This window comes from Sagittula salina, from assembly GCF_017813235.1.
In the GTDB taxonomy this organism is placed as follows: domain Bacteria; phylum Pseudomonadota; class Alphaproteobacteria; order Rhodobacterales; family Rhodobacteraceae; genus Sagittula; species Sagittula salina.
Genome location: NZ_JAGISH010000018.1, coordinates 1 through 42,776, shown reverse-complemented (window position 1 = coordinate 42,776; position 42,776 = coordinate 1). Strand labels below are relative to the sequence as shown.

Here is a 42,776-nt window from a genome sequence, read left to right as displayed (position 1 = left end):
CCCCCCCCCCCCGCCGGGGGGCGCCGCCCCCCGGACCCCCCGGAGGTATTTTCGAAACGAAGAAGCAGGAAGGGCGGCGCCCCGATGCCGCGGCCCGCGCGGTGTGGCGCAACGGTGGCGCGGCGGGCGGTTTGACTTTGGCGCCGCGCCCCTGCTTCTCTGCTTTTCAAATACTCACTTGACCCGCGTTACGTGGGTGCACCGTAGGGAGGAAGCGATGCCAAGACGCCTCTTGACCGAGTTCGGCATGGGTACGTCCCTGCGTCGGCAGGATTACACGCAGGCCGCCTGCCGCGCGGTGGAGAACGCGCTTTGGCGCAACTCGATCAACCTCGCTGAGCTTTTCGGCAAGGAGAAAACCGACATGCGCATCACGGTGGACCTGGGCGTGCAGCAGCCCGAGCGCGTGGACGTGGCGCAGGTTGCGGCGGTCTTTCCCTACGGGGCGGTGACCGTCAATGCGGTGAAGGGCGGGTTGGACGTGCCGCGTCCTGAGGGAGACGGGCTGCCCACGGTCATGGCGACCGTCGCGATCTCCGTCGCGCTGGAGGGAATCTGATGCAGCGCTTCATCATCGAGATGGGTATGGGGAACGACCTGCACGGGCAGGATTACACGAAGGCCGCAGGGCGCGCGATCGAGGATGTGTTGCGGCATTCCTCAATTCCGCTGTTCGGCGCCCTCGATCTGCCGCATCAGGCCATGGAAGTACGCGTCACCGTGGGCGTGCAACAGCCCGGAGCAGTCGATTGCGACGCGCTGGTGGTGCGGCTACCGCGCGGGCGGGCGCGGGTTCGTACTGTGCATGGCGGTCTCGTCATCACCAACCCCGACACCGGCGAGGTCACGGTGATCGCGCAGGCGGCGGTGGAGGCCTTCCTGCCGAAGCAGGGCTGACGCGCCGTGCCGCCCGCGCTGATCGTCTGGGATTTCGATGGAGTGCTGAACGCCCCCGGCCCGAACTGGGCGGAAGGGATGCGGGATGCATTGGGGGTCGACGGGCGGGCGCTGGCGGCACATCTGAAGGGGTCGGGGCGGTTGCGTGACGTGATGCGCGGACGGTGTGACTTGCGGGCATTGGTGGGGGACTGGCTGAACCGGCAGGGCGCGGAGGTCACGGCCGAGGCGGTTCTGGGCTGGTGGTTCCGCGCCGAGGACCGTCCCGATGCGCAGGTACTGGGCTGGCTGCGCACCCACCCCGCGCGGCATGTGATCGGCACCAACAACGAACCGCATCGCGCTGCATCCATCGATAAAGGGTTCGGGATTGGGGCCGGGATTGGGGCCAGGGCCGGGGCGAAGGTGGAGGCGGTCTTTGCCTCAGGCCGCATGGGGGTGGCGAAGCCCGATCCCGGATTCTTTGCCGAGATCGAACGCTGGGCAGGCCTGCCACCGGAGGCGATCCTGCTGGTCGACGACGCGCCCGGCAATGTGGCCGCGGCGAAGGCGCGCGGCTGGCGGGGGTTCCTGTTCAACGCCGCCACGCGGGCTAGCTTGCCACGGGTCCTGTTCCCCTGACCCGCCTCGGAAAGGAGCGCCACCCGCCATGTTCCAGCGCCAGCTGCACGATGCCACGCCCCGCCACGAAAAGGTCTACGGCTTTTACGAGAGGCTCTATACCACCATCGATTTCCTCGCCGGGCTGACCTTTCTCCTGGGTTCCGTCCTGTTCTTCTGGCAATCCACGCAGGAGGTGGCGACCTGGGCTTTTGTCATCGGTAGCGCGCTGTTCGTCGCGCGACCCGCGTCGCGTTTTGCCCGCGAATACCACCTGGCTCGGCTGCCGCTGCCCGGGGACGACGACTGAGGTCTGATCGGGCTTTACCGTAGCCGGCCCCCGCCCTATCACGGCGCGAATGACCGCGCAGGAGGCCCCTTCATGCCCGCCCTCATGCTTCAGGGAACCGGATCGAACGTCGGGAAGTCCGTCCTCGTGGCGGGGCTGTGCCGCGCGGCACTGCGGCGAGGGCTGACAGTCGCACCGTTCAAACCGCAGAACATGTCGAACAACGCCGCCGTGACAGCGGACGGCGGAGAGATCGGCCGCGCGCAAGCCCTGCAGGCTCGGGCTTGCGGGTTGGACCCGGTGGTGGACATGAACCCGGTGCTGCTGAAGCCCGAGACGGATGTAGGGAGCCAGGTCGTCGTGCAGGGCAAACGCGTCGCCACGGTAAAGGCGCGGGAGTACGCGGCGCTGAAGCCGCGCCTTCTGGAGGCGGTGCTGGAGAGTTTTCGCAGGCTTGAGGCCTCGCATGATCTGGTGATCGTCGAAGGCGCGGGCAGCCCGGCGGAGGTCAACCTGCGGCAGGGTGACATCGCCAACATGGGCTTTGCCGAGGCCGCCGATGTGCCGGTCGTGCTGGTGGGCGATATCGACCGCGGCGGAGTGATCGCGCAGATCGTCGGCACGCAGGTCGTGCTGTCAGGGGATGACCGGGCGCGGGTCGCGGGGTTTCTCGTCAACAAGTTCCGGGGTGATCCGACGCTCTTCGACGACGGCTACCGGATGATCGAGACGCACACCGGCTGGCAGGGCTTTGGCACCGCACCCTGGTTCGCGGAGGCCTGGCGGCTGCCCGCGGAGGATGCGCTGGATATTCGCAGCGCGCCCCTGCGGGAGGGGTTGCATATCGTCTGCCTGCGGCTGTCGCGGATCGCCAATTTCGACGACATGGACCCGCTGGCGCAGGAACCGGCTGTGCGGCTGACAATGCTGGGGCACGGCCAGCCGATCCCCGGCGATGCCGATCTGGTGATCATCCCGGGATCGAAATCGACGCGGGGCGATCTGGCCTTTCTTCGCGCTCAAGGGTGGGAGACCGACCTGATCGCGCATCATAGGCGCGGCGGGCGGGTGCTGGGGATCTGCGGCGGTTTCCAGATGCTGGGTCGGTCCGTGGCGGACCCCGACGGCATCGAGGGCCTAGCCGGAAAGACGCCGGGGCTGGGGCTGCTGGACGTCGACACCACCATGACCGGGGACAAGCGCCTGACCCGGATCACGGCGCGGCATGCCGCCACAGGCCTGCCCATGGAGGGCTACGAAATCCACATCGGCCGCACCACCGGGCCGGACTGCGCGCGGCCCTTCGCGCATCTGGACGGCGGGCCGGAGGGGGCCTGTTCGCCCGACGGGCGGGTGCAGGGCAGCTATCTGCATGGCATGTTCTCGGACGATGCCTTTCGCACAGCGTGGCTGGCGGCGCTGGGGACGCAGGCGCGCGCGCATGGCTACGACGCGTCGGTGGAACGCACGCTCGATGCGCTTGCCGAGCATCTGGAGGCGCATCTGGATGTGGGTGGGCTGCTGGCCCTCGCCCGGTAGGGCCGCAGGCGCCCCCCGCGCAAAGCCGGACATTGCGACAGGCGGTCTGGCGCGCTACATGGCCCCCAACGCCACTGCCGCATCCGCCCGCCGGTCCGGTCCCTTGCCCCATGACGAAGGCCCCGCCCATGCAGACGCCCTATTACCTCATCGACAAGTCGCGCCTCCTGCCCAACATGGAGAAAATCGCCCACCTGCGCGAGACCTCCGGCGCGAAGGCGCTGCTGGCGCTGAAGTGCTTTGCCACCTGGTCGGTCTTCGACATGATGTCGGAGTACATGGACGGCACCACCTCGTCCTCGCTGTTCGAGGTGAAGCTGGGGCGCGAGAAGTTCCCCGGCGAAACCCATGCCTATTCCGTGGCCTGGGCGCCGGAGGAAATCGACGAAGTTCTGGCATCCTCGGACAAGGTGATCTTCAACACCGCGCAGCAGTTGCGGCGGTTCGAGGAAGTATCGCGCGGCCACACGCGCGGCCTGCGGGTGAACCCCGGCGTCTCGACCTCGGGCTTTGACCTCGCGGACCCGGCGCGGCCGTTTTCCCGGCTGGGCGAACACAGCCCGGAGACCATCGAGCCGGTGGCCGAACTGATCTCGGGCTTCATGTTCCACAACAATTGCGAGAACGCGTCGTTCAAGCGTTTCGACGAGATGCTGGGCCAGATCGAGGCGCGCTTTGGCCGCCTGATCCGCCGCATGGACTGGATCAGCCTTGGCGGCGGCATTCACTTCACCGGCGAAGGCTATCCCCTCGACCGTCTGGCGGAGCGGCTGAAACGGTTCGCCGGAGAGAACGAGGTGCAGGTCTACCTGGAGCCGGGCGAGGCGGCGATCACCAACTCCACCACGCTGGAGGTCACGGTGCTGGACACACTGTTCAACGGCAAAAACCTGGCCATCGTGGACAGTTCGATCGAGGCGCATATGCTCGACCTGCTGATCTACCGCGAAAGCGCGAAGATGAATGAGAGCGGCGCGCAGGAGTGGATGATCTGCGGCAAGTCCTGCCTTGCCGGGGATATCTTTGGCGAATTCCGCTTTCCGAATGCCCTGAAACCCGGCGACCGGCTGTCCATCGAGGATGCCGCAGGTTACACCATGGTCAAGAAGAACTGGTTCAACGGTGTGCAGATGCCCGCCATTGCCATTCGTGAACTGGATGGAACGGAGCGCCTGGTGCGCGCCTTCACCTACGACGATTTCGCGGCGGCCCTGTCGTAACGCCACCTGTCCCGAGCACCTGCCCCACGGGGCCTTATCCAAGGGAGTCCTGCCTTGAAGAAGACCGTTCTCATCATCGGCGCCGGGGGCGTCGCGCAAGTGGTGGCGCATAAATGCGCCCAGAACAATGATGTGCTGGGCGACCTGCATATTGCCAGCCGTACGGTGGAGAAATGCGACGCGATCATCGCCTCCGTGCGCGAAAAGTCCGCGATGAAGGTCGAGGGCACCTTCGAGGCGCATGCCGTGGACGCCATGGACAGCGCGCAGGTCGCGGCGCTGATCCGGCGGACCGGGGCGCAGATCGTCATCAACGTGGGCACGGCCTTTGTGAACATGCCGGTGCTGGATGCCTGCATCGAAACCGGTGCCGCCTATATCGACACGGCGATCCACGAGGAACAGGACAAGATCTGCGAAACCCCGCCGTGGTACGCCAACTACGAGTGGAAGCGCCGCGAAACCTGCGCCGAAAAGGGCGTGACCGCGATCCTTGGCGCGGGTTTCGATCCGGGCGTGGTGAACGCCTTTGCCCGCTTTGCCATCGACCAGATGGACGAGGTGAAATCGATCGACATCGTCGACATCAACGCGGGCTCGCACGGCAAGTACTTCGCCACGAACTTCGACCCGGAGATCAATTTCCGCGAGTTCACCGGCGTGGTCTACTATTGGGAAGACAAGCAGTGGAAGGAGACGACCATGTTCGCCTCCGGCCGGGAATGGGATCTGCCGGTGGTCGGCCCGTCAAAGGCTTACCAATCCGGCCACGACGAGGTGCATTCGCTGGCGACCAACTACCCGGAAGCCGACGTGCGGTTCTGGATGGGCTTCGGCGACCACTACATCAACGTCTTTACGGTGCTGAAGAACATTGGCCTGCTGTCAGAGCAGCCGGTGACGCTGGCCGACGGTCAGGAGGTCGTGCCGCTGAAGGTGGTAAAGGCCTGCCTGCCCGATCCCGCCAGCCTCGCGCCTGACTACACCGGCAAGACCTGCATCGGCGATCTGGTGAAGGGCACGAAGGGGGGCGAGCCGGTCGAGTTGTTCGTCTACAACGTGGCCGACCACAAGGAAGCCTTCGAAGAGGTCGGTTCGCAGGGCATTTCCTACACGGCGGGCGTGCCGCCAGTCGCGGCGGCGATGCTGGTCGCGACGGGAGAATGGGACGCGAAGACCATGAAGAACGTCGAGGAGATGGATCCGAAGCCGTTCTTCTCGCTGCTCGACGTCATGGGCCTGCCCACCCGCGTCCTGAAAGGCGGTCTGCAGGGCGAGGACATGGCCTGGACGGAGTATTCCGCCTGAGACGCCCGGTGGGGGACGGTTTCTAGCCGGAAATCGCGCCCCCGCCGACCACGATGGCTCTTGGTTCGCCCTTTGGCGGCCGCTCCTGCGGCGACGATCAAACGGCGGTCAACGCGGCCTCGACCTGTGCCCATTCCTGCGGGGCCGGAAGCCCCAGCCTGATCCACGTACCACTGTAGGGAAAGATCCGGCTCCAGACGCGGGCCTCGGCCAGCCATTCCTGCGCATGGGAGGCGTCAAGGGTGTCATAGGTGCGGAACAGTTCGGTCCCGCCGACGAGCCGCCAGCCCGCCGCCTGTGCCAGCCGGTCCATCCGGGCACAATCGCCGTGCAACCGCGCCACCGTTTTTGCCTGCCACGCGGTGTCGTCCAGTGCGGCGCAGGCGATCTGGATCGCGGGACCGGAAACGGGCCACGGCCCGGCCATCGCGCGCAGGCGGTCAACCAGCGGGCCATGGCCAAGGGCGAACCCCAGCCGCACTCCGGCCAGTCCGTAGAACTTGCCGAAGGAGCGCAGCACCAGCACGTTTTCCGGCAGCACGAAGCGCGCCACGGTCGCCTCCGGGCGGGCGTCGCCAAAGCTTTCGTCGACCACCAGCATGCCGACACGCATCGCCAGATCGCGCAGCGCCTCAGGGGCAAAGCGGCGGCCGTCGGGGTTGTTGGGCGAGACGATGACGGCCAGTTCCGCGCCGGTGAGGTCCAGCACGGTGTCGACCTCCGTCACCAACCAGCCGCCCATGCGCAGCGCGGCGGCGTGTTCGTTGTAGGTGGGCGACAGCACCCGCGCCACGCCGGGCGCACGCAGGAAGGGAACGCTCTGGATCGCGGCCTGCGCACCCGCCACAGGGACGATGTCCGCAGAGGAGCCATAGGCCGACCGCGCCGCCGCGACGAGCCGCGCCATATCCGAACGCGTCGGCAGCGCCTGCCAGGCCCGGGCCGGGATTTCGGGCACCGGGTAGGGCAGCCGGTTGATGCCGGTCGAGAGGTCCACCCAATCCGCCATTTCCCCGCCCCAGCGCGCCATCGCCGCGTCGAGATTGCCGCCGTGATCGCGTGTTTCCTCCATGTCTCTCCCTCTCAGACCAGCGCCAGCAGGGCCAGCACGGCCGCCGCCAGCATCATCCCCCGACGGTAGACCGTCAGTGCCCGGCTCATTGCCGCGCCGTCCGGGTCGGCCGCGTCCGCGTTCAGCCAAGGCTCCTCGGCCACGTGGGTTTCGTAGACGCGCGGGCCGGACAGCCGCACGCCCAGCGCACCCGCCATGGCACCTTCGGGCCAGCCTGCGTTGGGCGAGCGATGCGCCCCCGCGTCCCGCGTCATCGCGCGCAATGCCTGTGCCCCACCGATCAGGGCAAACAGCCCCCCGGTCAGCCGCGCCGGGATCAGGTTGACCGCGTCATCCAGCCGCGCCGCGAGCTTGCCAAAGGCCTCGTAGCGGTCCGACCGGTGGCCGATCATCGAATCCAGCGTGTTGATCGCCTTGTAGCCGACAATCCCCGGCAACCCCAGCAGGACGCCCCAGAACAGCGGCGCGATCACCCCGTCCGAGGCGTTTTCGGCCAGGCTCTCGATCCCCGCACGGGCCACGCCCGCCTTGTCCAGGCGGGTGACATCGCGCCCGACGATCATGCTGACGGCGTGGCGGGCGGCGCCGAGGTCATCGTTGCCGAGTGGTTTCGCCACCGCCGCCACGTGGTCATGCAGGGACCGCACGGCGACGAAGGGCCATGCCAGCACGCCGCCGATAAGCACACCTGCCCAGCCATCGGGCAAGACGAAGGCAACCATCGCCGCCACCCCGGCTGAGGTGGCGGTGACCACGGCCACCGTCAGCGCGCCCAAGGCTATGCGGCGCCGGCGTCCGCCCCGATTCCAGCGCCGTTCGCAAAAAGAGATCAGGGTCCCGATCCACACCACCGGATGCCCGGCGCGACGGTACAGCGCGTCTGGCCAGCCGATCGCCGCGTCGATCCCCAGCGCCAGAAGCATCATGGCAGCCCAGATCATGCCCCGCCCCCCGTACAAAAGCGTAGCACACGGGTCAGCCCGGCCTCGCGCAGCGCGTCTTCCGTGCCGTCCGGTATCGTGCCGGGCGCAAAGATCAGCCCGCGGGCCGATCCGGTATGCGCCCGGACCACGCCCAACGCGCCGGTCTCTGCCATCAACGCACCCATCGGGTCGGGGGACGTATCGCGCGCGGCACAGCGCCGGGCCGACAGGGTCGCCACCTGCGCCACGCCTGCCATGTCACCCGCGCGTACCGCCGCGCGCCAGTCCGCGACGAGGTCGGAGACATCGGCAAAGCGTGTGTCCGCCGGGTCCGTCCGGCAGGGCGCGCCCCAGAAGCCACCCGCCACCACGACCGGGGGCGGCGGCGGCAGCACCTCCACCACCTCTGCCCGGCGCGACGCCCAGAGCAACGCGTCGGGGCGCGGAAACATCAGCGGGTCGCAGGCGCCTTCGACCCAAAGGCAGGCGCTGGCCAGCCGCTCGGGGGGGCCGTCGAACCCCAGCGTGCGGGCCACTGCCACAAGCGAGGCAGTCGATGCCCCGGCCCCGCCCCCCGGCGGCATGTCGGTCGTCACACCCGGTACGGCGCCCGTCAGGCCCAGCGCGTCGCGGAACCCTTCGAGAGCCGCTTCGGGAAATAGCCGCTCTGTCCCGCCCGCGTGCACCCGCAAGCCATCACAGACCATGCTGACCAGCACCACCGGGCCGTTGCCCAGCCGCCCCTGCAACCACTCCCCGAAATGCCCCGCGACGGAGATCACAGGCCACCCCCGTTCACCAGCCGCACCGAAACCGGTCGCCCCTGCCAGATCCCCAGCCGCGTGACCGACAGCGGCGCGATCTCGAACGTCAGCGCGCCGGGTACGTCACCCGTGACCAGCGCCAGCGCCGCGCGGATGACGCCGGCATGAGCGACGACGGCTGTCTTGCCCGCCCCGCAGGCCTCGCGCAGCGCCGGGGCCGTGCGGGCGCAGAGGTCGGAAAAGCTTTCGCCCCCCGGCCAACGATGCGCGGCCAGACCCGCGCCGGTCATTTCGCCCAGATCGGGAAGGTCGGTCAGCGCCATACCGTCGTGGTCGCCAAAGTCCTGCTCCCACAGCCGCGCGTCCTGCCGGAGGGAACAGCCGGGAAAGAGCGCCTTTGCCGTCATCAGGCAGCGCTCCGCCGGGCTGCTGAGAATCGAATCGACCGGCGGCAGAAGCGCCCGGGTCCGCGAGACGGCGGCAGCCTCGACCCGCGCCGGGAAATCCGTGCGACCGGCCAGCCGACCGGGCACCGCCACCGGGGCGTGTCGGATCAGGATCAGTTCCGGTCGCTTGTCGTCCATCGTCCCTTCGCGCGCGTCAGTGCCGCAGGAGGTGCGGTAAATCATGGCTTTTCAAACCGCGGCGAACCTGCTTTTTCACGACGCCATGGAAAAGGCCATGGAAAAACCGACCCTCGTGACCGGCGGCGCCCGTTCGGGCAAGTCCGAGCTGGCCGAGCGGCTGGCGCTGCGCGCCACGGGGCGGGCGGTCTATATCGCCACGGCGGAGGCCTATGACGACGAGATGCGCGCCCGCATCACCGCGCATCAGGCACGGCGGGGCGGCCAATGGCGCGAGATGCACGCGCCCCTGGAACTGGTCGCGGCGCTGGACGCCAGCGACGGGGGAAACGGGGGCGACCCGCGGCTGGTGGACTGCCTGACGCTCTGGCTGACGAACCTGATGCTGGCTGATCGCGACTGGCATGCGGAGGGCGAGGCGCTGATCGCTGCCCTGTCCCGCCAGAGCGCCCCGGTGGTGCTGGTCACCAACGAGGTCGGCCTTGGCATCGTCCCCGACAACGCCCTTGGCCGCGCCTTTCGCGACGCCGCGGGCTGGCTCAACCGGCGCGTGGCCGAGGTCTCCGGGACGGTGATCCTCGTGGTCGCGGGCTGCCCGATCAAGGTGAAACCCAATGACGACACTTTCTGACCTGAAGACGCTTTCCGAGGTGGCCGCGCTGGCGTCCTCCCTTCCGGCCGCGGACGAGGCGGCGGTGACCGCCGCCCGCGCCCGGCAGGACAGCCTGACGAAACCGCCGGGCGCGCTGGGGCGGCTGGAAGAACTCGCCATCTTCATGGCGGGCTGGCAAGGATCCGAACGCCCCTCCATCGGGCTGGCGCAGACGCTGGTCTTTGCCGGCAACCACGGCATCTGCGCCAAGGGGGTGAACCCCTTCCCGCAGGAGGTCACGGCGCAGATGGTGGCGAACTTCCGCAACGGCGGCGCGGCCATCAACCAGTTGTGCCGGGCTTCGGGGGCTGACCTTGATGTGGTGGCGCTGGATCTGGACACGCCCACGGCGGATTTCTCCGAAGGGCACGCCATGACGGAGGCGGAGGTTCTGGACGCCATGCGGCGTGGCGCGGCGGCGATCCCGACGAGCGCCTCGGTGCTGATCCTTGGCGAAATGGGCATCGGCAATTCCACCGTCGCCGCCGCACTGGCGGCGAGCGCCTTCGGCGGAGAGGCCACCAACTGGGTGGGCCGGGGCACCGGATCGGACGCCGCGGGCAAGGCGCTGAAAGCCGCCGTCATCGAACAGGGTCGCACCCGACACGAAGGCGCGCGGGGGCTGGATTTGCTGATGGCCTTCGGCGGGCGCGAGCAGGCGGGAATCTGCGGCGCCGTGATCGAGGCACGGGCGCGGCGCATCCCGGTGATCCTCGACGGCTACATCTGCACCGCCGCCGTGGCGCCGCTGTTCGCAGCCGATCCCGGCTTTCTCGACCATTGCATCGCAGGGCATCAAAGCGCCGAACCGGGGCACGCGAGGCTGCTGTCGGCCATGGGCAAGACGCCGGTGCTGACGTTGGACATGGCGCTGGGCGAAGGCTCCGGCGCTGCATTGGCACTGGGCGTGCTGCGGGCGGCGCTGGAATGCCACAACGGGATGGCCACTTTCGCCGAGGCGCAGGTTTCCGGGGGATGAGTGTGAGGACGGCGCGGATGAGGCGGCGGTTCGAGGAACTGCGGCTCGCGGTAGTCTTCCTCACCCGCTTGCCAGCCGGACGGCTGAAGGATCCGATCCCGGAGTTGTCGGCGGCCCGCTGGGCCTTTCCTCTGGTGGGGCTGGCGGTGGGGGCAATCACGGCGGCGGTCTTCTGGGTCCTTACGGTTATGGGAATGGCGCCGATGCTGGCGGCGGTACTCGCGCTGGCGGCGCAGGCGCTGACCACCGGCGCGCTGCACCAGGACGGGCTGGCGGACGTGGCCGACGGGCTGGGCGGCGGGCGCGACCGGGCACACGCGCTTGAGATCATGCGCGATTCACGCATCGGCAGCTACGGCGCGCTGGCACTGGTGCTGACCACCGCGGCCTGGATCGTCGCGCTGGCAGAGGTGGGGCAGGCATGGCCGCTGCTGGCGCTGGCGGTGGCCTCGCGGCTGGCGATGCTGGCGGTGCTGGTGGAACTGCCCTCCGCGCGCGCCGAGGGGCTCGGTCAAAGCGCCAGCGCGCGGTGCCGCCCCTACGCGCCGGGGCTGATCGTGGCGGTCGCCTGCCTCCTGCCGCTGGGCTGGGCGGGGGCCTGGGCTGCGGCGGCCATGGCGCTCATGACGCTGCTGCTGGCGAACCGTGCGCTGAAAAGGATCGGCGGCCAGACAGGGGACGTCTGCGGCGCGGCACAGATCCTGTCGGAGACCGCAGGACTGGTGGCGCTGTGCCTGTCCTGAGGAGTTTCACCGCGCCTCCGGCCCGGCGATCACGCGCCGGGGGCTTTGCCCCCGGACCCCCAGGAGTATTTCAAAAGCAAAGAAGCAGGGGCTTGGCCCGGATTTGCGGCCGCCCTCGGTGACCCGTTTGACCGCCCCTCGTGACAGTGCTTCATCGCGCCGCCTTCCTGCTTCTCCGCGTTCAAAACACCTCCGGGGGAGCGCGCGCAGCGCGCAGGCTCGGCGAAACCGTGTCACATTTTCAGAATGCGGCGGGCATTTTCCTTGAGGATCAGCGGCTTGACTTCGTCCTTTATCCCGATGGTTTCAAAATCCTTCAGCCAGCGGTCAGGGGTGATCGCGGGCCAATCCGAACCGAAGAGCATCTTCTTTTTCAGGATTGAGTTGGCGTATTTTATGAAGATCTCCGGGAAATACTTCGGCGACCAGCCTGACATATCGTAGTAGACGTTTGGCTTGTGCTGGGCGACCGCCAGCCCTTCTTCGGTCCACGGAAAAGACGGATGCGCCATGACGATGGGCGTGTCGGGGAAGTCCACCGCAACGTCGTCGAGGTACATCGGGTTGGAGTATTTCAATCGCATCCCCATGCCGCCGCGCATCCCCGAACCGACCCCGGTCTGGCCGGTGTGGAACAGCATGATGGCACCTTCCTCGGCGATTGCTTCGTACAGCGTGTAGGCAGCTTCGCGGTCGTTGGGGTAGAATCCCTGCATCGTCGGGTGGAATTTGAACCCCTTTACGCCGAATTCGCGCACCAGCCGCCGCGCCTCGCGCGCGCCTGCCTTGCCCTTGTGGGGGTCGATGCTCGCGAACGGGATCAGGATGTCGGCGTTCTCGGCGGCAATCTGCGCCACCTCTTCGTTCTTGTAGCGGCGAAATCCGGTTTCCCGCTCCGCGTCCACGGGGAAGATTACCGCGCCGATCTTGCGGTCGCGAAAATACTCGGCCGTCTGCTGCACCGAGGGCAGCATCCCGTCCGCCCCCGCCGGGTTGCGGAAATACTTCGCCATCCCGGCCTGAAATTCGTCGTATCCGTCATCGCGCGGGCCGCAGCAGGGCTCCTCGGCGTGGGTGTGAAAGTCGATGGCGACGAGATCGTCGATGTTCATGGTGCCTCCCCTCGCCCGCGAAGCGGGATCGCGGGTCTCCTCGCGCCGGAACAGCACGAATTGTTTCCTAGTAGACAATACCCGTGATTCGAGTCAACGTGGCCGACGGAGGACCCGGCCGACGCGCCGGGAAGGAGGAGACATGGCGGACACCCTGACACGGGAGCGGCGCGCGGTGCCGTTCTGGGATCCGAAGCTGTGCGTGGAGCACCGCGCCGACGGCAGCATCGTGATGACACAGGCAGAGCCGCTGGGGAACTACCCCCGGTGCCTGTCCGACCGTTTCGCCGAGTGGGCAGAGCGCACCCCGGACCGGCCGTGGATCGCGGAGAAAGGGCCCGATGGCTGGACCCGGCTGACCTACGGTACAGCCCGCAACCAGATCCGGCGTGTGGGCCAGTGGCTTGCGATGCGGGGTCTGGGCAAGGACAGCCCTGTCCTGATCCTCTCCGGAAATTCCATCGCGCACGCGGTCATGGCGTTGGGCGCGCAACACGTCGGCGTTCCCTCCGCCGCGCTGGCCCCGGCCTACGCGCTCTCGGGCGGCGATTTCCTCAAACTGCGGGACATCGCCGCGCAGATTTCGCCCGGTGTGATTTTTGCCGACCGGGCAGAGCCTTTCGCCGCCGCCATCCGCGCCGTCTTTGCCCCCGACATCCCCGTCGTCACGGTGGAGGGCGCGGTCGAGGGCTTTGAAACCGTCGCGTTCGAGGATCTCGTCACCACGCCCCCCGGCCCCGAGGAGGCCCGCGCCAGCGCCGCCGTCACACGTGAAACCGTCGCGAAATTCCTCTTTACCTCCGGCACCACCGGGACACCGAAAGCAGTGATCCAGACCCACGGGATGCTTTGCTCGAACCAGCAGATGGTATTGCAATGCTTTACGTTTTTGCGCGATACGCCCCCAGTTGTCGTGGATTGGGCGCCGTGGAACCACACGGCGTCCGGCAACAAGGTGTTCAACATGGTGCTCTATAATGGTGGCACCTATTACATCGACGATGGCCGGCCCACGCCGCAGGCCATCGGCAAGACCATAGAGACCCTGCGGGAGATTTCCCCCACCTGGTATTTCAACGTGCCGCTCGGCTATCAGATGCTGCTTGATGCCTTCGAAACGGACGCGCGCCTGCGCGACACCTTCTTTCGACGTATCCAGATGCTCTTCTACGCCGGCGCGGGCATGAGCCAGCACGTCTGGGACCGCATCACCCGCGTGGCCGAGGACATGGTGCCCGGCGGCGTGCTGCTGACCACCGGCTTCGGCTCGACCGAAACGGGTCCGTTCAGCATCATCAACACCGCGCGGCAAAGCATGTCAGGCAACCTTGGCCTGCCCGCGCATGGGGTGACGCTGAAGCTGGTACCACAGGGCGAAAAGCTCGAGGCGCGGGTAAAGAGTCCCTCCATCACCCCCGGCTACTGGCACAACGAGGCCCTGACGCGCGAAGCTTTCGACGAGGAAGGCTTCTACCGTTTCGGCGACGCCTTCCGGCTCGCGGACCCGGACGATCCCGCCAAGGGTGTCCTTTTCGATGGGCGACTGGCGGAGAATTTCAAGCTCGCCTCGGGGACATGGGTCGCCGTTGGGCCGTTGCGCGCGGCGCTGACCGATGCCATGGGCGGTATGGCCTCCGACTGCGTCATCGCGGGCGAGGGACAGCGGGAACTGGGTGCGCTTCTGGTACCGAACCTCTCCGCGCTCAGGACACTGGCGGGCGCGAACCTGGAGGGCGAGGCCCTGCTGACCCACCCGGACGTGCGCCATGCCACGGCCGAGCGGCTGGCGCGGGCGGCACAGGTCGCCACCGGCTCGGCCAGCCGGGTGACGCGAGCGCTCTGGCTTGCCGCGCCGCTGGATTTCAACAGGGGCGAGGTGACCGACAAGGGGTCGATCAACCAGCGCGCCGTGCTGCGGCACCGTGTCGATCTGGTCGATGCGCTCTGGTCCGGGGACCCGCGCGTGATCCTGGCGGAACGAAGCCCTCCATAGCGCTGGTGGCGATCCGCCCGCGCAACACGGGTGACAACCCCCGTCACCCTGCACCCCCGAGTGTCCCCCGCTTCTTCCTGGTCCACATACTCCTGGGGGTTCGGGGGCGAAGCCCCCGCGGCGCGGCCACAGACCGGGCGGGCCGCATGGCGTCCCGCGATCCACCCCTTCAGTCAGACATCCTCAGGCGGTCGTGATCAGCAGTAGTGCTCTGGTCCCGACATCTGCGCGTCGGAGTAGCGTGCACCGTGGCACCAGCCCACCGGCAGGCGGCGCTCGATCTCAAGCAGCAACTCCGGGTCCATGACCGACTCCGCGCCCATCACCAATTCGTTCAGATGTGCAACGGAGCGCGTGCCGGGGATCGTCAGCACCGACGGCGACTGCCCCAGCACCCAAGCAATGGCCAGCGTTGCCGTGGGCACACCCACGTCGCGGGCAAGATCGCGCAGCCCGTCCGTCGCTGCAAGGTTACGCTCGTGGTTACCGCCCGAGAAGCGCGGATTCGTCGCCATGAAGGAGCCGTCGGCAAAGCTGCCCGGTTGCGGCGGCGTGTCGGACAGCAGCCCCCGCCCGACCGAGGAAAACGCCACCAGCGACGCACCCACCGCCTCGCAGGCCTGCACCAGCCCCAGTTCCGGCTGGCGGGTCTGCAACGAATATTCCGACTGCACCGCCGCGACCGGTGCCACGGCCGCGGCGCGGCGCAGCGAGGTTGGCGCGATCTCGGAGAAGCCGATCATGTCGATCTTGCCCTTGGCGCGCAGCGTCAGGAGGCTGTCCATCACCGTCTCGATCTCCAGCCGCGGATCGCGGCGGTGGATGTAGAACAGATCGACCCGCTCCACCCCGAGCCGTTTCAGGCTGCCGTCCAGTTCCGCCTCGAGATGCTCCAGCGAATTGTCGTAGGCGCGCCGCCCCTCGGTATCCGTCGTGATCGACGCCTTGGTGGCGATGCGGTAGGGGCTTTCGCCGCCGCGCGCCTTCAGCCAGGCGCCGATGGTTTCTTCGGAAATGCCCATGCCGTAAACGTTGGAGGTGTCGATGTGATCCACCCCGGCATCGAGCGCCGCGTCCAGCACGGCGTGCGACTCCGCCACCGTTACCGGGCCGTAGAAGTTCGAGAACGACATCCCCCCGATTCCCAGCGCCGATACCTCCGGCCCCTCGGCCCCAAGCCTGCGTCGCAGCATGTCCCGTTCTCCCTGTCCCTTTTGCCGTCAGACTGGCGGCGCTTGCCCGAAAGGGAAACCCCTAACCCACGCGCGCGCCTTCGGGGATCGTGCGCGGCGCGGCGTTGAGCGCCTCGCGCGCGAATCCTGCCGCCTTTTTGTAGCGCGCCATGAAGGCCGCGCGTTCTTCCGCCGGAATCACCGCGTCGATGTCGTCGAATTTGCCGCCGCAGCGCGCGTCCACGAGGTTCAGCAGCCCGAAGGGCCCCGCGCCCCGGTTACGCAGCACCAGCTCCCCCACCGGACCACAGAGCCGGTCGTCGTAACGCTTCAGCGCCGCCGGACCCACGCCCGCCTCGAGCACGCAGGCACCCAGTGTCCGGGCGTCGATCACCGCCTGGGAGGCCCCGTTCGAGCCGGTGGGATACATGGCGTGCGCGGCGTCGCCCATCAGCGCGACGCGGCCCTGCGACCAGAAAGGCAGCGGGTCACGGTCGATCATCGGGTTCTCATAGGCGACCTGCGCCCCGCGCAACATCGCGGGCACGTCCAGCCAATCGTAGCGAAAGCCGTCGAAATGATGCGCGAAATCGGCGATCGCCACCTCGCGGAACCACGCGTCCGAGGACCAGCCCTGCGAGGCGTCCACCGTCCGCTCCGCGATCCAGTTGACCTGCGCCAGCCCGTCGGCGTCCGGGTGCGAGATCGGGTAGATCACCATGCGGTGTTCGTGCGTGCCGAGGCCAACGAAACTGGACCCGGTGCGGATCGGTTTCGCCCGCGTGGTGCCGCGCCACATGATCGCACCACCCCAGTGGATCGGCGGCTGGTCGGGGTGCATCTGCGCACGCACCGGCGAATGGATGCCCTCCGCGCCGATCAACAGGGTGCCGCGCTCCGTGCGCGGACCGTCGACCGTTTGCAGGTGCAGGGTTACTCCGCCGTCGTCCTGTTCGTAGGCCGTGGCGGCGGCGCCGGTGACCACCGCCGCATCCCCCGCCCGCGCACGGAAGGTGTCGAGCAGGAGCATGTGGAAGGCGCCGCGATGCATGGCGTATTGCGGCCAAGCGTAGCCCGCCTCCGTCCCGCGCGGTTCGGCGTAGATGTCGTTGCCATTCAGGCCGACCAGCGCCCATTCCCGTGCCGGAATGCCTGCCCGATCCAGCGCCTCCGCCCCGATCCCGAGGTCGTAGAGTTCCCGCACCGCGTTTGGCTGGATGTTGATGCCGACGCCCAGCGGACGCGGGGTGCGTACCTTTTCGAAGACCGAACAGGGCACGCCGATCTGGTGCAGCGTCAACGCCATGACCAGCCCGCCGATGCCGCCGCCCGCAATCAGGACCCGGTCGCTCATCTCATGCCCCCTCCGTCGCAGCCAGCGTCCGCCGGGACGTCGAAGCCCACATAGCGGCGCAGCAGGCGGCGAAGCTCCGCCGCCTCCGCCTGCGTCAGGGGACCCGTGGCCTTTGCTTCGTGACGACCGAAGTCGGGGCGCACGGCGTCGATGCGCGCCCGTCCCGCCTCGGTCAGCCACAGTTCAACCGAGCGTTTGTCGCCCTCGGGAACGGTGCGGGCAATCAGGCCGTCGGCCTCCATTCCGTGCACCATCTTGGTCATATGGGCGCGCTTGATCCGCAGCGCCTTGGCCAGAATGCCCTGCCGCACGCCAGGGTTTTCCGCCAGCACCATCAGAAGGGTCATTTCACCGGGGCGAATGTCCAGGGCGCCCATGTCCTTGTAGAAGGTCGCAAAACTGCGCAACTGCGCGAGCCGCAGGAGAAAACCGAGGCTTTGCCCCAGCGGGCCGTAGTCGAGGTTATTGTCCCGCGCCCCGTCTGGTCCGGCGTCAGGCATTGGGGTTCGCCACCTTCGCCGCGCGCTTTTCGAGAAAGGCGCGCAGGCGATCCTTTGCGTCGCCGGTCATGGTGGCGAGCGAGGCTACCATCGTTTCAGTGAACAGCCCGTCCTCCGAAGACATATCCGCGATACGCGGCAACGCGTTGATGATGGCGTAGTTGGTGAACTCCGCGTTGGTCGCCATCTGTTCGGCCAGGGCCACGGCTTTTTCCAGCGCGGCACCTTCGGGCACCACGTAGGAAACGCCGCCCCAGGCCTCGGCCTCCGCTGCCTTCAGAACTCGCCCCGTCAGCATCATGTCCCCCATGCGCGCCGGGCCGATCAGCCGGGCGATGCGGACCGAACCGCCACCGCCGACGAAGATGCCGCGCTGGCCTTCGGGCAGTGCGAAGAAGGCGGTTTCGTCCGCCACCCGGATTTGCGCCGCCGCCGCCAGTTCGAAGCCGCCGCCCACCGCCGCGCCGGTGATGGCGGCCACAAAGGGGATGGTGCCACGCTCGATCCCGTCAAAGACCGCGTGCCAGCGGCGCGATCCTTTGACCGCATCGAAAAGCGGCTTTTCCGAATGTTCGGCAAGGTCGAGCCCGGCACAGAAATGCGGCCCGTGGCCAAAGATCACCCCTGCGCGAGCCTCCGTCTGGGCACGCTGCACGGCGTCGTGGATGGCTTCGACGAAGCGGTCGGAAATGGCATTGCGTTTGGCCGGGCGGTCCAGTCCGATCAACGCGACGTCACCGCGCCGCTCGTATGTGACGAGCGTTTCCGTCGTATCCATGCTGTCCTCCCGGTGCGCGCGGGCACGATGGCCCACGTGTCGATCTGGCGTCGATATTGTTCACACGTAAACAATATCCGGACACGCTGTCAACGTCGGCGGGATTGTCCTTGATGTAGAAGAGGCTCTGCCCCTTGGGGTCCAGCCAGAGGGGCCCTCTCAGGTCGGTGTGCGCTCCGCCCAGCCGGCAAAGACTTTTTCCAGCGCGACGACGACGTAGTAGAGAACGATGCCGAGGAAGGCGAGCGCGATGAGAACCGCGAACATCAGCGGGTAGTCGGCATTGGTCTTGCCCGAATCGAACAGCGCACCGAGGCCCCTACCGTGGGGGGAGACGATCTCCATCAGGTTGGTGCCGATGAAGGCCAGCGTGACCGCCACCTTCAGCGCCCCGAAGAACTCCGGCAGGGTCTTTGGCAGGGCAATCTTCCAGAAGATCGTGGATTGCGAGGCACCGAGGGACCGCAGGATGTCGCGGTACTCCGGTTCCAGAGTCGAGAGCCCGATAGAGATCGAAACGGCGATGGGAAAAAAGGAGATCATGAAGGCGATGAGCACCGTGTTGACGTCGTGGTAGCCCACGAACATCAGCGCGATGATCGGCACAACGGTCGCCTTGGGAATGGCATTGAAGCCCACCAGAAGGGGGTAAAGGGCGTCGCGCATGGTGCGGGAAAAGCCCATCACCATGCCCAGTGCGGTGCCCACGACTATGGCCAGAAGGAGCCCCGCAACCGTCCGCCAGAGCGTCTGCCACCCCATCACAAGAAACAGGTTCCAGTAACGGATGTAGGCCGGGACAAGGTCGGAGGGTGATGCCATCTTGTAGTTGGGCCAACCCATGATCCAGACCAGCGCCTCCCACAACGAGAGGAAAACCAGCACGGCGACGATCGGGGTGAGGATGGCTTTGAGGCGCATGGGCAGGGGTCTCTTGGGCGGGCGAGGGCGTATCGGGCGGCGCGGTCGCAGTGAGTATTGGGACCAAGAAGAAGCAGGGGCGCGGCGCGGGGATCAGGCGGCGGCGCGGCCCTGGGCAATCTCGATCTGGTGGCGCAGGACGTGCAGCATCTCGGCTGCCTGCGCGGTGTAGAGGTGGTCGAGGTCGCGCGGCCCCGTGTCCGGCACATCCAGCACGAACTGGGTGCGGGCGGGGCGGCCCGACAACACGATCACCTGATCGGCGAGGAAGATCGACTCGCGAAGATCGTGGGTGATGAGCACGCCGGTAAACGGCTCTTTCTCCTTGACCCGGTGCATGGTCTGCCAGAGGTCCTCGCGGGTGAAGGCGTCGAGCGCGCCGAAGGGTTCATCAAGGATCAGGACCTCTGGCTGGTGTACCAGTGCCCGGCACAGCGAGGCGCGCTGGCGCATCCCGCCTGACAGTTCGGAGGGGCGTTTATCCTCGAACCCCGAGAGGCCGACGAGCGCGAGCAGGTAACGCGCGCGGTCTTCCTGTTGCTTTCGCGACAGTTTCGTCGGAACGATCTCCAGCGGAAGGACGACGTTCTGCAGGATCGTGCGCCATTCCAGCAGCACGGGGTTCTGGAAGGCCATGCCCACAGTGTTGCGCGGGCCGGTGACGCGTTCGCCATGCAGCCAGACTTCGCCTTGGTCGGGCTTCATCAGCCCGGCGATGAGGCGCGTAAGAGTGGATTTGCCGCAGCCCGAGGGGCCGACCACGGCGCAGAAGCCGCCGGTGGGCACGGTAACATTCAGCCCGTCCAGCACCGGAAGTGGCCCGCTCTGGGTCTGGTAACTGTGGCGGACGTCCCGGATCTCGATGAGGTTGGTCATTTTCTGTCCCTGTTCGGGCCGGGCGCTACGGGCGCGCCCGGCCGTAGGGTGGGTTTTCAGCCCACCGACATTGTGCCGCCTTACTGGAGCGCGAAACCGCCCTCGGGCAGGTAGGCACCGTCGAAGTAGAGGGTAGCGTCGGGCTCCGCCTTGAATTCGTAGGTCAGCTTGATCTGGTCCAGGGAATTGGCGAAGCGGTCGGCATCGATCGGGCCCATGCCGTTGGCTTTTGTCCAGTCGGTCACCACGTTCGCGTCGATCGCCAGTTGCAAGCGGCGCTGCTCCAGCGCGGCATCGGCGGCGGGGTTGCGTTGCACCAGGCTTTGGATGGCGGTGGCCGGGTCGGCTATGGCGTCGGTCCAGCCTTTTGCCACGGCAGCGAGGAAGGCCTTCACAGCCTCGGGGTTTTCGCTGGCGAAGTCGGTATTGACGATAATGGCGTTGCCGTAGAGGTCCACGCCGTTGTCCGCCATGAGGATGGTGGAAATATCGTCCTCCGGAACGCCGAGACGCACGAGGTTGAGATAGGAGGAAAAGGAGAAACCCGTCACCGCGGCAACCTTCCCCTCGGCCAGCATGGGTTCACGTGTGGGGAAGCCGACGGGCTCCACCGTGATCTTCTCCATGTCGAGGTCGTTTTCCTTGGCAAAGATGGGGAACTGCGCCCATGCGCCGTCGGGGGGCGGTGCGCCCAAGACCCGGCCTTCCAGATCCTTCGGGGTTTCCACACCCAGTGACTTGCGCCCGACGATGGCGAAGGGCGGCTTGTCATAGACCATCATCACCGCAGTCACCGGCGCGCCGGGGTTCTGGTCGAGGAACTTGATGAGGCTGTTGATATCGGCAAAGCCGACCGGGAAGGCGCCGGTGGCGACCTTCGGTATGGCGTCGAGCGAGCCCTGCCCTTCGGAGATTTCCACCGAAAGTCCGGCGTCGGTGAAATAGCCATTGTCGACGGCGGCGAAATAGGGCGCGGCGGGGCCCTCGAACTTCCAGTCCAGCGCAAATGGCATGGCGGTTTCGGCCGAAGCGGCAGTGGCCAGCGCCATGCCCATGAGGCCCAGAATTGTACGATGCAGCAAGGTCACTCTCCCCGTGTCAGGTCATGCGCCGCCCATTTCGATCCCAAGCACGCGGGCGGACAGGTGTCGCAAGAGGTGTGGCAGGGCGGGCCTGGTAGATTGCCCGCCATTTGGGCGCGACTGAACACTGTCGCCCACTCTTTGTGCATCTTTGTGTCGCGAATTGGCAACCCCACTTGTTGACCATGCAAATATTGCCGTATTTCCGATGGAGCGCCACCCGTCGCCCGCGCACGTCACCGAACGTGATGCGGCCTCGGCCTCTGCCATGCCGGCAAACCGGAAAAGCGCGCGGTCAGGCTCTCCCCCACCGGAGAGCGCTGCACACTGCTGTATCGACCCAGTGAAAACCTGCTCATGCTACAAGGGAGAACGTAGCGATGAGTATGACGATGGACGACACCATCAAGCGGTGGACGGCGAAGCGTAAGACAGCGCCTGTCATCGAGATCATTCAGGGCAAGACGACCGTTTCGGAGGCAAACCGGTCCTTCGACTTGACGGCCTCCGAGATCGAGGGCTGGGTCGATGACGCGAAGCGGGGGATGGAGAACTCGCTGCACGCCAACCCTCTCGACATCCGCGAGCAATACGAGAAGCAGCTCAGAGACCTTCAGGAGGCCTACGGCGAGGCCATGCCGGGGTTGCGTGCGCGAGTGAGACCATGAACGCCACAGGTCCGAGAGAATGATCGAACGGCTCCAGGCCCTGTAGGATGCGCAGGACGGGAATTGATCCGTCGCATCCAGCAGGGCCACTTGGCCGAGGGCGTCGCGGTGCCGATCGCCGGGCTCTGCGCGTGGTTCGGCATTCCCCGCCGCACGGTCTACTGCAAGCCGGTGAAAGCCGCGCCGAAGGTCGATCCCCGCTTCGCCGAGCCGATCAAGAAGATCCCTCTCACACGTGCAAGCATGTGCTGCCGGGCAGTGGATCCAGGAGGAGCCATCATGTGACTTTCGCACGGTTGCCTGGCTGCTGGGGTTCAACAAGATCACGGTGCAGCGGATCTTCCCGATGAAGGGCTGCCCCGTCTGGGCAGCATCCTGCGGATGCGCCTGCCGGGCAATGGGTTCGCAACCGCGCCGTGGGCATGCGGCCCCGCATCCAGGCTGCGCCCTCCGTCGCTGCCGCGCCAAACGAGAGGTGATCGACCGATCGCCCGCATCCGGACCGGCAAGGATGGCTGGGCTTCCCTGGCCCTCGTTATCGATTGCCACACCCGCGAACTGCTGGGCTGGCACCTGTCGAGATCCGCCAAGGCCACGACCGCCAGCGCCGCCCTTTAGCACGCGTTGATCGCCCGGTTCGGCACCCTAGGCCGGGTCGAGGAAAAGTTCCTGCTGCGGTCGGACAACGGGGCTCCTCTTCACCAGCCACCACTTCACGACGATCGTCCGTAGCTACGGGCTGAAGCAGGCGCTCATCACGCCGCACTGCCCGCAACAGAATGGCATGGTCGAGCGCCTTATCCGAACACTGAAGGAGCAACGCGTGCATCGGCATCGCTTCGAGAGCATCCAACACGCGCTGCGGGTGATTGCTGACTGCCCTCTCGTGACATTGCTGCGCAATGCACTGCCGGGTGACAGATCGCCTTCTACAGCAATCGCCGCCCTCATCAGGCCTTGTCATGCGCACGCCTGCCGAGGCATTCAGATTTGCGGCTTAACCTGAGCAGATTCCTCTGGGGCGGCACACGGCTTTCACTCCACCGTGGCCCAATTGAAACATCGGGTGAACCGATCGTTTTGCACCATCCACGACCCCGCGACTCAATTCAAGAGAATCCCGACTATATGAGATCAGGAATTTTATCGAAATCCCTCTGAAATTATGATGCAGTCCCATTGAGATTTCGGCTGGCATCCGCTGAACTTTTCAACAGCTTTATTTCAGCGAAATTTCAGAGGCTCATCCGAGTCAAACAGGTACGAAGCATTCCACGCCTCCGTTTCGGTAAAACCCTTGCTCGCCAGCATGTCGATGATGCGCTTGTCGATGGTGTCGATAAAACGCCCGAATTCCATTTCCTCGCGCACGACCTTTGCCACGTCCTGTGCGATCTGCACCCGTTGCTGTGCCAGCAGTTCGCCGATCCAGTGGCGCGAGGTTTCGGAAAAGATCTTCGCGGAAGCGATCATCAGTTCGCGCAGTTTGTCAGGGTTCAGGTCGTCCTTGTCCAGTGCGTCGAGCGACCCCTTCTTCATCGAGGCGACCGCCACATCGGTGCGCATCGTCGAGGACATCATAACCACAGCGGCGCCGAAATTCATCGCGTGGTTGTTCACCAGCCGTTGTGCGGCCAAGCCGTTGCCCTTCGGCAGAAGGTAATCGATCAGGATCACATCGTAGACTTTTTCGTCCAGTGCCACCTCGAACTCGTCCATGGTGGAGGTCAGACGCACCATGACCGGCAGCCCCGTCTTGCCGCAGGCCCGTTTTATCTGGTTCTGATCGAAACTGTTGTCATCAAGCACCAGAATTTCGAAAGTGCCGCGGGTTTTTGACCGGTGAGAAGGATCCTGATAGGCCTTGCGGATCGCGGCCAGTTCTTCTGAATGATTATTTGCGACCATTTTTCCCGGCTCCGTTCCCCAACCTGCACCTGAAATAGATTACGCCGCACAGTTCTTAAACCTAGGTGAAAGCTTCAAGTGTATTAATGAGACTTTGCCAAAAACTGGACGGGCAGAACGTTTGATGCAGACCGGACATTTTGTTAACACTTGTCCGACTGGTGGGCGCGCTGACAATAATGAGCAGGAAGATGAAGGATATCACGGAAACGGAGCAGGATTTCGAAGCGTTTCTTTATATCGTCACGCATGATTTAAAAACCTATGCGCGCGCGATGCGCGTCATTCCGGAATGGATCGAAGAAGACCTGGGCGATTCCGATATCACCCTGCCGGAGGGCGTCGCGCAGCATATGGAAATGCTGAAGGCCTATGCGAAGGGGCTCGACCGGGTGCTTGAGGGCCTGACAGAGCTGTCCCGCGTCGGACGGCTTTCGGATGCCCCGGCACCGGTGGCCTTGGCGAGGGTTTTCGCGGAAACCTGGGAACACCTGCCGGACCGCGAGGGATTCTCCCTCGATCTTTCTGACTGCGCCGGGACAGTTCTCGGCCCGCCCAACGACCTTGGGCGTCTCGCGCATGCTCTGCTGTCGAACCCGATACTCCACCACCACGAGGGCGGCGGACGTATCCGCCTGAATAGCTCCACTGCGGGTGGGCGCGTCGTACTGACCGTCCTTGACGACGGGCCGGGGATCGAACCGCCGTACCGCGAAAAGGTATTTGAACCGCTCTACTGCATGCGCCCGCGAGAAGAAACCGGAGCCGCGGGCGTCGGCCTTGCCGTGGCACGCAAGGTCGTGCAGGCACTGGGCGGAGAGATCGCCGTCATCGATGTGCCGGGTCATAATGGCTGCTGCATGCAGCTCGACCTGCCTGCGGCCCTCTGAAGCGCCTGCGATACGCGCGCCTTTCCCTCGGGTGCCTGCTGATGTAGCTCTCCGGTGGCCGTGACGCTCGGCCCACCGGCAGAGGCAACACATGTCAGACACGATACGCCTTACCCCGTCCGAGGTTCGGACGCTGGCCGAAGGGACCCTGAAGCATTGGGGCTTTGGCTTCGACCATGTGGACGCCATCGCCGCGATGCTGGCCACTTGTCAGCTGGACGATTGCCAGTCGCACGGGCTGTTTCGCCTTTTCATGTGCATCGAGACCGCCCGGCAGGGGCGCGCCGCTCTTGCGGCTGAACCGGTGCTGACACTGGATGAGAGCGCCGTAGTGCGGGCCGATGCGGGCGGGGCAATCTCTCTCCGGGCGGTGCAGGCGGGGCTGCCGCACCTCGTGGAACGGGCCCGTCGTCATGGTGTGGCAGTGCTGGCCGTGAACCATTGCTACCACTTCTCCGCCCTCTGGCCCGAGATCGAGCAGCTCACCGCGCAGGGTCTTGCCGCGTTCTCGATGGTGCCCAGCCACGCGTGGGTTGCGCCTGCAGGTGGTACGCGGGGGGCACTGGGAACGAATCCGCTGGCCTTCGGCTGGCCGCGCCCCGCTGCGCCGGAGCCATTCGTTTTCGATTTCGCCACCTCGGCCTTTGCGCGCGGCGAGATCGAGCTTTACGCCCGGGCCGGGCGTCCCCTGCCCGAAGGCGTCGCGCTGGACGCGGCGGGCCAGCCCACGACGGACCCGCAGGCGGCTATGGCGGGCGCAATGTGCACCTTTGGCGGGTACAAGGGGTCCGCCCTGTCGATCATGGTGGAGCTGATGGCCGGACCATTGATCGGCGACCTGACCAGCCTCGACAGCATGGCGCATTCGCAAGGACAGCCGGAGGCACCCTGTCACGGGCAGATCATCATGGCCTTCGATCCGGAGCGGTTGAGCGGGGGCGCGCAGGAGGAGAGCGACGCGCGGGCGGAGCGCCTTTTCGCGGAGATCGGCGCACAGGGCGCGCGGCTGCCCTCGCAGCGCCGTTTCGCCGCGCGGGCGAGAAACCTTGAACGCGGCTACGTTGAGATTTCCGAGGCGCTGCACCGCGACCTGCTGGCACTGCGGGACTAGCTGCCGAGGGCGCGCCCCTCCGCGATAACCCCTGCCAGAACGGCGGTGGACAGCACAACGGGATTCGCCTTCATCGACGACGACTCGGCAGCCATTGCCGCAACCTGCGCGTCGTCCATCTCGGGGAGTGGTGCAAGCGGCGCATTGCGCAGGAAACCCTGCAGGAGCGCCGTTGCGGAACCCTCGCGCTTGAATGCGTCCGCGATCATCGCATCCACGTCGGCAAAGCGTGTGGCGTCCTGTCCCGCCTCGATGCAGGCCTGACGGTTCGCCCTCAGCACGGCGGGGAGCAACCGGGCGCAGATCGCCCCGTGCGGTGCACCGGTCTGCCCGCCGATCACCCCCGCCAGCCCGTGCACCGCGCCAAGCCCCGCGTTGGCCAAGGCGATGCCCGACAGATGCGCGGCCGCCAGCAGCACATCGCGGGCCGGACCGTCCTTGCCTTGGGATAGCCGCAGCAGAGCACGCATCGCCTCCGGGATCGCGACGCGGCAAATCGCGTCTACATCGGGGCGGGCGCGGGCCGACAGGTAGGGTTCGATCAGTTGTGTCAGCGCGTCCATACCGCAAGCCAGCGTCACGGGCCACGGTGTGCCGTCTGTCAGGTCGGCGTCGAGTACAGCCAACCAGGGCAGCATCCGTGCATCCCGCAGCGAGACCTTGCGCCGTTGCGCAGGCACGTCGATCACGGCGTTCTTCGTCGCTTCCGCCCCGGTGCCGGCGGTGGTGGGCACCGCGACGAAGGGCAGCGGCGCGGCCTCCAGCGGGCGGCCGTCCCCCACGACTTCCAGGTGGGTCATGGGACTGTTGGCGGAGGGCAGGAGCGCGGCCAGCGCCTTGCCGAGATCCATGACAGAGCCACCGCCGATCGAAACCACCGCGCCGGGGCGGTGCGGGCGCAGGCCGGCAAGCGCCGCATCCAGCGTGGGCAGGTCGGGCTCCCCCTGCCCTGTGATCTCCAGCACGGAGCGACCGATCCGGCGGAGGTCACGGACCAGCGTGTCGGCCCATGCGGCCGACTGGCCCCGTACCACGACCACCGGGCCGGTAGTGGCGGCCAGGGCCGGGACAATGCGGAATCGGCTACCGCGCCCGCTGAGCGTGCGGCGCGGGACCAGAAGGGTCACCGCGACGGCCCACCCGCGAAGCCGATGGTCGCCTCGACCGCGCGCCTCCACGCCGCATAGCGGGCATCGCGCCTCGCGTCTTCCATAGCGGGTTCAAACCGCGCCTCCGCACGCCACCCTTGGGCAAAGGCCTCCATGTCCGGCAGGAGACCCGACCGCGCCCCAGCCAGCCATGCCGCGCCGGTGGCGGTGGTTTCCAGTACCGGCGGACGCTCCACCGGGGCGTCGATGATGTCTGAGAGGAACTGCATCGCGTATTCCGAGGCGCTCATACCGCCGTCAACCCGCAGGGTGGCAGTGGACCGCCCCCGGAGCGCCGTCTCGCCCTGCCCGGACCAGTCGGCCTGCATCGCTTCCAGCAGGTCTCGGGTCTGAAAGCCCACGGCTTCCAGTGCCGCCCGGGCGAATTCTTCCGGCCCGGAGTTACGCGTCAGGCCAAAGACCGCGCCCCGGCATTCGGCGTTCCAATAGGGCGCGCCGAGCCCGGTGAAGGCGGGGACGAGGATGACCTCCTGCCCGGCATCAGCGCGTTCCGCCAGGGGCTGGGTTTCGGCGGCGTTGCGGATGATCTTCAACCCGTCGCGCAGCCATTGCACAACGGCGCCCGCGATAAAGATCGACCCTTCGAGTGCGTAGGTCGGTTTGCCGTCCAACTGGTAAGCGATGGTGGTCAACAGGCGGTTGTTGGAACGCACAGGTTCGGACCCGGTGTTCAACAGCGCAAAGCACCCCGTGCCGTAGGTGGATTTCAGCATCCCCGGCTGGAAACAGGCCTGGCCGATGGTTGCGGCCTGCTGGTCGCCCGCGATGCCGCGAATGGGGATCGGCTTGCCAAACAGATCAGGGCGGGTTTCGCCGAAATCGGCGGCGCAGTCGCGCACTTCCGGCAGCATGGCCATGGGGATGCGCAGACGGTCGCAGATGGTTTGTGACCAGCGGCCCTTGCGGATGTCGTACAGCATGGTGCGCGCGGCGTTGGTTGCATCCGTCAGGTGATGCGCGCCACCCGTCAGGTTCCACACAAGCCAAGAGTCCACGGTGCCGAAGCAGAGTTCACCAGCCTCTGCCCGGGCCCGCGCGCCATCGACGTTGTCCAGCAGCCACGCCAGCTTCGTGCCCGAGAAATACGGGTCGAGCAGCAGGCCGGTACGGTCGGTGACGGTCTCCTCGAAGCCCTCGGCTTTCAGTCCCTTGCAGAAGTCCGAGGTGCGCCGGTCCTGCCAGACGATTGCGTTGTGGATCGGTTTGCCGGTCTTGCGGTCCCAGACCAGCGTGGTTTCGCGCTGGTTGGTGATGCCGATGGCGGCGATCTCTTCGGCCTTTACGCCGGCCTTCTCCATGACTCCCCGGCAGGTGGCGGCAGTGGTGGTCCAGAGGTCGGTGCAGTCGTGTTCCACCCATCCCGAAGCGGGGTAGTGCTGGGCGAATTCCTCCTGCGCGGTGGCGGTCACGCGCAGCGCCTCGTCGAAGAGCATCGCACGGGTGGAGGTGGTGCCCTGGTCGATGGCAAGGATCAGCGTCATGGGGGCCTCTCGGGTAGCAACGGCGCGGTCCGTCCGGGGGCCTCGACCCGCGCGGGGAGGCCAGAAAACGACGCGCGACAGGGAAATTCAAGGGCGGGAGAACAAGGGGGTGGCCACGACCGGGCGCGGCCACCCGTTCGGCCGGGACACCCGAAGGTACCCCGACCGGGAGGAGGCTTACTGCCAGGACTTGATCAGCTCGTCGTAGCTGACGGTCTGGGGCTCTTCGTCCTCGTTCTCCAGCTTCGCCTTCGGCGAGCCGGGAGCGTCCAGCCACTCCTGCGGGTCCTTCGGCTCGTTCATCTTCGGGCCGATGTCACCCTGCACGCCTGCGCGCTCGAGACGTTCCATGACCTTTTCCTGATCCGCGCACAGCGCATCCAGCGCCTCTTGCGGGGTCTTGGCGCCGGACATGGCGTCACCGATGTTCTGCCACCACAGCTGCGCAAGCTTGGGGTAGTCAGGCACGTTGGTGCCGGTCGGCGACCACGCGACGCGCGCCGGAGACCGGTAGAATTCCACCAGACCGCCGAGTTTGTCGGCACGCTCGGTGAAGCTGTCGTGCTGGATCGTCGATTCGCGGACAAAGGTCAGGCCGGTGTGGGCCTTTTTCACGTCCACCGTCTTCGAGGTGACGAACTGCGCATAAAGCCATGCGGCCTTTGCACGATCCACCGGTGTCGACTTCATCAGCGTCCAGGAACCCACGTCCTGATAGCCGATCTTCGTGCCTTCTTCCCAGTACGCGCCATGCGGCGAAGGTGCCATGCGCCACTTCGGCGTGCCGTCCTCGTTCATAACGGGCAGGCCGGGCTTTACCGTGTCGGCGGTAAAGGCGGTGTACCAGAACATCTGCTGGGCCACGTTGCCCTGCGCCGGGATCGGGCCTGCCTCGCCAAAGGTCATGCCTGCGGCCGCAGGCGGGGAGTACTTCTGCAGCCATTCGATGGCCTTGGTCACGGCATAGACTGCCGCCGGTCCGTTGGTCGCGCCGCCGCGGGCCACGCAGGACCCCACGGGCTGCGAATTCTCGTTGACGCGGATGCCCCATTCATCGACCGGCAGGCCGTTCGGCTCGCCCTTGTCGCCCGCACCGGCCATGGACAGCCACGCATCGGTGTAGCGCCAGCCAAGCGACGGATCCTTCTTGCCGTAGTCCATGTTGCCAAAGACTTCGCCGTCAACGCCCATGTGCGACAGGTCGCGGCCGGTAAAGAACTCGGCGATGTCCTCATAGGCCGACCAGTTGACCGGAACGCCGAGATCGTAGCCGTATTTCTCCTTGAAATCGGCCTGGTTCTTTTCGTCGTTGAACCAGTCGTAACGGAACCAGTAGAGGTTCGCGAACTGCTGGTCGGGCAGTTGGTAGAGGTTGCCATCGGGCGCGGTGGTAAACTGCGTGCCGATGAAGTCGTCAAGATCGAGGTTCGGGTTCGTGACATCCGCGCCCTCGCCCGCCATCCAGTCGGTCAGGTTGCGCGCCTGCTGGTAGCGCCAGTGCGTGCCGATCAGGTCAGAGTCGTTGATATAGCCGTCGTAGATGTTTTCGCCGGACTGCATCTGGGTCTGGAGCTTTTCGACAACGTCGCCCTCGCCGATCAGGTCGTGGGTGACCTTGATGCCGGTGATGGCGGTGAAAGCCGGGGCAAGCACCTGGGATTCATATTCGTGGGTGGTGATGGTCTCGGAGACGACCTTGATCTCCATGCCTTCCATCGGCGCCGCGGCGTCGATGAACCACTGCATTTCCTGCTCCTGCTCCTCGCGGGTGAGAGCGGACAGATCGCCGATCTCGCTGTCGAGAAACTGCTTCGCAGCCTCCATGTCGGCCTGCGCGACACCGGCCGAAAGGCCCAGTGCCATGGCAAGCGCCGTGGTGGATTTCAGTCTCAAGTTCATTGGTTCCTCCCTGAAATTGGTGAACTTGGTTAAAAGGACCGGCCCTGGGTATCCCCCTGGCCGGGGTGGTCGGTCACACCCAGCGGAACACCGCTGCGGCATAGACAAGGCAGACAGCAAGCGCCCAAGGCTGCGTGTCGGGGCCGATGAGGCCCAGCCAAGCGAGGTTGATGAAGGCGCTGCCCAAGAGCGTGATGAAAAGCCGGTCACCCCGCGTCGTCTCGATCCCCAGAACGCCCACGCGCGGGGTTTCCGGAAAACGGATCGCGAGGATCGTGAAGGTGATGAGCAGAGCGGCGATCACCATGAAGAAGATCGCGGTCGGCCAGGTCCATGCCATCCAGTCCATGTCAGATCCTCCTCAAACCCGGCCCAGGGCAAAGCCCTTGGCGATGTAGTTGCGTACGAAGTAGATCACGAGCGCGCCCGGCACGATGGTCAGCACGCCCGCCGCCGCCAGCACGCCCCAGTCGACGCCCGACGCGCCTTGCGTCCGGGTCATGATCGCGGCGATGGGCTTTGCGTCCACCGTGGTCAGAGTGCGAGACAGCAGCAGTTCCACCCAGGAGAACATGAAGCAGAAGAAGGCCGCGACGCCGATGCCGGAGGCAATGAGCGGCATGAAGATCTTTACGAAAAAGCGCCCGAAGCCGTAGCCGTCGATATAGGCGGTCTCGTCGATCTCCTTCGGCACGCCACGCATGAAGCCTTCGAGGATCCAGACCGCCAGCGGCACGTTGAACAGGCAGTGCGCCAGCGCCACCGCGATATGGGTGTCGAAGAGCCCGACCGAGGAATAGAGCTGGAAGAACGGCAGGGCAAAGACCGCGGGCGGCGCCATGCGGTTGGTCAGCAGCCAGAAGAACAGATGCTTGTCCCCCATGAAGCTGTAGCGCGAGAACGCATAGGCCGCGGGCAGCGCCACCGTCAGCGAGATCACCGTGTTCATCACCACGTAGATCAGCGAATTGACGTAGCCCATGTACCACGCCGGATCGGTGAGGATCGTGGCGTAGTTGGCAAAGGTCAGGTCCTTCGGGAACAGCGTAAAATCGTTCAGGATCTCGGTGTTGGTCTTCAGGCTCATGTTCAGCAGCCAATAGAGTGGCAGCAGCAGGAACAGCAGGTAGAGCGTCATGACGACTGCGCGGCTGTTCACCCGGAAACGCGGGCGCGCATTGGCGCCGCCGGCGGTCAGGTTTTCGGGGATGGTGGCGTCCGTCATCACATGCCCTTTTTGTCGAGGTTGACCATCACGGTGTAGAACACCCACGAAATCAACAGGATCACGAGGAAATACATCAGGCTGAAGGCCGCCGCAGGACCAAGGTCGAACTGCCCCAGCGCCATCTTCACAAGGTCGATGGACAGCAGCGTCGTGGCATTGCCCGGACCGCCGCCGGTGACGACGAAGGGTTCGGTGTAGATCATGAAGCTGTCCATGAACCGCAGCAGGATGGCGATCATCAGAACACCCATCATCTTGGGCAGTTCGATGTAGCGGAACACCTTCCAGCGGCTGGCCTGATCGATCTTGGCCGCCTGGTAGTAGGCGTCGGGGATGGATTTCAGCCCGGCGAAGGCCAGCAGCGCCACCAGCGACGTCCAGTGCCAGACGTCCATTACGATGATGGTAAACCAGGCCGCCAGCGTGTCCTGCGTGTAGTTGTAGCTGATGCCCAGCCTGTCGAGCGTGTGGCCCAGGAGGCCGATGTCGACCCGGCCGAAGATCTGCCAGATGGTCCCTACCACGTTCCACGGGATCAGCAGCGGAAGCGACATGAGCACGAGGCAGAAGGAGGACCAGAAGCCGCCCTTCGGCATGTTGAGCGCGACAAAGATGCCCAGCGGGATCTCGATGGCGAGGATGATGCCGGAGAACATCAATTGCCGCCACAGCGCTTCCCACATGCGATCAGAGCTGAGCATGTCCTGAAACCACTCGAGCCCGGCCCAGAAGAACTGGTTGTTCCCAAAGGTGTCCTGCACCGAGTAGTTCACCACGGTCATCAGCGGGATCACCGCCGAGAAGGCCACGAGGATCAGCACCGGCAGCACGAGGAACCAGGCTTTCTGATTGACTGTCTTTTCCATCAGGCGGCTCCCTTCACGAGCCAGTCGTTCGCGTAGACATTGACGTGACCCGCGTCGAAAGTGACACGGTTCATGTCGGCGCTCACGCGTTCGTCCTCGCCCGCGATGATGTTGATGTCATGACCGAAGAACTCGGCCCGGATGATCTTGTGACGGCCCACGTCTTCGACCCGGCGGACCTTGACCGGCAGACCCTCGGTCTGGCTCAGGCGCGCGAATTCAGGTCGCACGCCGATCTCCACCTTGCCGTCCAGCGCGCCGTACCCTTGGCCCAGCGCGAGTTCGGTGCCGTCGATGTAGGCGCGGTTGCCCTCGACGCGCGCCGGGATGACGTTCATCCCCGGCGAGCCGATGAAGTAGCCGACGAAGGTGTGCTCGGGCCGCTCGAAAAGCTCTTCGGGCGTGCCGATCTGCACCACGCGGCCATCGTACATCACGACAACCTTGTCCGCGAAGGTCAACGCCTCCGTCTGGTCGTGGGTGACGTAGATCATCGTGTGGCCGAAGTCGTGGTGCAGCTTCTTCAGCTGGGTCCGGAGTTCCCACTTCATGTGCGGGTCGATCACGGTCAGGGGTTCGTCGAACAGCAGCGCGTTCACGTCCTTGCGGACCATGCCGCGCCCGAGGGAGATTTTCTGCTTCTGGTCCGCACCAAGGCCACGCGCCTTGCGGTTCAGCATGTCTTCCATGCCGATCATGCTTGCGATTTCCTGTACCCGCTCGGCGACGTAGGTTTCATCCCGGCCCCGGTTGCGCAGCGGAAAGGCGAGGTTATCCCGCACGGTCATCGTGTCGTAGACCACCGGGAACTGGAACACCTGCGCGATGTTGCGCTCCGCCGTGGGGGCGTGGGTCACGTCCTTGCCGTCGAACAGGATACGGCCCTGCGATGGCTCCAGCAGCCCGGAGATGATGTTCAGCAGCGTGGATTTTCCGCACCCCGAGGACCCCAGCAGCGCGTAGGCCTCGCCATCCACCCAGTCGTGATTCAGCTCCTTCAGGGCGTAATCGTCTTCGGACGACGGATTCTTCAGGTAGGAATGCGCGAGGTTGTCGAGCGTGATCTTGGCCATGTCCCCTCCCCCTCAGGCAGCAAGCGCGTAGGCGGCGGGGGCGACCAGTGCGCCGTCCTCCGCAAAGACGTAGACGTGGCGCGGATCGAGGTAGACCCGCAGCGGCGCGCCGATCTTCAGGTCGTGAACGCCGTGCACCAGTCCGACCCAACGTTCGCCGTGGTGGTCGAGGTGGACGAAGGTCTCCGACCCGGTCAATTCAGTCACGGTCAGTGTCGTAATGAACTCTACCGCGTCGGCGGCGTGGCGCCCGATTTCCAGGTGGTTCGGCCGGAAGCCCGCCACGTAGCGGCCGTCCTTGAGTTCGGCCAGCTTGCCGGTGGCTGGCGCGGACTGGCCGTTGCCGAACATGATCTTTCCACCGGTCTTGGATATCTGCAGGAAGTTCATCGGCGGGTCCGAGAACACCCGCGCCGTGGTCGCGTCCACCGGCTGACGGTAGACCATGGGCGTCGGACCGAACTGTGTAACGCGGCCTTCCCAGAGGGTTGCGACGTTGCCGCCCAGCAGCAGCGCCTCTTCGGGTTCGGTGGTCGCGTAAACGAAGATCGACCCCGAAGCTTCGAAGATCTTCGGGATCTCGACGCGCAACTCCTCCCGCAGCTTGTAGTCAAGGTTGGCCAGCGGTTCGTCCAGCAGCACGAGGCCCGCGTTCTTTACCAATGCCCGCGCTAGCGCGCAGCGTTGCTGCTGGCCGCCAGACAGTTCCAGCGGCTTGCGGTCCAACATCGGGGTCAGCTGCATCAAATCGGCCGTCTCGCGCACGCGACGGTCGACCTCGGCCCGGTCGATCCCCATCAGTTTCATCGGGGAGGCGATGTTGTCGTAGACGCTCATCGACGGGTAGTTGATGAACTGCTGGTAGACCATGGCCACCTTGCGGTCCTGCACGCGCTGCCCGGTCACGTCCTCACCGTTCCAGTGGATCGAGCCGGTGGCCGGCGCATCAAGCCCCGCCATCAGCCGCATCAAGGAAGTCTTGCCCGACGCCGTCGGTCCCAGCAGCACGTTCATCGTGCCGTTTACCAGCGTGAGGTCGGTGGCGTGGATGTGTACCTGCCCCTCCACGACCTTGGACACGCCCTTCAGTTCCAGCGTCACCGGCTGTCCCCCTTCATTCCGCAGCGGCGACGTTACGGCGCCGCTCTGCCATCCAGTCGTCAAGGACCGCGATCTGACCTTCGGTCAGACGCAGCCCCAGCTTGTTGCGCCGCCAGACCACGTCCTGCGCGCTGCGTGCATATTCCCGGTCCATCAGCCAGACCACTTCCGACTCGGTCAGCGTAGCACCGAAATCCCGCCCGAGGTCGGCGAATGCCGCCGCGCTCCCCAATACGTTGCGCGCCTCCATGCCGTAGGCGCGGACCAGCCGTCGCGCGTGGGCCGCTTCGAGGAAGGGGAAGTCACGCGCCACCCCAGCGACCAGCGCGTCGAAACCGTCCACCGGGAAATCGCCACCGGGCAGCGGCACGCCTGCCGTCCATGCACCCTTGCTCACCGGGAGATGCTCCGCGATCTTTTCCAGCGCGCTTTCGGCAAGCCGCCGGTAGGTGGTGATCTTGCCGCCAAAGATGTTGAGCAGCGGCGCGCCCTGCGCATCCACCTTCAGCGTGTAGTCCCGCGTTGCCGCCGTCGCGCTGGATGCGCCGTCGTCATAAAGCGGCCGCACCCCGGAATAGGTCCAGACCACGTCCTCCGCCGTCAGCTGCTGACGGAAATACTGGTTGGCGAAATTCAGCAGGTAGTCGCGTTCCTCGGGTGTGCATTCGGGCTTCTGCTCGGGGTCGGCGTGTTCCTTGTCGGTGGTCCCGATCAGGGTGAACTCGCCCTCGTAGGGGATAGAAAAGATGATGCGGCCATCGGTGCCCTGAAAGAAGTAGCACTTGTCGTGGTCATACAGCTTGCGCGTCACGATATGAGAGCCGCGCACCAGCCGTACGCCCTCACGCGAATTGATCCGCACCTTCGTCTGGATGATGTCCCCGACCCAGGGTCCGCCCGCGTTCACCAGCATCCGGGCGTGGTGTACCGTGGTGGCGCCAGTCTCCGTATCCTCGGTCTCGATCCGCCAGACAGCGCCCTCACGGGCGGCGGACATAACCTTTGTCCGGGTGAGGATCGTCGCCCCGCGCGCCTCCGCGTCACGGGCGTTCAGGACCACGAGCCGCGAATCCTCGACCCAACAGTCGGAATACTCGTAGGCCTTCTCGAAACGGTCCTGCAACGGGGCGCCTTCGGGAGACTCCTTCAGATCGACCGACGAGGTGCCAGGCAGGATCTTTCGCCCGCCAAGGTGGTCGTACATGAAAAGCCCCAGCCGGATCAGCCAGGCGGGACGGCGGCCCTTCATCCAAGGCATGAACAGCGACAGCAGGTTCGACGTCGGCGTGTTCGATTCAAAGCGCATGTCCCGGTGGTAGGGCAGAACAAAGCGCATAGGCCAACTGATGTGCGGCATTGCGCGCAGCAGGGTCTCGCGTTCGATCAGCGCTTCGCGGACAAGGCGGAATTCGAAATATTCCAGGTAGCGCAGCCCGCCATGGAACAGCTTTGTCGAGGAGGAGGATGTGGCGGAGGCGAGGTCGTTCATTTCGGCCAGCATTACCGACAACCCACGACCGGCCGCATCGCGCGCGATGCCGCAGCCATTGATGCCGCCGCCAATCACGAACAGGTCGACCGTTTCGCTGTTGCGTTCCGCCAACGTCTCCCCTCCCCAGATGCGCGCGCCCTTCGATGCGGATTTGTGACAAATGTCGCGCAGTTTCGCAACATTTGATTTTCGTTTATGTTCGCTTTTTGGATAAATCCGAACATTGCTCACCCAGTGGCGCGGGTCCGCTTGCGTTTTTGTGCCGTGACTCCTTTCCGCGTTGATCGCCTGCGCGGCCTCGGCCTATGCTGATCGCCAACTTCAGACCGGACCTTGCATGTCACAGACCTTCCGCCACCCCGAGATCCTCGAAATCGCCCGCCGCGACGGACGCGTGACAGTGGAAGGGCTGGCCGAGCATTTCGGCGTGACGCTCCAGACGATTCGTCGCGACCTGTCGGACCTTTCGGAAACCGGGCGGCTGGAACGGGTGCACGGCGGCGCGGTGCTCCCCTCGGGCACGACGAACATCGGCTACGAGGAACGGCGCACCATCAACCCCACCGGCAAGGAAGCCATCGCGCGCGCCTGCGCCGCGCGCATTCCCAACGACATTTCCCTGTTTCTCAACATCGGCACCAGCACAGAGGCGGTGGCCCGACAGCTGCTTGGACACACGAACCTCATGGTTGTGACGAACAACATGAACGTGGCGAATATCCTCGTCGCCAACCCGGCCTGCGAAATCATCGTGACCGGGGGGCAATTGCGACGCTCCGACGGCGGGCTGGTGGGCAACCTCGCCGCCGAGACGATCCGCAAGTTCAAGTTCGACGTTGCGGTGATCGGCTGTTCCGCGCTGGACCGGGACGGCGACATGCTGGACTACGACATTCAGGAAATCAGCGTCAGCCAGGCCATCCTGCGGCAATCCCGCAATACGATCCTCGTGGCGGACCACACCAAATTCAGCCGCTCCGCGCCGGCGAAGATCGCCTCTCTGGCGGAAGTCGATACCTTTTGCACGGACCGCCCCCTGCCCGACGACCTGTCAGAGACCTGCCGGGGCTGGGGGACCGAGATCGTGGAAGCCTGTTAATCGGCAAAGCTGAGGTGAACCTTCACGGCCGCGCTGCGGTTCCCGGCGGTGTCAAAGGCACGCTTGGCGTCCTCCAGCGGGAAGGTATCGGTGATGATCGGAGCAACGTCGATGCGACCCTCATCAAGGGCACGTACGGCCTCTTCGAACTCCCCGGCGAACCGGTGGGTGCCCTGCCAGGCGATTTCCTTCGAAACGACAAGGTTCAGCGGCACCGGGGTCGCGCCCCCGACGCCGACCTGGACCAGCTTGCCCTGCGGACGCAGCGCGGTAATCGCGGACTGAATCGCGGGGGCAGCGGCGGAACATTCGAAGGCGACGTCGAAATGGCCCTTCTCCGCCCCGTAAGCGTCAAGCGCGGCGGCATCCTTGGCCACGTTGATCGTACGTGTGGCGCCCATGCGGCGCGCGATATCGAGCGTGAAATCCTGCAGATCGGTGACGACGATCTCCGCCGCGCCCGCCTCTGCCGCTGCGGCGGTGCACAGCGCGCCGATCGGGCCCGCGCCCGTGACCAGCACGCGCTTGCCCTTCAGATCGCCCGCCAGGGCGCGGGCGTGCAGGCAGACGGCCAGCGGTTCGGCACAGGCGGCGGCGGCGATGGCCGTCCTGTCCGAGACCGGCACACATTGCGCTGCGTTCACTACGATACGGTCCCGGAACAGGCCGTGAATGTGCGGCATGTACATGGCCGAACCGCGGAACTTCATGTTCAGGCAATGCACCGGCAGCCCTTCGGCGCAGAACTTGCAGGTGCCGCAGGGCTCTGACGGGTTCACCGCAACGCGGGTGCCAGGGGAAAGCGTCACGCCCTCGCCCACCGCGATGACGGTGCCTGCGGCCTCGTGCCCGAGGATGATCGGCTGACGCACGCGAATCGGGCCAAAGCCGCCGTCGTGATAGTAATGCAGATCGCTGCCGCAGATACCTGCGGCACCGATGGCGACCAGCGCCTCGCCCGGGCCAGGGTCGTTCAGGGCGTCCGTCTCGATACGGATATCGCCCGGAGCGTGGAGGCGGCAGACGCGGGTGTTCATGTCTTGGGTCCTTCGGAAGGGGTGCCCGGCAGGGGCACGTTGAGGGGATCGGGTATGCCGCCTTCGGGCAGCGCAAAGGCGTCCGGATTGGCGGCCTGAATGGCCGGGAGGTCAGAGAGGATTTCGCGCAAATGCAGGCGAATGGCGCGCACGGCAGTGTCGTGGTCGCCACCCGCGATGCCTTCGACCACCGCCTCATGCTGGTCGATCAGGCGGTTCATGGGGAACTGCGCCAGCGCGAGGAACCGCACCCGGTCCATCTGCGCCTTCAACCCTTCGAGCAACCGCCACGCCCCGGCCTTCCCGGCGGCCTCTGCCAGCGTGCGGTGGAAGGTCTCGTCCAAGGCATTGAACCGCTGGTAATCCTGCGGATCGACGGCCCGCTGCGCTGCGATCTGCTCGCGCAGATCTATGATCAGCGCCGGCTCCGACCGGGCGGCGAGAATGGTGACGAAATCCGCCTCTATCGCCTCTCTCAGAAAACGCGCATCCAGCACGTCGGTCCAGTTGATCCGCGTCACCACCGTGCCCCGCTGGGGCAGCACCGCCAGCAAGCCCTGCTCGGCCAGCTTGATAAAGGCCTCTCGGACCGGCTGTCGACTGACCTCGTAGGCGCGCGCGATCTCCGTCTCCGAAATCCGGTTGCCCGCCTTCAGGTCGTTGCGGATGATCCGCTCCCGCAGGTGCCGCGTCACCTGGGGCGTGATCGGCAAGGCGGGATCCAGCACGTCGATGTGCTCTTTTGGCTGCATGTGTCCCTGACTCCCTTGCCCAATTACTACCATACTACCATATCAAACGCTTCCCTCCACCCCCATCGTGATGCTACACGCTGTAGAAACGAACGGGAGAACCGAAATGAAACAGACGTGGCGTTGGTTCGGGCCAAAGGACCTCGTATCCATCGATGCCGTGGCGCAGGCCGGGGCCGAGGGCATCGTGACCGCGCTTCATCATGTGTCCACCGGGCAGGTCTGGACGCCGGAAGCCATCGCCCAGCGGCAGGCCGAGGTCGCCGTGATGACAGACGGCCAGCCTTCGGGCCTGAACTGGGACGTTGTGGAAAGCCTCCCGGTCTCCGAGGACATCAAGAAGCAACGCGGCGACTGGCGCGCCCATATCGAGGCGTGGAAACAGTCGCTGGTGCATCTGGCCGAGGCGGACATCGATGTCATCTGTTACAACTTCATGCCGGTGCTGGACTGGACGCGCACCGATCTGACCTACCGCCGGCCCAATGGCGCCACCTGCATGCGCTTCGACCTCTTTGATTTCGCGGCCTTCGACCTGCACATCCTCGCCCGTCCCGGCGCCGCCGACGACTATGACGAGGCCACCCGTGCCGAGGCGTCACGTCGTTTCGCAGCCCTGGACGACGGCGCCCGCCGCCAGTTGGCCGGGAACGTGGTCTTTGGCCTGCCCGGAGCGGCGGAGCATTTCACACTCGACGATGTGCGCCAGCATTTGGCGGAGTACGGCAACATCACCGAAGAGCGCCTGCGCGCCAATTTCGCCGATTTCCTCGAAGAGGTCGTGCCCCTGGCCGAAAGCCTCGGGCTGCGGCTTTGCTGCCACCCGGACGACCCGCCCTTCCCCCTTCTGGGCCTGCCCCGCATCATGTCGACAGAAGCGCAATACGCCCGCATGATGAACGCCGTGGACAGCCCGGCAAATGGCATCACGCTCTGTTCCGGATCACTCGGCGCGCGGCCGGACAATGACCTGGCGGGCATGATGCAGCGGCTTGGACACCGGGTCCATTTCCTGCACCTGCGCAATGTGACGCGCGAAACCGACGCTATCCGGGGATCGTTCTACGAGGCAGAGCACCTTGGCGGCGACACCGATATGGTCGCCCTGCTGGCTGCCGTCCTAGACGAAGAGGCCCGGCGCCGGGCCGAGGGGCGTGCCGACTGGTCGATCCCCTTCCGGCCGGATCACGGGCAGGACATCCTCGACGATCTGGGACGCCGCGCGCAACCGGGCTACCCCTCCATCGGGCGTCTGAAGGGGCTGGCGGAACTGCGCGGCGCGATCGCGGCGTTGTCGCATCCACGTCTCCGTGCGTCGGAGAGCCGCGCATGACCCCCCTGGACGATCCCGCCCACCGCGCCTTTTTGCTGAACGACGCCCGCGCCGCGTTGCGTTTCTTCGACGCGAGCCTGCGGGCAGACGGCGGTTTCGATGTCCTGGCTCCGGACGGCACGCCCTTGCCGCGCGGCCCGCAGGAACTGCACACCACCACACGGATGGTGCATTCCTACGTGCTGGGCCGCGCAATCGGGCATCCGGGCGCAGACCGAATGATCGACGCGGGAATGGCAACCCTCTGGAACCGCCACCGCGACACCGTGAACGGCGGCTACGTCTGGGCCGTGAACGGCGACGATTCCAAACTGGCCTACGGTCACGTCTTCGTGCTGCTCGCGGCATCGAGTGCGAAGCTCGTCGGGCATCCTGATGCGGACCGCCTTCTGGCCGATGTGTCCGAGGTACTCGAAACGCGATTCTGGGAGGAAGAGCACGGGCTGTTGGCCGACGAATTCACTGTCGACTGGCAAACGTTCTCTGACTACCGCGGCATGAATGCGAACATGCACGGAGTAGAGGCGATGCTTGCGGCCTTCGAGGCCACGGACAATCGCCTCTGGCTGGACCGGGCGGGACGTGTGCTGGATTTCTTTACCGATCACACCGCACGGGCATTCGATTGGCGCCTCCCCGAGCATTACCGCACCGGTTGGCAGGTCGATCCGGAATACAGCGGCAATCCGATGTTCCGCCCGGCCGGCACCACGCCCGGCCATTCCTTCGAGCTCGGGCGGTTGTGCCTACAGCACTGGGACCTTTGCGGACGTCCGGCAAACGATGCTCCCCAGAGGGCCCGCGCGCTGATCGAACAGGCGATGGCGGACGGCTGGCGTGCGGATGGCGGCGTGGTCTATACCCTTGATCTGGCCGGGAAACCGGCGATTTCTGATCGCTACTGGTGGCCCGTGACAGAAGGCATCGGCGCCTTCGCAAGCCTGATCAAACTGGACGCACGCGCGGCGGATGCGGCGGCCTATGACAGACTCTGGACCTTTGCCAAGAGCCATTTCGTCGACGCGGAGCGCGGTGGCTGGTTCCCGGAGATCGACGAGGACGGCCATCCTACCGCGCGGCAGTTCAACGGAAAGCCTGACGTTTACCATGCGCTTCAGGCGGATCTGTATCCCCTGATCGACGGTCTGTCGCGTCCGGTCGAAGGTCTGGCCGCCCTCGATCAGAAGTAGGGTGCACCCTGCACCCTTACGTACAGCGCATAAAGTGACTGGCTCGCGGCCATGAAAAGCCGCGTCCGGTCACGCCCGCCAAAACAAAGGTTCGCACAGCGCTCCGGCAGGTGGATATGGCCGATGGCGGTTCCATCCGGTGCAAAGACACGCACACCATCAAGCCCGTCGCCAGTACCCCAGCCAGCCCAAATATTGCCGTGAATATCGACACGGAACCCGTCCGGGTTGCCCTGCGGCCCGGCTTCGACAAATGTCCCGGGCGGACCGACCTGGCCATCGGGATCGACTTCGGCAACGAGGATCCGCTTGGGTGCAGCCCCGGATTCCACGATGTAGAGCAGGCGTTCATCGGGTGAAAAGCATATACCGTTCGGCTGGTTGATCCCCTCGACAGCCACGCCCAGCCGGCCGTCGGCGTCTATCCGGTAGACATTGGTCGGAAGCTCTTGTTCGGCCAGACCGCCTTCGTAATGCGCTGATATCCCAAAGGCCGGGTCCGTGAACCAGATGCTGTCATCGGACTTCGCCACGACATCGTTGGGCGAATTCAGGCGCTTACCCTGCCAGCGGTCCGCGATCGTTCTCACGGTTCCATCGAACTCGGTCCGGACCACAGCCCGGGTTCCGTGCTGACAGGATACCAGCCGCCCTTGGCGATCACGCGTGCTGCCATTGGTAAACCCGCCGCGTCGGAACTCGCACACCTCGCCGGTTGGCTCGAAGAATTGCAGCATGCGGTCGTTAGGAATATCGCTCCACACCAACGCATTGCGGTCACCGAACCAGACCGGACCCTCACCCCAGCGCGTGCCGTGATACAGTTGCTCGACAGCAGCATTGAACAGCACGAGGGAGGAGAAACGCGGATCCAGACTTTCCACTCGCGGATCAGGGTATGTTCCTGACGGTTTCCAAATCATGCCTGTTTCCCCATGGCGTCGCTGAAGGGAAGAATATGGAAGTGATCGTCTGTGTCGAGATGGCAAAGGTCGGGCGCAAAGCAAAACCCACCTCACGGGCGGCTTTTTGTATGGGCCATGTATAGTATAGAGACAGATTGCGTTTACTAGGTTTGGCAGTTACCTACTCTCCCACGTCTTGAGACGCAGTACCATTGG

Annotated in this window: 44 protein-coding genes; 19 read left to right on the top strand and 25 right to left on the bottom strand. The window is 65.6% G+C overall.

All coding sequences use genetic code 11. From position 1 onward, the window contains the following. Nucleotides 1–217 precede the first annotated feature (217 nt). The 7 genes from J5474_RS20630 (at nt 218) to J5474_RS20600 (ending at nt 5,853) form a co-directional block, all read left to right on the top strand. Entirely contained in the window at nt 218–559 is a 342-nt protein-coding gene (locus J5474_RS20630) for a Lin0512 family protein (protein WP_209363633.1), read from the top strand. Next, nucleotides 559–897 (top strand): Lin0512 family protein, encoded by a 339-nt coding sequence (locus J5474_RS20625; protein WP_209363632.1) that lies wholly within the window; start codon nt 559–561, stop codon nt 895–897. Before J5474_RS20630 ends, J5474_RS20625 begins: the two co-directional genes overlap by 1 nt. A gap of 6 nt (nt 898–903) precedes the next feature. Continuing rightward, complete coding sequence (locus J5474_RS23190) at nt 904–1,518, top strand: HAD family hydrolase (RefSeq protein WP_209363630.1); 615 nt, start codon at nt 904–906, stop codon at nt 1,516–1,518. 28 nt (nt 1,519–1,546) lie between these two features. Next, on the top strand, nt 1,547–1,807 hold the full coding sequence (locus J5474_RS20615; protein WP_209363628.1) for a YrhK family protein: 261 nt from the start codon (nt 1,547–1,549) through the stop codon (nt 1,805–1,807). A 72-nt stretch (nt 1,808–1,879) separates the two neighbouring features. Continuing rightward, a complete protein-coding gene (locus J5474_RS20610) occupies nt 1,880–3,325 on the top strand; it encodes a cobyric acid synthase (protein WP_209363627.1) in 1,446 nt (481 codons plus the stop codon). Between the two features lie 128 nt (nt 3,326–3,453). Then, the gene (locus J5474_RS20605; RefSeq protein WP_209363626.1) at nt 3,454–4,545 is read left to right on the top strand and encodes a carboxynorspermidine decarboxylase; all 1,092 of its coding nucleotides are present in this window, start codon (nt 3,454–3,456) and stop codon (nt 4,543–4,545) included. A gap of 54 nt (nt 4,546–4,599) precedes the next feature. Further along, entirely contained in the window at nt 4,600–5,853 is a 1,254-nt protein-coding gene (locus J5474_RS20600) for a saccharopine dehydrogenase family protein (protein WP_209363625.1), read from the top strand. A gap of 97 nt (nt 5,854–5,950) precedes the next feature. On the opposite strand, the gene cobD is transcribed toward J5474_RS20600, so the two are convergent. Genes cobD through J5474_RS20580 form a run of 4 tightly spaced genes read right to left on the bottom strand, consistent with a single transcriptional unit; the run spans nt 5,951 to nt 9,241 of the window. Then, entirely contained in the window at nt 5,951–6,925 is a 975-nt protein-coding gene (cobD, locus tag J5474_RS20595) for a threonine-phosphate decarboxylase CobD (protein ID WP_209363624.1), read from the bottom strand. Nucleotides 6,926–6,936: 11 nt separating this feature from the next. Then, entirely contained in the window at nt 6,937–7,866 is a 930-nt protein-coding gene (gene cbiB / locus J5474_RS20590) for an adenosylcobinamide-phosphate synthase CbiB (protein WP_209363623.1), read from the bottom strand. Next, entirely contained in the window at nt 7,863–8,630 is a 768-nt protein-coding gene (locus J5474_RS20585; RefSeq protein ID WP_209363622.1) for a propanediol utilization protein, read from the bottom strand. Before J5474_RS20585 ends, cbiB begins: the two co-directional genes overlap by 4 nt. Continuing rightward, entirely contained in the window at nt 8,627–9,241 is a 615-nt protein-coding gene (locus tag J5474_RS20580; protein WP_245216621.1) for a histidine phosphatase family protein, read from the bottom strand. The genes J5474_RS20585 and J5474_RS20580 overlap by 4 nt, the downstream gene beginning before the upstream one ends. 52 nt (nt 9,242–9,293) lie before the next feature. Here J5474_RS20580 and cobU point away from each other — a divergent pair, with 52 nt between their 5' ends. The 3 genes from cobU to cobS are packed head-to-tail and all read left to right on the top strand — an operon-like array spanning nt 9,294 to nt 11,570. Continuing rightward, nucleotides 9,294–9,827, top strand: a complete 534-nt coding sequence (gene cobU, locus J5474_RS20575) for a bifunctional adenosylcobinamide kinase/adenosylcobinamide-phosphate guanylyltransferase (RefSeq protein ID WP_209363694.1) — start codon at nt 9,294–9,296, stop codon at nt 9,825–9,827. After that, complete coding sequence (cobT, locus tag J5474_RS20570; RefSeq protein WP_209363620.1) at nt 9,811–10,827, top strand: nicotinate-nucleotide--dimethylbenzimidazole phosphoribosyltransferase; 1,017 nt, start codon at nt 9,811–9,813, stop codon at nt 10,825–10,827. The genes cobU and cobT overlap by 17 nt, the downstream gene beginning before the upstream one ends. Before the next feature lie 17 nt (nt 10,828–10,844). Next, the gene (gene cobS / locus J5474_RS20565; RefSeq protein WP_245216620.1) at nt 10,845–11,570 is read left to right on the top strand and encodes an adenosylcobinamide-GDP ribazoletransferase; all 726 of its coding nucleotides are present in this window, start codon (nt 10,845–10,847) and stop codon (nt 11,568–11,570) included. Between the two features lie 233 nt (nt 11,571–11,803). On the opposite strand, the gene J5474_RS20560 is transcribed toward cobS, so the two are convergent. Continuing rightward, a complete protein-coding gene (locus J5474_RS20560) occupies nt 11,804–12,682 on the bottom strand; it encodes an amidohydrolase family protein (RefSeq protein WP_209363616.1) in 879 nt (292 codons plus the stop codon). Nucleotides 12,683–12,824: 142 nt separating this feature from the next. Here J5474_RS20560 and J5474_RS20555 point away from each other — a divergent pair, with 142 nt between their 5' ends. After that, entirely contained in the window at nt 12,825–14,675 is a 1,851-nt protein-coding gene (locus J5474_RS20555) for a feruloyl-CoA synthase (protein WP_209363614.1), read from the top strand. A gap of 197 nt (nt 14,676–14,872) precedes the next feature. On the opposite strand, the gene J5474_RS20550 is transcribed toward J5474_RS20555, so the two are convergent. From J5474_RS20550 to J5474_RS20520, 7 genes are all read right to left on the bottom strand, one after another. Beyond that, nucleotides 14,873–15,868 (bottom strand): aldo/keto reductase, encoded by a 996-nt coding sequence (locus J5474_RS20550; RefSeq protein ID WP_209363612.1) that lies wholly within the window; start codon nt 15,866–15,868, stop codon nt 14,873–14,875. A 61-nt stretch (nt 15,869–15,929) separates the two neighbouring features. Next, nucleotides 15,930–17,201 (bottom strand): flavin-dependent oxidoreductase, encoded by a 1,272-nt coding sequence (locus J5474_RS20545; protein WP_209363610.1) that lies wholly within the window; start codon nt 17,199–17,201, stop codon nt 15,930–15,932. After that, nucleotides 17,198–17,701, bottom strand: a complete 504-nt coding sequence (locus J5474_RS20540; RefSeq protein WP_209363608.1) for a MarR family winged helix-turn-helix transcriptional regulator — start codon at nt 17,699–17,701, stop codon at nt 17,198–17,200. Before J5474_RS20540 ends, J5474_RS20545 begins: the two co-directional genes overlap by 4 nt. Further along, nucleotides 17,694–18,479, bottom strand: a complete 786-nt coding sequence (locus J5474_RS20535; protein WP_209363606.1) for a crotonase/enoyl-CoA hydratase family protein — start codon at nt 18,477–18,479, stop codon at nt 17,694–17,696. The genes J5474_RS20540 and J5474_RS20535 overlap by 8 nt, the downstream gene beginning before the upstream one ends. A gap of 159 nt (nt 18,480–18,638) precedes the next feature. Beyond that, the gene (locus tag J5474_RS20530) at nt 18,639–19,400 is read right to left on the bottom strand and encodes an ABC transporter permease (RefSeq protein WP_209363604.1); all 762 of its coding nucleotides are present in this window, start codon (nt 19,398–19,400) and stop codon (nt 18,639–18,641) included. Nucleotides 19,401–19,493: 93 nt separating this feature from the next. Next, nucleotides 19,494–20,276: an ABC transporter ATP-binding protein gene (locus tag J5474_RS20525; protein WP_209363602.1), complete on the bottom strand. Its 783-nt coding sequence runs from the start codon at nt 20,274–20,276 to the stop codon at nt 19,494–19,496. A gap of 80 nt (nt 20,277–20,356) precedes the next feature. After that, the gene (locus J5474_RS20520) at nt 20,357–21,331 is read right to left on the bottom strand and encodes an ABC transporter substrate-binding protein (protein ID WP_209363691.1); all 975 of its coding nucleotides are present in this window, start codon (nt 21,329–21,331) and stop codon (nt 20,357–20,359) included. A 407-nt stretch (nt 21,332–21,738) separates the two neighbouring features. On the opposite strand from J5474_RS20520, the gene J5474_RS20515 reads away from it, so the two are divergent. The 3 genes from J5474_RS20515 (at nt 21,739) to J5474_RS23330 (ending at nt 23,032) form a co-directional block, all read left to right on the top strand. After that, nucleotides 21,739–22,026, top strand: a complete 288-nt coding sequence (locus J5474_RS20515) for a DUF1153 domain-containing protein (protein WP_209363600.1) — start codon at nt 21,739–21,741, stop codon at nt 22,024–22,026. Between the two features lie 63 nt (nt 22,027–22,089). Beyond that, on the top strand, nt 22,090–22,311 hold the full coding sequence (locus tag J5474_RS20510) for a hypothetical protein (protein WP_209363598.1): 222 nt from the start codon (nt 22,090–22,092) through the stop codon (nt 22,309–22,311). A gap of 436 nt (nt 22,312–22,747) precedes the next feature. Next, a complete protein-coding gene (locus J5474_RS23330) occupies nt 22,748–23,032 on the top strand; it encodes an integrase core domain-containing protein (protein WP_209363689.1) in 285 nt (94 codons plus the stop codon). A 218-nt stretch (nt 23,033–23,250) separates the two neighbouring features. On the opposite strand, the gene J5474_RS20500 is transcribed toward J5474_RS23330, so the two are convergent. Beyond that, nucleotides 23,251–23,934, bottom strand: a complete 684-nt coding sequence (locus J5474_RS20500) for a response regulator (RefSeq protein ID WP_209363596.1) — start codon at nt 23,932–23,934, stop codon at nt 23,251–23,253. 191 nt (nt 23,935–24,125) lie between these two features. Between J5474_RS20500 and J5474_RS20495 the strand changes: the two genes are divergently transcribed. Both J5474_RS20495 and J5474_RS20490 read left to right on the top strand, forming a co-directional pair. Next, the gene (locus J5474_RS20495; RefSeq protein WP_209363594.1) at nt 24,126–24,824 is read left to right on the top strand and encodes a sensor histidine kinase; all 699 of its coding nucleotides are present in this window, start codon (nt 24,126–24,128) and stop codon (nt 24,822–24,824) included. Between the two features lie 91 nt (nt 24,825–24,915). Further along, nucleotides 24,916–25,935: an Ldh family oxidoreductase gene (locus J5474_RS20490; protein WP_209363592.1), complete on the top strand. Its 1,020-nt coding sequence runs from the start codon at nt 24,916–24,918 to the stop codon at nt 25,933–25,935. Here the strand turns inward: J5474_RS20490 and J5474_RS20485 are convergent. From J5474_RS20485 to glpD, 9 genes are all read right to left on the bottom strand, one after another. Beyond that, complete coding sequence (locus J5474_RS20485; RefSeq protein ID WP_209363590.1) at nt 25,932–27,062, bottom strand: iron-containing alcohol dehydrogenase; 1,131 nt, start codon at nt 27,060–27,062, stop codon at nt 25,932–25,934. The genes J5474_RS20490 and J5474_RS20485 overlap by 4 nt on opposite strands. Then, nucleotides 27,059–28,585 (bottom strand): glycerol kinase GlpK, encoded by a 1,527-nt coding sequence (gene glpK / locus J5474_RS20480; protein ID WP_209363589.1) that lies wholly within the window; start codon nt 28,583–28,585, stop codon nt 27,059–27,061. The genes J5474_RS20485 and glpK overlap by 4 nt, the downstream gene beginning before the upstream one ends. 177 nt (nt 28,586–28,762) lie before the next feature. Continuing rightward, the gene (locus J5474_RS20475) at nt 28,763–30,484 is read right to left on the bottom strand and encodes an ABC transporter substrate-binding protein (RefSeq protein WP_209363587.1); all 1,722 of its coding nucleotides are present in this window, start codon (nt 30,482–30,484) and stop codon (nt 28,763–28,765) included. Between the two features lie 73 nt (nt 30,485–30,557). Beyond that, a complete protein-coding gene (locus tag J5474_RS20470; protein WP_209363585.1) occupies nt 30,558–30,833 on the bottom strand; it encodes a DUF2160 domain-containing protein in 276 nt (91 codons plus the stop codon). 12 nt (nt 30,834–30,845) lie between these two features. After that, nucleotides 30,846–31,709: a carbohydrate ABC transporter permease gene (locus J5474_RS20465; protein ID WP_209363583.1), complete on the bottom strand. Its 864-nt coding sequence runs from the start codon at nt 31,707–31,709 to the stop codon at nt 30,846–30,848. Then, complete coding sequence (locus tag J5474_RS20460) at nt 31,709–32,578, bottom strand: carbohydrate ABC transporter permease (RefSeq protein WP_209363581.1); 870 nt, start codon at nt 32,576–32,578, stop codon at nt 31,709–31,711. The genes J5474_RS20465 and J5474_RS20460 overlap by 1 nt, the downstream gene beginning before the upstream one ends. Then, entirely contained in the window at nt 32,578–33,651 is a 1,074-nt protein-coding gene (locus J5474_RS20455; protein WP_209363579.1) for an ABC transporter ATP-binding protein, read from the bottom strand. The genes J5474_RS20460 and J5474_RS20455 overlap by 1 nt, the downstream gene beginning before the upstream one ends. A gap of 12 nt (nt 33,652–33,663) precedes the next feature. After that, entirely contained in the window at nt 33,664–34,752 is a 1,089-nt protein-coding gene (locus J5474_RS20450) for an ABC transporter ATP-binding protein (protein WP_209363577.1), read from the bottom strand. 13 nt (nt 34,753–34,765) lie between these two features. Then, a complete protein-coding gene (gene glpD, locus J5474_RS20445; protein ID WP_209363575.1) occupies nt 34,766–36,355 on the bottom strand; it encodes a glycerol-3-phosphate dehydrogenase in 1,590 nt (529 codons plus the stop codon). Nucleotides 36,356–36,581: 226 nt separating this feature from the next. On the opposite strand from glpD, the gene J5474_RS20440 reads away from it, so the two are divergent. Then, nucleotides 36,582–37,343 carry a DeoR/GlpR family DNA-binding transcription regulator gene (locus J5474_RS20440; protein ID WP_209363573.1) on the top strand — a complete coding sequence of 254 codons (762 nt, stop codon included), beginning with the start codon at nt 36,582–36,584 and terminating at the stop codon, nt 37,341–37,343. Here J5474_RS20440 and J5474_RS20435 read toward each other — a convergent pair. Both J5474_RS20435 and J5474_RS20430 read right to left on the bottom strand, forming a co-directional pair. Then, nucleotides 37,340–38,380: an L-idonate 5-dehydrogenase gene (locus tag J5474_RS20435; RefSeq protein WP_209363571.1), complete on the bottom strand. Its 1,041-nt coding sequence runs from the start codon at nt 38,378–38,380 to the stop codon at nt 37,340–37,342. The two genes, J5474_RS20440 and J5474_RS20435, sit on opposite strands and share 4 nt — an antisense overlap. Then, complete coding sequence (locus J5474_RS20430; protein ID WP_209363568.1) at nt 38,377–39,132, bottom strand: GntR family transcriptional regulator; 756 nt, start codon at nt 39,130–39,132, stop codon at nt 38,377–38,379. Before J5474_RS20430 ends, J5474_RS20435 begins: the two co-directional genes overlap by 4 nt. Nucleotides 39,133–39,238: 106 nt before the next feature. On the opposite strand from J5474_RS20430, the gene uxuA reads away from it, so the two are divergent. Both uxuA and J5474_RS20420 read left to right on the top strand, forming a co-directional pair. Continuing rightward, entirely contained in the window at nt 39,239–40,465 is a 1,227-nt protein-coding gene (gene uxuA, locus J5474_RS20425; protein WP_209363566.1) for a mannonate dehydratase, read from the top strand. After that, nucleotides 40,462–41,655, top strand: a complete 1,194-nt coding sequence (locus J5474_RS20420) for an AGE family epimerase/isomerase (RefSeq protein ID WP_209363564.1) — start codon at nt 40,462–40,464, stop codon at nt 41,653–41,655. The genes uxuA and J5474_RS20420 overlap by 4 nt, the downstream gene beginning before the upstream one ends. On the opposite strand, the gene J5474_RS20415 is transcribed toward J5474_RS20420, so the two are convergent. Continuing rightward, complete coding sequence (locus tag J5474_RS20415; RefSeq protein ID WP_342454074.1) at nt 41,646–42,539, bottom strand: SMP-30/gluconolactonase/LRE family protein; 894 nt, start codon at nt 42,537–42,539, stop codon at nt 41,646–41,648. The genes J5474_RS20420 and J5474_RS20415 overlap by 10 nt on opposite strands. Nucleotides 42,540–42,776 lie beyond the last annotated feature (237 nt).

Bases quoted from the DNA above. Each gene is read 5' to 3' on its own strand.
- J5474_RS20630 (WP_209363633.1), top strand. From the start codon at position 218: ATGCCAAGACGCCTCTTGACCGAGTTCGGCATGGGTACGTCCCTGCGT.
- J5474_RS20625 (WP_209363632.1), top strand. From the start codon at position 559: ATGCAGCGCTTCATCATCGAGATGGGTATGGGGAACGACCTGCACGGG.
- J5474_RS20615 (WP_209363628.1), top strand. From the start codon at position 1,547: ATGTTCCAGCGCCAGCTGCACGATGCCACGCCCCGCCACGAAAAGGTC.
- J5474_RS20610 (WP_209363627.1), top strand. From the start codon at position 1,880: ATGCCCGCCCTCATGCTTCAGGGAACCGGATCGAACGTCGGGAAGTCC.
- J5474_RS20605 (WP_209363626.1), top strand. From the start codon at position 3,454: ATGCAGACGCCCTATTACCTCATCGACAAGTCGCGCCTCCTGCCCAAC.
- cobD (WP_209363624.1), bottom strand. From the start codon at position 6,925: ATGGAGGAAACACGCGATCACGGCGGCAATCTCGACGCGGCGATGGCG.
- cbiB (WP_209363623.1), bottom strand. From the start codon at position 7,866: ATGATCTGGGCTGCCATGATGCTTCTGGCGCTGGGGATCGACGCGGCG.
- J5474_RS20580 (WP_245216621.1), bottom strand. From the start codon at position 9,241: ATGATTTACCGCACCTCCTGCGGCACTGACGCGCGCGAAGGGACGATG.
- cobU (WP_209363694.1), top strand. From the start codon at position 9,294: ATGGAAAAACCGACCCTCGTGACCGGCGGCGCCCGTTCGGGCAAGTCC.
- cobT (WP_209363620.1), top strand. From the start codon at position 9,811: ATGACGACACTTTCTGACCTGAAGACGCTTTCCGAGGTGGCCGCGCTG.
- cobS (WP_245216620.1), top strand. From the start codon at position 10,845: ATGAGGCGGCGGTTCGAGGAACTGCGGCTCGCGGTAGTCTTCCTCACC.
- J5474_RS20560 (WP_209363616.1), bottom strand. From the start codon at position 12,682: ATGAACATCGACGATCTCGTCGCCATCGACTTTCACACCCACGCCGAG.
- J5474_RS20555 (WP_209363614.1), top strand. From the start codon at position 12,825: ATGGCGGACACCCTGACACGGGAGCGGCGCGCGGTGCCGTTCTGGGAT.
- J5474_RS20550 (WP_209363612.1), bottom strand. From the start codon at position 15,868: ATGCTGCGACGCAGGCTTGGGGCCGAGGGGCCGGAGGTATCGGCGCTG.
- J5474_RS20545 (WP_209363610.1), bottom strand. From the start codon at position 17,201: ATGAGCGACCGGGTCCTGATTGCGGGCGGCGGCATCGGCGGGCTGGTC.
- J5474_RS20540 (WP_209363608.1), bottom strand. From the start codon at position 17,701: ATGCCTGACGCCGGACCAGACGGGGCGCGGGACAATAACCTCGACTAC.
- J5474_RS20535 (WP_209363606.1), bottom strand. From the start codon at position 18,479: ATGGATACGACGGAAACGCTCGTCACATACGAGCGGCGCGGTGACGTC.
- J5474_RS20530 (WP_209363604.1), bottom strand. From the start codon at position 19,400: ATGCGCCTCAAAGCCATCCTCACCCCGATCGTCGCCGTGCTGGTTTTC.
- J5474_RS20525 (WP_209363602.1), bottom strand. From the start codon at position 20,276: ATGACCAACCTCATCGAGATCCGGGACGTCCGCCACAGTTACCAGACC.
- J5474_RS20520 (WP_209363691.1), bottom strand. From the start codon at position 21,331: ATGGGCATGGCGCTGGCCACTGCCGCTTCGGCCGAAACCGCCATGCCA.
- J5474_RS20515 (WP_209363600.1), top strand. From the start codon at position 21,739: ATGAGTATGACGATGGACGACACCATCAAGCGGTGGACGGCGAAGCGT.
- J5474_RS20500 (WP_209363596.1), bottom strand. From the start codon at position 23,934: ATGGTCGCAAATAATCATTCAGAAGAACTGGCCGCGATCCGCAAGGCC.
- J5474_RS20495 (WP_209363594.1), top strand. From the start codon at position 24,126: ATGAAGGATATCACGGAAACGGAGCAGGATTTCGAAGCGTTTCTTTAT.
- J5474_RS20490 (WP_209363592.1), top strand. From the start codon at position 24,916: ATGTCAGACACGATACGCCTTACCCCGTCCGAGGTTCGGACGCTGGCC.
- glpK (WP_209363589.1), bottom strand. From the start codon at position 28,585: ATGACGCTGATCCTTGCCATCGACCAGGGCACCACCTCCACCCGTGCG.
- J5474_RS20475 (WP_209363587.1), bottom strand. From the start codon at position 30,484: ATGAACTTGAGACTGAAATCCACCACGGCGCTTGCCATGGCACTGGGC.
- J5474_RS20470 (WP_209363585.1), bottom strand. From the start codon at position 30,833: ATGGACTGGATGGCATGGACCTGGCCGACCGCGATCTTCTTCATGGTG.
- J5474_RS20465 (WP_209363583.1), bottom strand. From the start codon at position 31,709: ATGACGGACGCCACCATCCCCGAAAACCTGACCGCCGGCGGCGCCAAT.
- J5474_RS20460 (WP_209363581.1), bottom strand. From the start codon at position 32,578: ATGGAAAAGACAGTCAATCAGAAAGCCTGGTTCCTCGTGCTGCCGGTG.
- J5474_RS20455 (WP_209363579.1), bottom strand. From the start codon at position 33,651: ATGGCCAAGATCACGCTCGACAACCTCGCGCATTCCTACCTGAAGAAT.
- J5474_RS20440 (WP_209363573.1), top strand. From the start codon at position 36,582: ATGTCACAGACCTTCCGCCACCCCGAGATCCTCGAAATCGCCCGCCGC.
- J5474_RS20435 (WP_209363571.1), bottom strand. From the start codon at position 38,380: ATGAACACCCGCGTCTGCCGCCTCCACGCTCCGGGCGATATCCGTATC.
- J5474_RS20430 (WP_209363568.1), bottom strand. From the start codon at position 39,132: ATGCAGCCAAAAGAGCACATCGACGTGCTGGATCCCGCCTTGCCGATC.
- uxuA (WP_209363566.1), top strand. From the start codon at position 39,239: ATGAAACAGACGTGGCGTTGGTTCGGGCCAAAGGACCTCGTATCCATC.
- J5474_RS20420 (WP_209363564.1), top strand. From the start codon at position 40,462: ATGACCCCCCTGGACGATCCCGCCCACCGCGCCTTTTTGCTGAACGAC.